This is a genomic window from uncultured Roseobacter sp. (genome assembly GCF_947488185.1).
Lineage (GTDB): Bacteria > Pseudomonadota > Alphaproteobacteria > Rhodobacterales > Rhodobacteraceae > Roseobacter.
In genome coordinates this window covers 326,929-383,063 of the sequence record NZ_CANKYM010000001.1, presented here as the reverse complement: position 1 = coordinate 383,063, position 56,135 = coordinate 326,929, and the positions used below count along the sequence as shown (strand labels likewise).

Annotated in this window: 54 protein-coding genes and 1 riboswitch (2 of these 55 only partly in view); of the genes, 32 read left to right on the top strand and 22 right to left on the bottom strand. The window is 60.2% G+C overall.

Annotation, left to right across the window (positions count from 1 at the left end; all coding sequences use genetic code 11):
• The 3 genes from mreC to Q1A52_RS02125 form a co-directional block, all read right to left on the bottom strand.
• Positions 1 to 753 carry the 5' portion of a rod shape-determining protein MreC gene (mreC, locus tag Q1A52_RS02135; RefSeq protein WP_299780758.1) on the bottom strand. 150 nt of this gene lie to the left of the window's left edge, so 753 of the gene's 903 nt are visible here — the first part of the coding sequence; it begins with the start codon at positions 751 to 753; its stop codon lies beyond the left edge, outside the window.
• A gap of 73 nt (positions 754 to 826) precedes the next feature.
• Entirely contained in the window at positions 827 to 1,867 is a 1,041-nt protein-coding gene (locus Q1A52_RS02130) for a rod shape-determining protein (protein WP_195819615.1), read from the bottom strand.
• Between the two features lie 278 nt (positions 1,868 to 2,145).
• Complete coding sequence (locus Q1A52_RS02125) at positions 2,146 to 3,714, bottom strand: 2-isopropylmalate synthase (RefSeq protein ID WP_300010209.1); 1,569 nt, start codon at positions 3,712 to 3,714, stop codon at positions 2,146 to 2,148.
• Between the two features lie 283 nt (positions 3,715 to 3,997).
• Here Q1A52_RS02125 and Q1A52_RS02120 point away from each other — a divergent pair, with 283 nt between their 5' ends.
• From Q1A52_RS02120 to Q1A52_RS02110, 3 genes are all read left to right on the top strand, one after another.
• Complete coding sequence (locus tag Q1A52_RS02120; RefSeq protein ID WP_300010206.1) at positions 3,998 to 4,663, top strand: SDR family NAD(P)-dependent oxidoreductase; 666 nt, start codon at positions 3,998 to 4,000, stop codon at positions 4,661 to 4,663.
• Positions 4,657 to 6,186 carry a cryptochrome/photolyase family protein gene (locus Q1A52_RS02115; protein ID WP_300010203.1) on the top strand — a complete coding sequence of 510 codons (1,530 nt, stop codon included), beginning with the start codon at positions 4,657 to 4,659 and terminating at the stop codon, positions 6,184 to 6,186. The genes Q1A52_RS02120 and Q1A52_RS02115 overlap by 7 nt, the downstream gene beginning before the upstream one ends.
• Before the next feature lie 516 nt (positions 6,187 to 6,702).
• The gene (locus Q1A52_RS02110; protein ID WP_300010200.1) at positions 6,703 to 7,155 is read left to right on the top strand and encodes a GNAT family N-acetyltransferase; all 453 of its coding nucleotides are present in this window, start codon (positions 6,703 to 6,705) and stop codon (positions 7,153 to 7,155) included.
• 101 nt (positions 7,156 to 7,256) lie between these two features.
• Here the strand turns inward: Q1A52_RS02110 and Q1A52_RS02105 are convergent, their stop codons facing one another.
• The 3 genes from Q1A52_RS02105 to Q1A52_RS02095 all read right to left on the bottom strand — a co-directional run bounded on the left by Q1A52_RS02105 (position 7,257) and on the right by Q1A52_RS02095 (position 8,915).
• On the bottom strand, positions 7,257 to 7,697 hold the full coding sequence (locus tag Q1A52_RS02105; protein ID WP_300010195.1) for a hypothetical protein: 441 nt from the start codon (positions 7,695 to 7,697) through the stop codon (positions 7,257 to 7,259).
• Positions 7,698 to 7,832: 135 nt separating this feature from the next.
• Positions 7,833 to 8,219: a hypothetical protein gene (locus Q1A52_RS02100; RefSeq protein ID WP_300010192.1), complete on the bottom strand. Its 387-nt coding sequence runs from the start codon at positions 8,217 to 8,219 to the stop codon at positions 7,833 to 7,835.
• 87 nt (positions 8,220 to 8,306) lie between these two features.
• Positions 8,307 to 8,915 carry a TetR/AcrR family transcriptional regulator gene (locus Q1A52_RS02095; RefSeq protein ID WP_300010189.1) on the bottom strand — a complete coding sequence of 203 codons (609 nt, stop codon included), beginning with the start codon at positions 8,913 to 8,915 and terminating at the stop codon, positions 8,307 to 8,309.
• Between the two features lie 202 nt (positions 8,916 to 9,117).
• Between Q1A52_RS02095 and Q1A52_RS02090 the strand changes: the two genes are divergently transcribed.
• Positions 9,118 to 9,714: a hypothetical protein gene (locus Q1A52_RS02090; RefSeq protein ID WP_300010186.1), complete on the top strand. Its 597-nt coding sequence runs from the start codon at positions 9,118 to 9,120 to the stop codon at positions 9,712 to 9,714.
• A 266-nt stretch (positions 9,715 to 9,980) separates the two neighbouring features.
• On the opposite strand, the gene Q1A52_RS02085 is transcribed toward Q1A52_RS02090, so the two are convergent.
• Both Q1A52_RS02085 and Q1A52_RS02080 read right to left on the bottom strand, forming a co-directional pair.
• Positions 9,981 to 11,294, bottom strand: a complete 1,314-nt coding sequence (locus Q1A52_RS02085; protein ID WP_300010183.1) for a glycosyltransferase — start codon at positions 11,292 to 11,294, stop codon at positions 9,981 to 9,983.
• Between the two features lie 353 nt (positions 11,295 to 11,647).
• Positions 11,648 to 13,036 carry a 2-isopropylmalate synthase gene (locus tag Q1A52_RS02080; RefSeq protein WP_300010180.1) on the bottom strand — a complete coding sequence of 463 codons (1,389 nt, stop codon included), beginning with the start codon at positions 13,034 to 13,036 and terminating at the stop codon, positions 11,648 to 11,650.
• Between the two features lie 183 nt (positions 13,037 to 13,219).
• On the opposite strand from Q1A52_RS02080, the gene Q1A52_RS02075 reads away from it, so the two are divergent.
• The gene (locus Q1A52_RS02075; protein ID WP_300010177.1) at positions 13,220 to 14,878 is read left to right on the top strand and encodes an NAD+ synthase; all 1,659 of its coding nucleotides are present in this window, start codon (positions 13,220 to 13,222) and stop codon (positions 14,876 to 14,878) included.
• A 130-nt stretch (positions 14,879 to 15,008) separates the two neighbouring features.
• Positions 15,009 to 15,818 (top strand): prolyl oligopeptidase family serine peptidase, encoded by an 810-nt coding sequence (locus tag Q1A52_RS02070; protein ID WP_300010174.1) that lies wholly within the window; start codon positions 15,009 to 15,011, stop codon positions 15,816 to 15,818.
• A gap of 42 nt (positions 15,819 to 15,860) precedes the next feature.
• Here the strand turns inward: Q1A52_RS02070 and Q1A52_RS02065 are convergent, their stop codons facing one another.
• On the bottom strand, positions 15,861 to 16,787 hold the full coding sequence (locus tag Q1A52_RS02065) for an MBL fold metallo-hydrolase (protein WP_299829013.1): 927 nt from the start codon (positions 16,785 to 16,787) through the stop codon (positions 15,861 to 15,863).
• Positions 16,788 to 16,890: 103 nt separating this feature from the next.
• On the opposite strand from Q1A52_RS02065, the gene Q1A52_RS02060 reads away from it, so the two are divergent.
• The 3 genes from Q1A52_RS02060 (at position 16,891) to Q1A52_RS02050 (ending at position 20,198) form a co-directional block, all read left to right on the top strand.
• Positions 16,891 to 17,301, top strand: coding sequence for a DUF1801 domain-containing protein (locus Q1A52_RS02060; protein WP_300010171.1), 411 nt, complete (start codon positions 16,891 to 16,893; stop codon positions 17,299 to 17,301).
• A gap of 60 nt (positions 17,302 to 17,361) precedes the next feature.
• On the top strand, positions 17,362 to 18,696 hold the full coding sequence (gltX, locus tag Q1A52_RS02055) for a glutamate--tRNA ligase (RefSeq protein ID WP_300010168.1): 1,335 nt from the start codon (positions 17,362 to 17,364) through the stop codon (positions 18,694 to 18,696).
• A 101-nt stretch (positions 18,697 to 18,797) separates the two neighbouring features.
• Complete coding sequence (locus Q1A52_RS02050) at positions 18,798 to 20,198, top strand: MATE family efflux transporter (protein WP_300012120.1); 1,401 nt, start codon at positions 18,798 to 18,800, stop codon at positions 20,196 to 20,198.
• On the opposite strand, the gene Q1A52_RS02045 is transcribed toward Q1A52_RS02050, so the two are convergent.
• Positions 20,145 to 20,735: a gamma-glutamylcyclotransferase family protein gene (locus Q1A52_RS02045; RefSeq protein ID WP_300010165.1), complete on the bottom strand. Its 591-nt coding sequence runs from the start codon at positions 20,733 to 20,735 to the stop codon at positions 20,145 to 20,147. The two genes, Q1A52_RS02050 and Q1A52_RS02045, sit on opposite strands and share 54 nt — an antisense overlap.
• Positions 20,736 to 20,832: 97 nt before the next feature.
• A riboswitch (glycine riboswitch) is annotated at positions 20,833 to 20,921 on the top strand.
• 149 nt (positions 20,922 to 21,070) lie between these two features.
• Between Q1A52_RS02045 and gcvT the strand changes: the two genes are divergently transcribed.
• The 3 genes from gcvT (at position 21,071) to gcvP (ending at position 25,493) form a co-directional block, all read left to right on the top strand.
• Entirely contained in the window at positions 21,071 to 22,195 is a 1,125-nt protein-coding gene (gene gcvT / locus Q1A52_RS02040) for a glycine cleavage system aminomethyltransferase GcvT (protein ID WP_300010162.1), read from the top strand.
• A gap of 18 nt (positions 22,196 to 22,213) precedes the next feature.
• Positions 22,214 to 22,573: a glycine cleavage system protein GcvH gene (gene gcvH / locus Q1A52_RS02035; RefSeq protein WP_300010159.1), complete on the top strand. Its 360-nt coding sequence runs from the start codon at positions 22,214 to 22,216 to the stop codon at positions 22,571 to 22,573.
• A gap of 76 nt (positions 22,574 to 22,649) precedes the next feature.
• Positions 22,650 to 25,493 carry an aminomethyl-transferring glycine dehydrogenase gene (gene gcvP / locus Q1A52_RS02030; protein WP_300010156.1) on the top strand — a complete coding sequence of 948 codons (2,844 nt, stop codon included), beginning with the start codon at positions 22,650 to 22,652 and terminating at the stop codon, positions 25,491 to 25,493.
• A 221-nt stretch (positions 25,494 to 25,714) separates the two neighbouring features.
• Here the strand turns inward: gcvP and Q1A52_RS02025 are convergent, their stop codons facing one another.
• Both Q1A52_RS02025 and Q1A52_RS02020 read right to left on the bottom strand, forming a co-directional pair.
• Positions 25,715 to 28,243, bottom strand: a complete 2,529-nt coding sequence (locus Q1A52_RS02025; RefSeq protein ID WP_300010153.1) for an FtsX-like permease family protein — start codon at positions 28,241 to 28,243, stop codon at positions 25,715 to 25,717.
• Positions 28,240 to 28,929: an ABC transporter ATP-binding protein gene (locus tag Q1A52_RS02020; RefSeq protein WP_300010150.1), complete on the bottom strand. Its 690-nt coding sequence runs from the start codon at positions 28,927 to 28,929 to the stop codon at positions 28,240 to 28,242. The genes Q1A52_RS02025 and Q1A52_RS02020 overlap by 4 nt, the downstream gene beginning before the upstream one ends.
• Positions 28,930 to 28,981: 52 nt before the next feature.
• Between Q1A52_RS02020 and Q1A52_RS02015 the strand changes: the two genes are divergently transcribed.
• Entirely contained in the window at positions 28,982 to 29,617 is a 636-nt protein-coding gene (locus tag Q1A52_RS02015; protein WP_300012117.1) for an arylesterase, read from the top strand.
• Between the two features lies 1 nt (position 29,618).
• A complete protein-coding gene (locus Q1A52_RS02010; protein ID WP_300010147.1) occupies positions 29,619 to 30,236 on the top strand; it encodes an SOS response-associated peptidase in 618 nt (205 codons plus the stop codon).
• Between the two features lie 55 nt (positions 30,237 to 30,291).
• Here Q1A52_RS02010 and Q1A52_RS02005 read toward each other — a convergent pair whose 3' ends face one another.
• Complete coding sequence (locus tag Q1A52_RS02005) at positions 30,292 to 30,498, bottom strand: cold-shock protein (RefSeq protein WP_159977586.1); 207 nt, start codon at positions 30,496 to 30,498, stop codon at positions 30,292 to 30,294.
• A 324-nt stretch (positions 30,499 to 30,822) separates the two neighbouring features.
• Between Q1A52_RS02005 and Q1A52_RS02000 the strand changes: the two genes are divergently transcribed.
• Both Q1A52_RS02000 and preA read left to right on the top strand, forming a co-directional pair.
• Positions 30,823 to 32,154: an NAD(P)-dependent oxidoreductase gene (locus Q1A52_RS02000; RefSeq protein ID WP_300010144.1), complete on the top strand. Its 1,332-nt coding sequence runs from the start codon at positions 30,823 to 30,825 to the stop codon at positions 32,152 to 32,154.
• Between the two features lie 24 nt (positions 32,155 to 32,178).
• On the top strand, positions 32,179 to 33,480 hold the full coding sequence (preA, locus tag Q1A52_RS01995) for an NAD-dependent dihydropyrimidine dehydrogenase subunit PreA (protein ID WP_300010141.1): 1,302 nt from the start codon (positions 32,179 to 32,181) through the stop codon (positions 33,478 to 33,480).
• A 14-nt stretch (positions 33,481 to 33,494) separates the two neighbouring features.
• Here preA and Q1A52_RS01990 read toward each other — a convergent pair whose 3' ends face one another.
• Positions 33,495 to 33,968 carry a hypothetical protein gene (locus Q1A52_RS01990; protein WP_300010138.1) on the bottom strand — a complete coding sequence of 158 codons (474 nt, stop codon included), beginning with the start codon at positions 33,966 to 33,968 and terminating at the stop codon, positions 33,495 to 33,497.
• A gap of 116 nt (positions 33,969 to 34,084) precedes the next feature.
• Positions 34,085 to 34,744, bottom strand: coding sequence for a TetR family transcriptional regulator C-terminal domain-containing protein (locus Q1A52_RS01985; RefSeq protein WP_300010135.1), 660 nt, complete (start codon positions 34,742 to 34,744; stop codon positions 34,085 to 34,087).
• 140 nt (positions 34,745 to 34,884) lie between these two features.
• On the opposite strand from Q1A52_RS01985, the gene Q1A52_RS01980 reads away from it, so the two are divergent.
• From Q1A52_RS01980 to Q1A52_RS01945, 8 genes are all read left to right on the top strand, one after another.
• Complete coding sequence (locus Q1A52_RS01980; RefSeq protein WP_300010133.1) at positions 34,885 to 36,135, top strand: Zn-dependent hydrolase; 1,251 nt, start codon at positions 34,885 to 34,887, stop codon at positions 36,133 to 36,135.
• Positions 36,132 to 36,455 (top strand): hypothetical protein, encoded by a 324-nt coding sequence (locus Q1A52_RS01975; protein WP_299957105.1) that lies wholly within the window; start codon positions 36,132 to 36,134, stop codon positions 36,453 to 36,455. The genes Q1A52_RS01980 and Q1A52_RS01975 overlap by 4 nt, the downstream gene beginning before the upstream one ends.
• 84 nt (positions 36,456 to 36,539) lie before the next feature.
• Positions 36,540 to 38,000, top strand: a complete 1,461-nt coding sequence (gene hydA, locus Q1A52_RS01970) for a dihydropyrimidinase (protein ID WP_300010130.1) — start codon at positions 36,540 to 36,542, stop codon at positions 37,998 to 38,000.
• A 9-nt stretch (positions 38,001 to 38,009) separates the two neighbouring features.
• On the top strand, positions 38,010 to 38,825 hold the full coding sequence (locus Q1A52_RS01965) for an ABC transporter ATP-binding protein (RefSeq protein WP_300010127.1): 816 nt from the start codon (positions 38,010 to 38,012) through the stop codon (positions 38,823 to 38,825).
• 237 nt (positions 38,826 to 39,062) lie between these two features.
• The gene (locus Q1A52_RS01960) at positions 39,063 to 39,926 is read left to right on the top strand and encodes an ABC transporter permease (RefSeq protein ID WP_300010125.1); all 864 of its coding nucleotides are present in this window, start codon (positions 39,063 to 39,065) and stop codon (positions 39,924 to 39,926) included.
• The gene (locus tag Q1A52_RS01955) at positions 39,923 to 40,765 is read left to right on the top strand and encodes an ABC transporter permease (RefSeq protein WP_300010122.1); all 843 of its coding nucleotides are present in this window, start codon (positions 39,923 to 39,925) and stop codon (positions 40,763 to 40,765) included. The genes Q1A52_RS01960 and Q1A52_RS01955 overlap by 4 nt, the downstream gene beginning before the upstream one ends.
• Before the next feature lie 22 nt (positions 40,766 to 40,787).
• On the top strand, positions 40,788 to 41,777 hold the full coding sequence (locus Q1A52_RS01950) for an ABC transporter substrate-binding protein (protein WP_195819647.1): 990 nt from the start codon (positions 40,788 to 40,790) through the stop codon (positions 41,775 to 41,777).
• 129 nt (positions 41,778 to 41,906) lie between these two features.
• Complete coding sequence (locus Q1A52_RS01945; RefSeq protein WP_300012114.1) at positions 41,907 to 42,161, top strand: hypothetical protein; 255 nt, start codon at positions 41,907 to 41,909, stop codon at positions 42,159 to 42,161.
• Positions 42,162 to 42,304: 143 nt separating this feature from the next.
• On the opposite strand, the gene Q1A52_RS01940 is transcribed toward Q1A52_RS01945, so the two are convergent.
• From Q1A52_RS01940 to Q1A52_RS01930, 3 genes are all read right to left on the bottom strand, one after another.
• The gene (locus Q1A52_RS01940; RefSeq protein WP_007117950.1) at positions 42,305 to 42,511 is read right to left on the bottom strand and encodes a cold-shock protein; all 207 of its coding nucleotides are present in this window, start codon (positions 42,509 to 42,511) and stop codon (positions 42,305 to 42,307) included.
• A gap of 223 nt (positions 42,512 to 42,734) precedes the next feature.
• Positions 42,735 to 42,989 carry a hypothetical protein gene (locus Q1A52_RS01935; protein ID WP_300010119.1) on the bottom strand — a complete coding sequence of 85 codons (255 nt, stop codon included), beginning with the start codon at positions 42,987 to 42,989 and terminating at the stop codon, positions 42,735 to 42,737.
• Positions 42,990 to 43,306: 317 nt separating this feature from the next.
• Positions 43,307 to 43,792, bottom strand: coding sequence for a histidine phosphatase family protein (locus Q1A52_RS01930; protein WP_300010116.1), 486 nt, complete (start codon positions 43,790 to 43,792; stop codon positions 43,307 to 43,309).
• Between the two features lie 518 nt (positions 43,793 to 44,310).
• On the opposite strand from Q1A52_RS01930, the gene Q1A52_RS01925 reads away from it, so the two are divergent.
• Complete coding sequence (locus Q1A52_RS01925; protein WP_300010113.1) at positions 44,311 to 44,787, top strand: DUF2938 domain-containing protein; 477 nt, start codon at positions 44,311 to 44,313, stop codon at positions 44,785 to 44,787.
• A 73-nt stretch (positions 44,788 to 44,860) separates the two neighbouring features.
• Here the strand turns inward: Q1A52_RS01925 and cutA are convergent, their stop codons facing one another.
• Positions 44,861 to 45,181 (bottom strand): divalent-cation tolerance protein CutA, encoded by a 321-nt coding sequence (gene cutA / locus Q1A52_RS01920; protein ID WP_300010110.1) that lies wholly within the window; start codon positions 45,179 to 45,181, stop codon positions 44,861 to 44,863.
• Between the two features lie 713 nt (positions 45,182 to 45,894).
• Here cutA and Q1A52_RS01915 point away from each other — a divergent pair.
• Positions 45,895 to 46,173, top strand: a complete 279-nt coding sequence (locus tag Q1A52_RS01915) for a hypothetical protein (protein WP_300010107.1) — start codon at positions 45,895 to 45,897, stop codon at positions 46,171 to 46,173.
• Positions 46,174 to 46,310: 137 nt separating this feature from the next.
• On the opposite strand, the gene ettA is transcribed toward Q1A52_RS01915, so the two are convergent.
• Complete coding sequence (gene ettA / locus Q1A52_RS01910; RefSeq protein WP_300010103.1) at positions 46,311 to 47,966, bottom strand: energy-dependent translational throttle protein EttA; 1,656 nt, start codon at positions 47,964 to 47,966, stop codon at positions 46,311 to 46,313.
• Between the two features lie 299 nt (positions 47,967 to 48,265).
• On the opposite strand from ettA, the gene Q1A52_RS01905 reads away from it, so the two are divergent.
• The 5 genes from Q1A52_RS01905 (at position 48,266) to dacB (ending at position 52,914) form a co-directional block, all read left to right on the top strand.
• Positions 48,266 to 48,640: an N-acetyltransferase family protein gene (locus Q1A52_RS01905; protein WP_367277977.1), complete on the top strand. Its 375-nt coding sequence runs from the start codon at positions 48,266 to 48,268 to the stop codon at positions 48,638 to 48,640.
• Between the two features lie 207 nt (positions 48,641 to 48,847).
• Entirely contained in the window at positions 48,848 to 50,137 is a 1,290-nt protein-coding gene (locus Q1A52_RS01900) for an alpha/beta hydrolase (RefSeq protein WP_300010098.1), read from the top strand.
• Positions 50,138 to 50,145: 8 nt separating this feature from the next.
• Entirely contained in the window at positions 50,146 to 50,610 is a 465-nt protein-coding gene (locus Q1A52_RS01895) for an MOSC domain-containing protein (protein WP_300010095.1), read from the top strand.
• A gap of 79 nt (positions 50,611 to 50,689) precedes the next feature.
• A complete protein-coding gene (locus tag Q1A52_RS01890) occupies positions 50,690 to 51,286 on the top strand; it encodes a nicotinate-nucleotide adenylyltransferase (RefSeq protein WP_300010092.1) in 597 nt (198 codons plus the stop codon).
• Between the two features lie 89 nt (positions 51,287 to 51,375).
• Positions 51,376 to 52,914 carry a D-alanyl-D-alanine carboxypeptidase/D-alanyl-D-alanine-endopeptidase gene (dacB, locus tag Q1A52_RS01885; protein WP_300010089.1) on the top strand — a complete coding sequence of 513 codons (1,539 nt, stop codon included), beginning with the start codon at positions 51,376 to 51,378 and terminating at the stop codon, positions 52,912 to 52,914.
• 72 nt (positions 52,915 to 52,986) lie between these two features.
• Here the strand turns inward: dacB and Q1A52_RS01880 are convergent, their stop codons facing one another.
• Positions 52,987 to 53,898 (bottom strand): VPLPA-CTERM sorting domain-containing protein, encoded by a 912-nt coding sequence (locus tag Q1A52_RS01880; protein ID WP_300010086.1) that lies wholly within the window; start codon positions 53,896 to 53,898, stop codon positions 52,987 to 52,989.
• Between the two features lie 263 nt (positions 53,899 to 54,161).
• Positions 54,162 to 54,584, bottom strand: a complete 423-nt coding sequence (locus Q1A52_RS01875; RefSeq protein WP_195821663.1) for a tellurite resistance TerB family protein — start codon at positions 54,582 to 54,584, stop codon at positions 54,162 to 54,164.
• A gap of 119 nt (positions 54,585 to 54,703) precedes the next feature.
• On the opposite strand from Q1A52_RS01875, the gene Q1A52_RS01870 reads away from it, so the two are divergent.
• Positions 54,704 to 56,135 carry the 5' portion of a lysine--tRNA ligase gene (locus Q1A52_RS01870; RefSeq protein WP_300010083.1) on the top strand. 152 nt of this gene lie beyond the right edge of the window, so 1,432 of the gene's 1,584 nt are visible here — the first part of the coding sequence; its start codon is at positions 54,704 to 54,706; the stop codon falls past the right edge of the window.

The window sequence follows — 56,135 nt, the reverse complement described above, 5'->3', positions numbered from 1 at the left end:
CAGCTTGCCAGTCGGGTCCAGCGCCACCTGACCGATCAGCAGACCGGCCGGAAAGACGCCGCCATCGCCGGAACTGATCACCCGGTGGCCGGGACGCACCAGATCGCTGTCTTCGAGAAACTCGATGGGGGGGGCTGCGGAGTTGTCACCAGAGACGATGACCCTTTGACCCGACGGCTGGATCACCGCGGGGATACGGCTGGACGCATCGGTCAACAGGATCACGCGGGCGGTGTTTTCACCCACCCCGGAAATGCGCCCAACGACGCCGATCCCGTCCATCGTGGCCCAGCCATCCACAACGCCATCCCGCGCGCCGACATTCAGCAGCACGGATTGCCGGAACGGGGAGCCGCTGTCGGCGAGAACAACGCCGGTGATATAGGTCAGACGCGGATCGAGGCGTACGTTGTTGAGATCCAGCAGCCGGGCGTTTTCCTGCTCCAGTTGCAGGGCCGCCTCCTTCCACGCCTGCATGCGGCGCAACTCCGATCGCAATTCGCGGTTTTGGTCCGCCAGTCGCTGATAGCTCTGAAAGTCTTTCAACAGGTTGATCGCGCCGGTGACCGGAGCCATGGCCCAATCAAGGCGCGGCACGAATGTGTCCGTTACCTGTGCACGAAACCGCTCCACCCGCGGGCTGTCGATGCGCCAAACCAGAAAGATCGCAAGCAGGCAAAGAACAATTACACTGAGCAGCAACCGGCGGACCGGGCCGGTGTATTCGCTGCTGCTGGATCGCTCTTTCGCCATGTTCTGGCCGTCTCCTGCCCCTCAAGCTGGCAGGGCAAACCTGCCGCTGATCGGGATTTATCTTGCGATGCGTTTAGCTGTCATAGTCGATGGCGTGACGCAATTGTTTCTCGTATTCCAAGGCCTTACCGGTGCCGAGTGCCACACAGTTGAGGGACTCGTCGGCAATGGACACCGCCAGCCCTGTCTGTTCCCGCAGCGCCAGATCGAGATCCCCCAGAAGCGCGCCACCACCGGTCAGCATAACGCCCCGATCCACGATGTCCGCGGCCAGATCGGGCGGTGTGGTTTCCAGCGCGGTCATCACCGCTTCGCAAATCTGCTGTACGGGTTCCGCCAGCGCCTCGGCAATCTGGGCCTGTGTGACCTCGATCTCCTTGGGCACGCCATTGAGCAGGTCGCGCCCACGAATCTGCATGGATGTCCCGCGGCCATCATCGGGCATGCGCGCCGTGCCAATGGACGTCTTGACCCGTTCCGCTGTGGTTTCCCCGACCAGCAGGTTCTGCTGTCGGCGCAAGTAGCTGATGATCGCCTCGTCCATCCGGTCGCCACCGACCCGCACGGAGCGCGCATAGACGATGTCACCCAGGCTGAGCACAGCCACTTCGGTTGTGCCGCCGCCAATGTCCACGACCATGTTGCCGGTCGGATCGGTGATCGGCATACCGGCCCCGATGGCTGCCGCAATCGGCTCCGCAATCAGACCAGCGCGCCGCGCGCCCGCGCTCAGCACCGACTGGCGGATCGCGCGTTTCTCAACCGGCGTGGCGCCATGCGGCACACAAACGATGATCTTGGGTTTGGAGAAGGTCGAACGTTTATGCACCTTGCGAATAAAGTGCTTGATCATTTCTTCGGCGGTATCGAAATCCGCGATCACGCCTTCGCGCATCGGGCGGATGGCCTCTATACTGCCGGGTGTGCGGCCCAGCATCAGTTTGGCGTCTTCGCCCACGGCCAGCACCTTTTTCACGCCGTCCTTGACATGATAGGCGACGACGGAAGGTTCCGACAGGATCACGCCGCGCCCCTTCACATAGACCAATGTATTGGCGGTTCCCAGATCGATGGCCATGTCCGATGAAAACAGCCCGCGGATTTTGTCAAACATGCGTTGATACCTTGCCCGAATTTCTCTTGGCCCGCGACTCCAGGGAGGCGGGCTTTTAACCCCTTATAGGCATAGGCGCTAAAGGGTGAAAGGGGCGTTAACGATGATGCAGGCGGCATGTTGCTTTTACGTGCGGAGTGTGCCTCGCAAAACACCATTCGAGCAAATATACCTGATTTCCCCGAACACCGCACCGCGTCCGCCTGGCCAGGTTTGTTTGCCGAATGTTTGAAGACGCCTGCCTCGCCGGTCGCACAGGCGTCTTCGTATGTCCCTGATCAGCCGACGTCTTTGTAGCTGATCTCGCGCTTGTCCTTGCCGCCTTTCTCGCGGCGGACGAGCAGCCGGTTCAGGGCGTGGATGTAGGCCAGCGCCGAGGCAACAACGGTGTCTGTGTTCGCGGATTGTCCTGTCACGATACGCCCGTCTTCTTCCATCCGGACAGAGACCGTGGCCTGCGCGTCCGTGCCTTCGGTCACCGCGTGCACTTGGTAAAGCTGCAGCCGCGCGGTATGCGGGACCAGCGCCCTGATCGCGTTGAAGGAGGCGTCAACAGGGCCGTCGCCAGTTTGTGTCGTGGACTTTTCTTCGCCATCGACTTGCATGACCAGATCGGCCTGCTGCGGGCCATCGGTCCCGCACACCACCCGGAGCGACACCAGCCTGATCCGGTCGTTCTCCGGGTCAGACGACGTGCGCATCAGCGCAATCAGATCGTCGTCATAGATTTCCTTCTTGCGGTCGGCCAGTTCCTTGAAACGCACAAAGACATCCTTGAGCTGGTTATCCCCCAACTCGAACCCCAGATCCTCGAGCTTCGACCGCAATGCGGCACGGCCGGAGTGCTTGCCCATAACGAGGTTGGTCTCGGACAGCCCGACATCTTCGGGGCGCATGATCTCAAAGGTCTCCGCGTTCTTGAGCATGCCATCCTGGTGAATGCCGCTTTCATGGGCAAAGGCGTTTTTGCCCACGATGGCCTTGTTGAACTGCACCGGGAAGCCCGAGACAGCCGCGACCCGGCGCGAGATGTTCATGATCTTGGTGCTGTCGATGCCGGTCTGGAACGGCATGATATCGTTGCGCACCTTCAGCGCCATCACCACCTCTTCGAGTGCGGTGTTGCCCGCGCGTTCGCCCAACCCATTGATCGTGCATTCGATTTGGCGGGCACCGGCCTCAACCGCGGCCAAGGAGTTCGCCGTCGCCATGCCGAGATCGTTGTGGCAATGGGTGGCAAAGGTGATCTCATCGGCGCCCGGCACCCGGTTGAGCAGCATATTGATCAATTCGGCGGACTCGCGCGGCGCGGTGTAACCAACGGTATCGGGGATGTTGATCGTGGTCGCCCCTGCCTTGATGGCGATTTCGACGACACGGCAGAGGTAATCCTCTTCCGTCCGTGTCGCATCCATCGGGGACCATTGTACATTGTCGCAAAGATTACGCGCGTGGCTGACCGTCTGTTCAATCCGTTCGGCCATCTGGTCCATGTCGAGGTTTGGGATCGCGCGGTGCAGGGGCGAGGTGCCGATAAACGTGTGAATGCGCGGCGCCTTGGCGTGTTTCACCGCCTCCCAACACCGATCAATGTCGCCAAACTGCGCGCGCGCCAGCCCGCAGATCACGGAGGTCCGGGCAAGTTTGGCAATCTCGGAGACAGCGGCGAAATCGCCTTCGGAGGCGATCGGAAAGCCGGCTTCGATGATATCAACACCCATCTCATCCAGCAGTCCGGCGATCTCGAGCTTCTCGGCGTGGGTCATGGTCGCGCCCGGGCTTTGTTCGCCGTCACGCAATGTGGTGTCGAAAATCAGGACGCGGTCCTGTTTGGCTTTATCTGTCATGTCTGGTTCTTTCGATTTTCTGCTATGTTCCCTGGCGCGCGACACATCCCTCTGAGCGGGCGCGCCGAAGGGCACGCTCAGAGGCGGCTTAGCAGCAGAGCGGCGGCAGGGCGCAAGGAAGTGCGCGGGCAAATGATATGAGCAGCAGGTGCCATTGCCGGTAGTTATACGCAGCCAGACACAAATGGGAAGGTGGTTTTTTGAGAAGTCGCTTACCGTCCCAAGTGCATTGCGGGCGTTGAACGGGGTTGAAGTGCCGATCTACCCGACTAGGTCGCCGACGATGAAGAGAGTATTGATTATTGGTGCCTCCGGCGGAATTGGACAGGCGCTTGCCACGGCCTGCACGGCACGCGGCCATGATGTGGCAGGCCTGTCGCGCTCGTCGGATGGCTTTGACATCACGGATGAGCGCGTCGTGAGCCACCATTTGGAGCAACTTGCCGGCCCGTTCGATATGGTGATTGTTGCCACCGGCGCATTGGAAATCGACGGTGTCGCGCCGGAAAAGACCATCAAGGCGGTTACCGGAAAGGCGATGATGGATCAGTTCGCCGTAAATGCGCTGGGGCCTGCGTTGGTGTTGCGGCACGCGGCGGATTTGCTGCCCCGCGACAGAAAATCGGTCTTTGCCGTGCTGTCTGCACGGGTCGGGTCCATCGGCGACAACCGCATCGGCGGCTGGGTGAGCTACCGCAGCGCCAAGGCAGCGGTAAACCAGATCGTGCACACAACGGCCATCGAACTGGCGCGTACGCACAGCCACGCCATTTGTGTTTCACTGCATCCCGGCACCGTGGCTACGCCCTTTACCGAGAAGTATTTGGGACGGCATCCTTCTGTGCCACCGGAGGCTGCCGCGGAGAACCTGCTGGGTGTGATGGATACGTTGACACCTGCGCAGAGCGGTCAATTTTTCGATTGGGCAGGAGAGGCGGTGCCATGGTGAGCCGTCTCGTTTTGGTGCTGGGGGATCAGTTGACCGCTGGCCTCAGTGCGCTGCAACAGGCAGATCGTTCGCGTGACGTGGTCGTTATGGCCGAGGTCGCCGAGGAGACTGATTACGTCCAGCACCATCCCAAGAAGATCGCGCTGATCTTTGCTGCCATGCGCAAGTTCGCAGCGACCCTCGGGGAAGAGGGCTGGGACGTGCGTTACACCCAGTTGGACGACAGTCAGAACGCGGGCTCCATCGTTGGCGAGTTGCTGCGGCGCGCCGAGGAGACAGGGGCGGCAGAAGTGCTTGTGACCGAGCCCGGTGAGTGGCGCCTGATCGAAAAACTCAAACATGCGCCTATCAAGACCCACATTCTGCAGGACGATCGGTTTATCGCCTCACATCAGGAGTTCGAACGCTGGGCTGAAGGGCGCAAGCAGCTGCGCATGGAGTATTTTTACCGCGAAATGCGACGCAAGACCGGCTTATTGATGGACGGGGACAAACCGGTTGGCGGCAAGTGGAACTTTGATCACGAAAACCGCAAACCCGCGCCGGATGATGTGGGTTTTGGGGGACCCATGCAGTTCACACCGGATGAGGTGGTCGAGGAGGTCCTGGCACTGGTGGAGGCGCGCTTTGGAGCGCACTTCGGCGATCTGCATCCCTTCTGGTTTGCGACCACACAGGGAGAGGCGCGGCGGGCGCTGAGCCATTTCATTTCAAAGGCACTGCCAAAGTTCGGCGACTATCAGGATGCGATGCTGGCTGACAATCGGTTTCTCTATCACGCGGTCATCTCTGCCTATATCAACATTGGTCTGCTGGACCCGCTTGAGGTCTGTGAAAAGGTGGCGGAGGCCTATGATGCTGGTGATGTCCCCATCAATGCCGCCGAGGGGTTCATTCGCCAGATCATCGGTTGGCGTGAGTACATGCGGGGCATCTACTTTCTGGAAGGGCCCGACTATCCGGACCGCAATGTGCTGGGACATGATCGCGATCTGCCCGCGCTTTTCTGGGGCGGCGAGACGCAGATGCGGTGTTTGTCTAAAGCCGTGGAGCAAACCCGGGCGGAGGCCTATGCGCACCACATTCAGCGTCTTATGATCACGGGGAATTTCGCACTGCTGGCCGGGATTGACCCGTATCAGGTGCACGCATGGTATCTGGCCGTCTACATGGACGCTTTCGAATGGGTGGAGGCACCCAACACCGTTGGTATGAGCCAGTTCGCCGATGGTGGGATCATCGCATCAAAGCCTTACGTGTCGAGTGGTGCCTATATCAACCGGATGTCGGATTACTGCAAAGGCTGCGCCTATTCAGTGAGCCAGAAAACCGGAGAAGGGGCGTGCCCATTCAACTTGCTCTACTGGCATTTCCTGAACCGCCATCGGGATCGGTTCAAAGGGAATGCGCGGATGGGAAACATGTATCGCACGTGGGACCGAATGGATGACTGCAAACGCGAAACGGTGATTGCCGAGGCAGAGGACTTTCTGAAGAAACTGGAGACGGGAGAGACTGTTTAACCCATCGTCCGCCGGGATTGTTTTTACGTGCGCTTTAGGTCCAAGCCAGCACTTTAGCTGTTTGGAAAATCCGACATCTGTATCACGCCAGTCCTGCCCAGTATCGAGCGACCGTTTTGGGAAATCGCAGTGAACTCTTCTGCGTTTCTGCCTCATGGTCGAGCGTCTTCAAGTGCAGTCTCGACCGGGAACGCCGCGGGGATCGCCTCGAAAATCTCTGTATCCGTGCGTGCGATTTCGGAGGGCGGATCGTCTAGAACGTGGCGTGTCGCGTGGAAGTTAGAACAAAGCTCAATCTCGACGAAGGGCTTTAACCAAGGCGGACAACCCGGAAAAACAGCGGCTTTTACCCATGGGCATTGTGCCGTTCTTGTCGCCATTGGACTTAAGCGATATCCCAACTGTAATTGCAGAAGGAGATTTATGCACAGAAGTCATAGTTGAACCGCATATTGCGGTGTTCTTCAGCGTCGCACAGGCGCTGTTTCTGTTCGCATAAGTAACTTCAGGATTATCATGGAAAACATGGCGTTACACATCCGTGCCTATAATGCGGCAACGGATCTTGAGAAGCTATCGACCATCTGGCTTGACGCCTCCCTCTCGGGGCACGCCTTTATCGGCGAAAACCGCCTGCGCGGGCAGCGCAAGCTCGTTGAGACACACTATCTGCCTGCTGCCGAGACGTGGGTGGCTTGTCGATCAGGTGAGCCAGTAGGCTTTGTCAGCCTGATGGCCAATTTCATTGGCGGGCTGTTTGTCGCACCGCATCAGCAGGGACAAGGGACCGGGCGAGCGCTGGTCGCGCACGCCTTTGAAGGGAGGGATCAACTGCTGTTGGAGGTCTACACCGACAACGCTCAGGCGCTCGCTTTCTACAAAGCGCTTGGTTTCGCGGAACTCTCCAGAAGAGCGACGGATGATGAGGGGCTGCCTTTCGAGACTGCCCAGATGCGTTTGAAACGCTGATAGGCTGGTGGGGGGATCTCAATCGTCGCTCCGCCGGTTGCCCGGCTGTCAATTGAAAGAGGCGCTTCGTACAGCTGCAACCGCTCCGGCCCGATAGCAGATCAGTATCGTCCATTTTCCAGCAAACGCAGCCTGGGCTTGTGGCGTGCGTGGTACAGGTACTTGGCCCAGAGCGCAAACGCGGGCGTTAGTGTTCCCGCGTCTATGTCGATCTGGTCTTGTAGCCGACTACCTGCTTCTGTTTCAGTGACGGTCAGCGTGTGCAGCCAGGTTTTCACGCCGGCTCCATGCTCCGCTGAGCGCAGGATCAGCGCGAGATCGTCGCATTCCAGAATTTCTATGAAGTATGGTTGTTTAGGCAGCTTTCCGAAGAGTGATACCGTGATCTCCAAACGCTGGCCTGTCCGCGTGCGTCCATTTGGCAACCCCTCGAATGTGGCGAGACCCGTCATCACGTCGTGCAAAGCGGCGTAACTGGTCGCCAAAGCCCATAGCCGCGCCGCGCAAACGGGGTATTCGTTTTGAACCGTGATCCTTTTCATGTGTTCCGTAGCAGGCTCTTTGGGCAATGCATTGGATGTCCGCATACGCACCGTCCAGTTCGAAACGGGCTACTGTTTCGGTAGCCAGGGCAGAGATCAAAGCTGCTTGCCTTGCGCATTTGATCGTCTCGCATCTCAACCCCCAAGGTAGAGCAGCGCCGAGCAGAAAAACCAGACGACCCAGTGAGGCAGCCTCCACAGGGTGACTGCAGGGCGGTTGAGCCACTTCATCTGAACAACCCAGACCAGGCCCCAGATGAAGAACAGCAGGCTCAGCAATAGCGTCGCCGGGCGCTCCAGCGGTCCGATGTCGATAAAGGCGATGGCAAAAAGAGTCACAGCCACAACCAGCAGATCAACGGACAGCATTTGAAACACGCACATTGCCTGAACCCAGTTCGTGGTCCGTTTCTCGTCTGCCGTTCTCGGGGCAAGGGTAGCCGTTTCCTTTGTGCCTACAATGACATGCGCAAAGAACGCGATCAGCGTGATGCAGGCGACGCAAAGAACCCAGATATTCAAGTGATCACTCCCTCATCGGATGTTTGCAAGGACTGTTCGGGCCGCGGGTGCGACCGGGATAGACTGGCTGGGCTATTCGGGGGCCACTCATGCCCTGTTTGGAGATGACCGAAGACCTGCGCGCAGCATCGCAAGGGTCTCTTGGATCATGCGCCGATGTCGTCGTTGAGAGATATCGAATAACCCTCTGTGCAACACTGCCCCGTCCATCATGCTGGCCAGCATGCGACCGATAGAGGCGGCGTGGTAATGGCCCGCAATCTCTCCCAATTCTTGAAGATGGGCGATCTGCTTTGCGTAATGCGCACCGAGTCCCTCAAAAAACCGCGCCACATGTGCTGTGAACGCCTCCGAGGCGAAGCTGGGCCCGAAGACCTCGAAGAATACCCGATGGAAGGATGCCTGCTCTGCCGGTATGTCCATCGTCCGATGGAGATCTTCCAGAAAGGCATCCAACGTGCTGCAGGTCACCCCGCACGCGATCTGATCCTCAAGGGTTGCAAAATGCCGATCAACAATCGCTGTTGTCATCGCCTCCTTGCTGTCGAAATAAATATACAGCGTGCCTTTCGCGAGACCGGCTGCCACCGCAACGTCACTGACGGAGGTCGCATGATACCCTTTTTCTGCAAACGCACACATAGCAGCATCGAGGATGTCATTTCTCATTTTTGCCTTATCGACGATCTTCGGCATTGGGCTTTTGTCCTCGCTTCAGCTCGTCGATACCATAGACGCGGTTTATTGTGACCGCATGGTCATTATTGTCGCACCTACTTTTAATGACTGTCTGGTCATAATAATTCACCCTTACATGTAACCGGGTGACCATATTCGGGGGGTGGCGAGAATGCCGCACAACGGAATGATCGGTGCCAGAGACACAGAAGGGACAGATATGCAGACCGCACCCATACGTTGGACCTACTCCGGCGGGACAGACCCGCTTTGCGGAACAGGGGCAACGCTGGCCGAACGCGTGCTGGCCTACAGTATGGCAACGTTGTTCACGGCGATCATTCTGATGGCGGATCACTATCGTGATGTGCCCATTGCCGACGGATGGCGGATCGCTTTGCTTGCCTTTTTCGCCTTTGATATCGCGGGAGGAGCGGTTGCCAATATGCTCAACTCGTGCAAGCGCTTTTATCACACGGGCCTGCAAACGGGCGAAGGTTTGAACGCACGATTGGCGAAGACCCCGATGCTTTTCACCGCGATTCATGTCCACCCGATCATCGTGGCGTATTTCTTTCAGGGCAGCCTGCTGAATGCAGCGGTCTGGTACGCCCTGCTTCTGGCCAGCGTCGCGGGCGTGCTGGCATTTCCGCTCTATCTGCGCCGCGCCTGCGCGACCGCGCTAACGGTCCTCGCTCTGCTGGGAAACCAACTTCTCCTGCCGCTCGGAACTGGGTTGGAATGGTTCATCCCGTGCCTCTTTATCAAGATGGTTCTCGGCCACGTGGTGCAGGAAGAGCCGTACCGCGCGAGTTAACAATGTCCGTGGCCATGGCGCAGGCACGGACGCTGTTCCGTGGGGATAGCGCAAGCGCATCGGATGATATTCGGGCCTGCAGCGTCGCTTGGCCGATGCGAAGTGTGCGGTAGCGATGCATTTGTTGAGTGGATCGCATTGAGGCCCCGAGGCAGTAGATCGTCTGGTGGCGTGGCCCGGGCCATGAACCCAAGTGCCCGCATGGCCGACAAGCGCACATCCTGCTTAAGCGAGGTCTGGCGTGAAAGAGGCCCCCGCGGGCGGGGTCAGACTGTCTCTTCTTGCTGGCGGACGTTCGAAGCAGGCAGGCATTCTTCAATTTCGGCCACCGCCGCGGCCACACCATCCTCCTTGCGCAGGTGTTGTGCCAGGGCATTCGCGTTGCGGCGCAGAGCCGGATCTGTCGCTGCAAGGTGAATTGAATGCGCCAGACGGCCTACCGTGAGTTTCTTGCGCGGGACGGGTTGCGCACCGACACCAAGCGCGATGCTCTTTTTCGCCCAGCCAGGTTGATCGCCGATAAACGGACAGATCACGCAAGAAACACCGGCGCGAAAACCCTGTGCCGTCGTTCCCGCTCCTCCATGATGTACGACAGCCGCCATCTGCGGAAAGAGCCATTCGTGCGGCACTGAAGGAATGGTGATGACGCCTTCTACCGGTTCCGTTTTCAAGCCTGCCCATCCTGATCCGACGACACCGCGTACGCCGGCCTGTTTCAAAGCCTTAGACACAACCTGAAAGAGCCGCTCTGCATCTTCGGATGTCATGCTTCCGAAGCCAACATAGACGGGAGGAGGGCCAGATGCCAAAAACCGCGCCAGATCCTCGGGTGGGGTATAGCGCTCGGTGGCGTGCAGAAACCAGTATCCGGTGACGACAGCGGTCGGGGACCAGTCGCTTGGTCTTGGCAGAACACTTGGACTGACGGCGTGCAGAGCTTTTGTGATCGCTGCACCAGGTGGTTGTAGCACATCTTGCCCGCGACGTATGGGAGCGAGCCCGAGAGCCTCTTTCCGAAAGCGGTTCATGGATGATCTGAACGCGGCATAGGATGCTTTCACAAGTCTGTAGCCAAACCTGTTGTAGCCTGGGACCGGCAGGTCCGGCAGGCCGGTCGGTGGAAAGGCCGCCGTTGGTACAATCATCGGTTGGAGGAGTCCCATCACTGCCGGAATGCCCAGTGCTTCGGCGATGTGTGGCGCTGCCATCACTTTGGGGTGGAAAACGACTAAGTCCGGATCAGCACGCTTGGCTGAGGTCCAGGCGTCTTGGCTGAGTTTGGCATTGATCGCTCCCGATTTGCGCGCCAGCCGCACTGTGGCCGCGACGCGGGCAAGCCAACCTGATGCGCCTTCGAGCATCTTTTTTCCGTCATCGGTGTCCATCAGATCGAGAGAGGCATCTGACATCGGGGCGAAAGGAATACCATGTTCTGCGATCCAAGGTCCGAACCTTGCCGCTGTGCAGAGGACTACGCCATGGCCCCTGAGCATCAAACCTTGTGCAAGCGCAATGAACGGTTCGACATCTCCGCGTGTCCCGTAGGTAAGGATCAGGATTTTGCTGTTGGGTATCACAAGGCTTGATTTAGGAAGGGGCGCCTTGATTTTCACGCCCCGACTTCCCGTAAAGACAAGAAAACCGGCCCGGCTCGTTGGTCCCGAAGGAACGCAGCCCCGAGATCACACCGTGTTCTGTGAAGCGACCAGCGCTATACCACAATCTGAGCGCCCGTGGGGTACGACAGGTCTGCATGGACTGAGAAAACAGTTTGATCGGCAGACCGGGCACAAGGGGAAATGCCGGATGAAACGGTCTGGTGTCCTGCTGGTCGCGATAGCAGTTTGGCAGCGCTCCCTTCCGAAGCACGATCCGAACGCAGGGACGGGATTTGTGCCAAAGGCTTCTTCTCAGCCCTCTGGGTGGCGTTTCACCCGCCGTCGGTCAGCGCGCCGTTTTCCCAACCACCCGTAGCTTCTTCACCTGTGGCGTAGCGCATGGTGCCGGTGCCCTGGCGCTTGCCAGCCTTGAACATGCCTTCATAGACATCGCCATTGGCGTAGGTGGCCACGCCCTGACCTTCGATCTCGCCCTCAATCCAGGCCCCTTCGTAGATAAAGCCGCTGGGCATGGTGATCTTGCCCTGACCGTGGCGTTGGCCATCTTCGAAATCGCCGACATAGATGGTACCGTCAGGGTATGTTGCTGTCCCAGTGCCCTGACGCTGACCGTCAACCCAGTTGCCATCATATTTATAACCATCGGCATAGGTCATCACACCCTGCCCGTGGTTGCGGGCGTTCTTGAAACCACCCTCATAGACGACACCATTGGTATAGGTCGCCTTGCCAATGCCGTCGATCACACCGGTTTTCCAATCGCCTTCGTAGGTGGAGCCATCGGGGTAGGTGATCAACCCTTCGCCATCCGCCAGGCCGTCCGAGAAGCTGCCCACGTAGACGGAGCCGTCTGGATAGGTGACGCGGCCCTGGCCTTCGATCTCACCGGCGACCCAGGATCCGGTGTAGGTATAGCCGTCCTGCGCGGTGAACGTGCCCTGACCGTCCCGCAGGTCGTTGGTGAACTCGCCTTCGTAGGTGTCACCGTTGGCGTAGAGCACCTTGCCGACACCCTCGCGGCGACCGGCGACCAACTGACCCTCATAGACGTCACCATTGGCCTGGGTGAGCTTGCCGGTGCCATCGATCTGACCGTCACGCCAGAGGCCGACATAGACCAGACCGTCCGGCATGGTCAGCGTGCCTTGACCTGCCCGCTTGCCAGCCCGGATTTCGCCTTCGTAGACTGCGCCGTCCGGATAGGTGATGGTGCCGATGCCCTCTTTCACACCATCAATCCAATCGCCCTTGTATTCATATCCACCGGGGCTCTGCATCGTGCCCTTACCGTGGTGTTTAGCGTTGCGGAACTGGCCTTCGTAGCGCACGCCATTGGCGTAGAGCGCAATGCCAGACCCCATGATCGCACCCGCCTGCCATTCGCCTTCGTAGGTGCCGCCGTCGGCAAAGATAATCTTGCCAAACCCATCCGGTTTACCCTTGGCAAAAAGCCCCTCGTAAACAGAGCCATTGGGAAAACGCGCGATGCCTTCGCCCTTGATCTCTCCGTCGACCCATTGACCGCTGTATTCATATCCGTTCGGCAGTTTATAGGTGCCTGTTCCGTGCTGCACGCCGCCGCGGAATGTGCCCTCGTAAACACCGCCGTCATCGTATTGCTTGGTGAGCACCTGCCCGTCCTGGGCAAGCAGCGGTATCGGCAGGAAAGCGAAGCAAAAGACAAGACTGCGAAGAGACATGAGACCCCTTGGGATTGCCGTAGAGATAAGACACAAGGCCGAACCCCCGAACGGCCCTTTGCAGGAACTTATGCAATGGCTGCTTTGGGGGCAATCTTCTTTTGTGACATTGGCTCGGGATAGGCTTTTCACGCGTGCGCAATCTGCTACATGACTGTAAAGCGGGCAAAAAGGGCTGGGCCTATGTCGGACAGATTTCGGATTACACTGGGGCAGCTCAACCCAACGGTTGGCGACCTGCGTGGTAATGCAACCTTGGCGCGCAAGGCTTGGGCGGCGGGCCGCGATGCCGGGGCCGATCTGGTGGCGCTGCCCGAGATGTTCATCACCGGCTACAACGCGCAGGATCTGGTGATGCGACGGGCCCTTCAGCTGGATGTGGCGGATGTGATCGCGCAGCTGGCGAACGATTGCGCGGACGGGCCGGCCCTGGCGATTGGCGCGCCCTGGGTGGAGGGCACCAAGCTCTATAACGCGTATCTCATTCTCAAGGGCGGGAAGATCGCAAGTCAGGTGCTCAAGCATCACCTGCCGAATGAAACCGTGTTCGACGAAGTGCGGATTTTCGATGCCGGGCCGATGGGCGGTCCCTATTCAGTGGGCAACTCCCGCGTCGGCAGCCCGATCTGCGAAGACGCCTGGCACGAGGATGTGGCTGAGACGCTGGCGGAGACAGGCGCGGAGTTCCTGCTGGTGCCCAACGGCTCGCCCTACTACCGGGGCAAGTTCGAGACACGGCTCAACCTCATGGTCGCGCGGGTGGTCGAGACGGGGCTGCCGCTGATCTACCTCAACATGGTGGGCGGGCAGGATGATCAGGTGTTTGATGGCGCGAGTTTCGCGCTGAACCCCGGCGGGGCGCTGGCGGTGCAGTTGCCGGTGCTGGAAGAGGTGATCACCCACGTCGATCTGGAACGCGGGGTGGAGGGTTGGCGCATCGTCGAGGGCGAGAAGGCCGCGCATCCTGACGTTTGGGAGCAGGACTATCGGGTGATGGTCACTTCCCTTCGGGACTACTGCGCCAAGACGGGTTTCGACAAGGTGCTGCTGGGGCTTTCCGGCGGGATCGACAGTGCGATTGTGGCAACCATTGCCGTCGATGCCCTGGGGGCGGAGAATGTGCGCTGTGTGATGCTGCCGTCGGAATACACCTCAGAGGCGTCTCTGGACGATGCGAAGGCCGTCGCCAAAGCGCTTGGCTGTCGGTACGACACCGTGCCGATCTCAAAAGGGCGGGCGGCCATCACCGACACGTTGGCGCCGCTCTTTGAGGGGCTGGAACCCGATCTGACGGAAGAGAATATCCAGTCGCGCCTGCGCGGGCTGCTGCTGATGGCGTTGTCCAACAAGTTTGGTGAGATGTTGCTGACCACCGGCAATAAATCCGAGGTCGCCGTCGGGTATGCCACGATCTACGGCGACATGGCGGGCGGATACAATCCGATCAAGGACCTCTATAAAACGCGCGTCTTTGAAACCTGTCGCTGGCGCAACGCAAATCATCGCGACTGGATGAAAGGCCCCGAAGGCGAGGTCATTCCTGAACGCGTGATCGACAAACCACCGTCAGCCGAGCTGCGGGAAGATCAGATGGACAGCGACAGCCTGCCGGACTACCCGGATCTGGATGCGATGTTGGAGATTTTGGTGGATCAGGCGGGCTCTATCGAGGATTGCGTCGCGGCCGGTTTCGATCGGGAGGTGGCCAAGAAGGTCGAGCATCTGATTTACATTTCGGAATACAAACGCTTCCAATCCGCCCCGGGTGCGCGGCTGACCAAGGGAGCCTTCTGGCTGGATCGCCGCTATCCCATCGTGAACCGCTGGCGCGATCCATCGTGAGGCAAGGGGTGGCCTGAAAGCCCACCCTACCTGCTGGTTGAGGGGCTTTGGCCAGATGGTCTCGCGCTTGTGATTTGAGGCTGATCTGGGTCTCGCACAGAGTGCACGGAAAGATCATATGGAGTTTTTCATGCGGGCACTTCTTTTGAGCACAATCCTGATGGGGGCGAGTGGCACGATGGCCATGGCCTGCGGGCCGGAGACGGATTGCACATTGGGGGATCGACACTACCGCATTGCTCTGCCGGACGGGTACGACGGCACAACACCAGTTCCGGCGCTGGTATTTGCCCACGGCTATCGAGGATCTGCACAGGGGGTGATGCGCAATGGATCACTGCGACGCATGGCATCGGAGATGGGTGTTGCGCTGATTGCGGTGAAATCAAAGGATGACGATTGGGTCATTCCAAACGCGCCGCGGCATATGGATACGGATGGCGCTGAGGAGTTCGATTACTTTGCGGCGATGCTGGAGGATGCGACGGATCGCTTTGCCATTGATGAAAGCCGCATCGTGGCAAGCGGGTTCAGCGCAGGCGGCATGATGGTCTGGAACCTCGCCTGTTCCATGAGTGACCGCTTTGCCGGGTTTATCCCGATCTCGGGCACTTTCTGGCTGGAGCCGCCGGAAACCTGTGCCGGGCCCGTGGCCAGTATCATCCATATCCACGGCACATCAGACCGCACTGTCCCGCTCAATGGGCGGCCCATCGGTCCGACCCATCAAGGCGAGGTCAGCGCGGCGCTGGAGATGTATCGCGACTACGGCAAATTCGAACCCCTAGCGCAGGCCACCTACGGTGATCTGGAATGCTCCGAAGAAGACAACCTCGCCGGTGACACGCTCAAGTTCTGCCTGTTCGACGGCGGCCATTCCTTCCGCACGGAATTCGTCCGATTTGGATGGGAACAGTTCGAAAAAGCGGGGCGGCTCTGAAAGCAGGTAAGGTGGGCTTTCAGGCCACCGCCCCACAGCGCATTACAACATCAACTGATAGCTGTGCGGCACATAGGCAAAGCCGTCGCCCGCTTTCTCCACATAGCCGATCCCGGGCCAGGGCATATGGTAGCCGACAAAGGCGGTCTTGTCCGTCGCCATCATGTCCAGAATGCGCCGCCGCGTGGCCGCCGCCGCAGCCTTGTCCATATCGAACTTCACTTCCCAATCCGGATGCGCCAGCGACCAGACATAGTGATTGGCGAAATCCGCTCCCAACACCAGCTGGGTGCCACCGTCCTCGACCATGTAGGTCATATGGCCCGGCGTGTGGCCGAAGGCTGCCATGGCGGTCAGACCGGAGGCGACCGAACCGCCGTCCTCAAGGAAGGAGAACTGTTCGGCAAACGGCGCAATCTTGGCCTTGAAATTATCGTTGTCCTGCGCGGCCCAGGCATCGAACTCCGCGCGGCCCGTCACATAACGCGCATTGCCATAGGTCAGGCTGCCATCTTCCATAGTCATGCCGCCGATGTGGTCGCCGTGCATGTGCGTGATGACCACCACGTCGATCTGGTCCGCCGTGTACCCCGCAGCTTCCAGCGCAGCGGTTGTGCCGGCCCCCGAAAGCCCGGTGTCAAAGAGCACCAGCTCTGACCCGCTGTTGACCACGGTGGGCGTGAAAAAGAACTGCGATACATCAGTGGGCAGATTGGCTTCAGCGGAGACAGCAGCAAAAGTATCCGCATCGACGTTCAACCCGAATATGTTGTGTGGCCCTTCGACGGCGCGGGTACCGGCCAGCAGGGTCGTGACGTCGAAGCCACCGACCTTGATGCGATGAAAAGGCGACATGGCAGTCCCCATCATAGGTGCCGCGGCGCGCGTGGCACCGGCAGCAGCAACGAGTGGCAGGGCGGCGGCGCCTGCAAGGGCCGCACGGCGGGAGACTTTGATCTGATCGGACATGATCACTTTCCTTTCCTGTTGGATGCTCTCTGAGGTAGTATGCACATGCGACGTGCCCATGAAAAACTGTTTGCGGCCAATCATATTTTTGCGAGGAGGCATCATGAGTGAGGCGGTGGAGGTAGCCACTTTTCTGGCGGCGGTAACGCCCGAACGTCGGCACGAGGAAGCCAGCGTGCTCGACAGCCTCTTTCGCGAAGTGACCGGCTGGGCCCCGCGGCTCTGGTCTGGGGGTATGCTGGGCTATGGCACCTACGACTACACCTACGCCTCCGGCCGGTCGGGCACGTTCTTCGCCACCGGCTTTGCACCCCGCAAGGCCAGGCTATCGGTCTACATCATGCCCGGATACGCTGATTTCAGTGCGATCCTCGCGGATTTGGGCAAGCATAAGACGGGAAAATCCTGCCTCTACATCAACAAGCTCGAGGATGTGGACACAGAGTTGTTGAAACGTCTCGTGCGCGCTGGTCTCGACGATCTCGCAAGCCGTTGGCCGGTCACTGCCACCTAAGGCCCATCGCTGGACAAATCCCAGCGCCTATGACATCCCGCGAGGCAACAGGAGACACGCATGACCACCACCCGTTTCGCCCCGTCGCCCACTGGGCACATCCATATCGGCAACCTGCGCACCGCGCTGATGAACTACCTCATCGCGCGCAAGGCGGGCGGCACCTTCATTCTGCGCATTGACGACACCGATCCAGAGCGCAGCAAGGAAGAGTACGTCGATGGGATCAAGCAGGACCTGGAGTGGCTGGGGCTGCACTGGGACCGGGTGGAGCGGCAGTCCGAGCGGCTGGATCGCTATGCGGAAGCCGCCGACAAGCTGCGTGAGATCGGGCGCTTTTACGAGGCCTTCGAGACACCGACCGAGTTGGACCTGAAGCGGAAAAAACAGCTCAACATGGGCAAGCCGCCGGTCTATGACCGGGCGGCGCTGGCGCTGAGCGACGCGGAGAAAGACGCGCTGCGTGCAGAGCGGGGCGCGGGCGTCTGGCGCTTCAAACTGGATCAGCAGCGGATCGAGTGGGCCGATGGCATCCTGGGCGATATCTCGATCGATGCGGCCTCCGTGTCCGACCCGGTGCTGATCCGTGGGGACGGGCAGGTGCTCTATACGCTGGCCTCAGTGGTCGATGACACCGAGATGGGCGTGACCCACGTGGTACGTGGATCGGACCATGTGACCAACACGGCCACGCAAATTCAGATCATCGAGGCGCTTGGTGGCACCGTGCCCAGCTTTGCGCATCACTCGCTGCTGACTGGCCCACAAGGCGAAGCGCTCAGCAAACGCCTTGGCACGCTCTCGCTGCGCGACCTGCGCGCGCAGGGGGTACAGCCGATGGCGCTGCTCAGCCTGATGGCACGGTTGGGGTCCTCGGACCCGGTGGAACTGCGCGCCGATATGGCCGAACTGATCGACGGCTTTGACATCACGCGGTTCGGCTCGGCCCCGACGAAATTCGATGAGCAGGACCTCTTCCCGCTGACCGCGCGGCATCTGGCGGGACTGCCCCTGGCAGAGGTGGCCGAGGCCATCGCCGGGGCCGGTGTGCCCGATGACAAGGCCGCCCAGTTCTGGGAGGTCACGCGTGAGAACATCACCACATTGCACGATTTGCAGGGTTGGTGGACGATGATGCACAGCGGGGCGGCGCCGGAGATTGACGCCGAGGACGCGGATTTCGTTGCTGAGGCCATGAAGTTGCTGCCCGAAGCCCCGTTTGACGATCATACGTGGAGCACATGGACCGCAGCGGTCAAGGAAGCCACGGGTCGCAAAGGGCGCGGGCTCTTCATGCCGCTGCGCAAGGCCCTGACGGGTCAGGCGCATGGTCCTGACATGTCGGCCCTGATGCCGCTCTTGCAGGTGATCAAGGCCCGCACGGCTGGCAGGTAAGGTGGGCTTCAGGCCACCGTTCCCTAGGGTCCCTGTCGGGTTAGGGTCTGCGCCAACTGCAAGATCAAGTCTCGGGTGCAGCGTGAGACGGGCAGATGGCCATGGCTGAGGCGCAGGCAAAATTCCTGACCGGCAATCTCTTTGCCCATATCTCCGTCATGGCATCGACTTTTTCGATCGGGCTGATGGCGGTCTTTGCCGTCGATTTCATCGACATGATCTTCATCGCGATGCTGGGCAAGGAGGAGTTGGCTGCCGCGGTGGGCTACGCCGCCGCGATCCTGTTTTTCAACACGTCTTTTGGTATTGGCATGGCGGTTGCCGCCGGTGCGCTGGTGGCGCGCGCCCTGGGAGAAGGCAACCACGCCAGGGCCGAGGCGCGCAAGACCCACGCGCTGGCCTATGGCGCGATCTTCGGGATCTGTTTTGCCGCTGCGGTCTGGGTGAACCTGCCGTGGCTCGTGTCGCTCATGGGCGCGACCGGAGAGACGGCGGATCTGGCGCTCTCCTATCTGCGGATCACGGTGCCCGCGTTGCCGTTTCTGATGATCGGGATCATCGGCGGGGCCATCCTGCGGGCCCATGGCGATGCGCGGCGTGCAATGATGGCCACGATCTGGGGCGGACTTGTGAATGCGGTACTGGACCCGATCCTGATCTTCGGGCTGGGGCTGGAGCTGACGGGCGCCGCGCTCGCCTCGGTCGCCGCGAATGTGGCGATTGCGGTGATGGCGTTGCGCCCGATCATTCGGTTTTATGGCGGGCTGGGGCGGCCTCAACTGGGGCCGATGCTGCGCGACTTGGGGCCTATCCTCGCCATCGCCGCGCCCGCTATCCTGACCCAGATCGCCACACCGGTGGGCCAAGCCATCGTGACCCGGACCATGGCGCAGTTCGGAGAGGCAGCAGTGGCAGGCATGGCCATTGTGGGGCGCCTGACACCCTTGGCCTTTGCGATCATCTTTGCCCTCTCGGGCGCCGTGGGCCCCATCCTCGGACAGAATTTCGGCGCCCGGGATCACGACCGCGTGCGGCGCGGGTTCAACGACGCGGTGCTGTTCACGGCCATCGTAATCGTGCTGGTCTCGGTCATCCTTTTCTGCCTACGCAGCCAGATCGCGGCGCTCTTCGATGCAACGGGCGTTACCCGCGAGCTGGTATTCCTCTTTTGCGGCCCGCTGTCGCTTTTGTTTTTCTTCAACGGGGTGCTCTTCGTGGGCAACGCGGCCTTCAACAACATGGGGCGGCCGTTTTACTCGACCTTCCTCAACTGGGGCCGAAATACCGTGGGGATGGTGCCCCTTGTGCTGCTGGGCGCATGGGCGTACGGGCCTGCCGGTGTGCTGATCGGGCAGGCGCTGGCGGGCGTGATCTTTGGCGTGATCGCCTGGATCCTGGCGGGGCGGGTGATGCGCGAGGCTGCTGCAGACAGTGAGCCTGTCAAAAAATCAGAATTCGGGCGGCAGGGGCGCCTCATGTCGCTCTTTCACCTGCGCCGATAACCGGTTCAGGTGGTCGTCCACCAGCCCGGTTTGCAGCTCGGTCAGTTGCTGGTGACGTGGATAGACGGGGTCTGCCCGATCATTCAGGATCGGGGTGTCCCAGCCATCTGTGCTGTCAAAGAACCCCTGCACCCCGGCCTCGCCAAAGACCTCGTGGAACCCCTGCACCACCATATCGAGATAGCTGAGCAGGATCATCTGATTGCTGCGTCTGAGCATGTTTTCCCGCTGCACCGCATAGACGGCGATCTCGGGCGTGGCGGGATGCGCGTGGTCGATATCGCCATGGGCGGGCACGCGGGCATAGCCGCTTTCGCGGGCATCAAGTGCTGCCCAATCAGCGCCCGGCACAGCGGCGATGAGACCTTGGATGCTGTGACCCGGGGCGGGCACACCAGTGAGTAGCACCACACCGAATCGCGGCGTGGCGACCCAGGCGCGGCGCCAGCCCTTCAGCGTGGCGGGATGGGGGTCGGGGTAGCTGTGGCTCTTGGTGTTCACAAGGCTGCCATAGCCAAAGAAATAAGGATCGCTCATGGTCTGTCTTTCGCGCAGTCCCGCGCACTCAAACATTATGGTGCGGGCGGCACAAGACATCTTGACCAGACCGCATACGCTGGCATACCGTCCCGACACATCCCGCCCGGGAGAACCGGCTGCAAAGCCGGTGCCGAAGGAGCAACCGCCCCGGAAACTCTCAGGCCACCGGACCGTGCGGGATTGCAGAACTCTGGAGAGAGGTGCCATGTGGCATCCGCCGAAGGGATAACGATCTCAGGCGAAAAGACAGAGGGGGCATCTAGGGCGCGCGTTTTGCGTGTATCTGATGCCGGTCCATTCTCACGCAGAACCGGCTTTAAGGGAGAGGTCGGATGAGTGAATTTGCGCAGACCCCGTTGCATGATATGCACGTAGAGCTGGGCGCGAAGATGGTGCCCTTTGCAGGCTATGCGATGCCTGTGCAGTACCCGATGGGCGTGTTGAAGGAACATCTGCACACGCGCGCGGCGGCGGGGCTGTTCGACGTCAGCCATATGGGGCAGGTGATCCTGTCCGGGCCCTCGTGGGAGGCGGTGGCGCTGGCGTTTGAGGCGCTGGTCCCGATGGATGTGCTGGGGCTGGAAGACGGGCGGCAGCGCTACGGTCTCTTCACCAATGACGCCGGTGGGATTGAGGATGACCTGATGTTCGCGCGGCGCGGCGATGATCTGTTTGTCGTTGTGAACGCGGCCTGCAAGGCAGAGGATGTGGCGCGGATGCGGGCAGGCCTGCCGGATGAAATTTCAGTGACGGAGCTGACGGACCGCGCACTGATCGCGCTGCAGGGCCCAAGGGCGGCGGCGGTGATCGAGGACCAGGATGTACGCGCCGCAGAAATGCGGTTTATGGATGTGGCTGATCTGGCCCTCTGTGGCCATGCCGTCTGGGCCTCGCGCTCCGGTTACACCGGCGAGGACGGGTTTGAAATTTCTGTGGCCGCGGATGAGGCGGAGACGCTGGTCCGCAGTCTGCTGACACATCACGGTGTCGCCCCGATTGGCCTGGGCGCGCGGGACTCCCTGCGGCTGGAGGCCGGGCTTTGCCTTTACGGACATGACATTGATGCGATGACCGGACCGGTCGAGGCGGGCCTGACCTGGTCGGTGCAAAAGATACGTCGGGCCGGTGGTGCGCGGGCGGGAGGCTTTCCCGGGGCCGATGTTGTTCTCGACGCATTTGCCAATGGCGTGGCGCGCAAACGGGTCGGGTTGCGTCCCGAGGGCCGCGCGCCGATGCGCGAGGGCGTGCAGCTTTTCGATGCCAAAGAGTGCGGCGCGCAGATCGGCACTGTCACGTCAGGTGGCTTTGGCCCCACGGTCGAGGGGCCGGTGGCCATGGGATATGTGACCACAGAGCACGCCGAGGTCGGCACCCGGATTTGGGGCGAAGTGCGGGGCAAGCGCTTGGCCGTGGACGTTGCGGCGCTCCCGTTTGTGCCCGCCAATTTCAAGAGATAATCAACAGGAGACCAAGATATGAAATTCACCGAAGAGCACGAGTGGCTGCGCGAAGAAGACGGTTTGATGGTGGTGGGCATCACCACCCACGCGGCCGAGCAGCTGGGCGATGTGGTGTTTGTCGAACTGCCGGATGATGGCATTACGGTCAGCAAGGACGAGGAGGTCGTGGTGATCGAGAGCGTGAAGGCGGCCAGCGACATTTTGGCGCCTGTCGATGGCGAGATCGTCGAGGTGAACACAGCACTGACGGACAATCCCGGGATGGTGAACGAGGATCCGCAGGGTGAGGCGTGGTTCTTCAAGATGTCGGTGAGTGACGCCAGCCAGATGGACGAATTCATGGATGAAGCGGGGTACAAGAAATTCATCGCCTGAGCGCCCGAGGGGCGTAACGGGTGTTTGAGAATTGACGAAGGGTGACGCGTGAAGAGCGCGCGAGAGGAGCGATGCGATGGTGTACAAGCCAACCGACTATTTGCCATATGATTTTGCCAACCGGCGGCATATCGGGCCGTCTCCGGTGGAGATGGCGGAGATGCTGGACGTTGTCGGGGCGGCCTCACTCGATGCGCTGATCGACGACACGCTGCCGCCTGCGATCCAACAGAAAGAGCCGCTGGATTTTGGCAAAGCGATGTCGGAGCGCGAGGTGCTGGAGCATCTGCGCAAGACCGGTGCCAAGAACAAGGTGCTGACCTCGCTCATCGGGCAGGGATATCACGGCACGGTCACACCGCCCGCGATCCAGCGGAACATTCTGGAGAACCCGGCGTGGTACACGGCCTACACGCCCTATCAGCCGGAGATTTCGCAAGGACGACTGGAGGCGCTGTTGAACTTCCAGACCATGGTCAGCGATCTGACCGGGCTGGAGATCGCCAATGCCTCGCTGCTGGATGAGGCAACGGCCTGCGCCGAGGCGATGACCATGGCGCAGCGGGTTGCGAAGTCAAAGGCCAAGGCGTTCTTTGTCGATCGCGATTGCCACCCGCAGAACATCGCGGTGATGCAGACGCGGGCCGCGCCCTTGGGGATCGAGGTGATCGTCGGCAACCCCGCAAAGATGGATGCGTCGGCGGTCTTCGGGGCGATTTTCCAGTATCCGGGCACCTACGGCCATGTGCATGATTTCACCGACCACGTGACCGCGCTGCATGACAACGGTGCGATTGGCGTGGTCTCTGCCGATCCTCTGGCGCTGACGCTGCTCAAGGAGCCCGGCGCGATGGGGGCCGATATCGCCGTGGGCTCGACTCAGCGTTTCGGCGTGCCCGAGGGTTATGGCGGCCCCCATGCGGCCTATATGGCCTGCCGCGACGCTTACAAGCGCGCGATGCCCGGACGGATTGTCGGCGTTTCGGTCGATGCGCATGGCAACCGAGCCTACCGGCTCAGCCTGCAGACGCGCGAGCAGCATATTCGGCGCGAGAAAGCGACATCGAATGTCTGTACCGCGCAGGCGTTGCTGGCTGTCATGGCGTCGATGTATGCGGTGTTTCATGGGCCGGAAGGATTGCGCGCGATTGCACAGCGCATTCACCGGAAAACCGTGCGTCTGGCCAAGGGGCTGGAAGCGGCAGGTTTCAAGGTGGACCCAAAGGCCTGTTTTGACACGATCACGGTGGATGTGGGGCCGTTGCAGGCGGCCGTGCTGAAATCCGCCGTGGATGAGGGGATCAACCTGCGCGCGGTCGGAGAGGCCCGTGTGGGGATCACGCTGGATGAGCGCTGCAAGCCTGCAACGCTGGAAGCGGTCTGGCGGGCCTTTGGGATTGATCGGAAGGACGAGGATTTCCGCCCCGACTACCGCTTCCCCGAAGAGATGCTGCGGACGTCGAAGTATCTGACACACCCGATTTTCCACATGAACCGGGCGGAGACCGAGATGATGCGCTATATGCGGCGGCTGGCGGATCGTGACCTGGCGCTGGACCGAGCGATGATCCCGCTGGGGTCCTGCACGATGAAGCTCAACTCCGCCGCCGAAATGATGCCGGTCAGCTGGCGGGAGTTTTCGCTGATCCATCCCTATGCCCCCGCCGATCAGGCGCAGGGGTATGCGGAGATGATCGACGATTTGAGTGCCAAACTGTGCGATATCACAGGCTACGATGCGATTTCCATGCAGCCCAATTCGGGCGCACAGGGGGAGTATGCGGGGCTCTTGTCTATCGCCGGGTATCACCGTGCGCAGGGGCAGGGACATCGCAACATTTGTCTCATCCCGATGAGCGCGCATGGCACCAACCCGGCGAGCGCTCAGATGGTGGGCTGGAAAGTCGTGGTTGTGAAATCGGCGGCGAACGGTGACATCGATCTGGAGGACTTCCGCGCCAAGGCAGAGCAGCATTCCGAGAACCTCGCAGGCTGCATGATCACCTACCCGTCCACCCATGGGGTGTTCGAGGAGACGGTCACGGAGGTCACGCGGATCACCCATGCGCATGGCGGGCAGGTCTATATCGACGGGGCGAACATGAATGCGATGGTCGGGCTGTCGCGGCCCGGCGATCTGGGCGGGGACGTGAGCCACTTGAACTTGCACAAGACCTTCTGCATTCCGCATGGTGGCGGCGGTCCGGGCATGGGGCCAATTGGCGTGAAAGCGCATCTGGTGCCGCATTTGCCAGGCGCGCCTAATGGCGGCGAAGGAGCGGTGTCAGCGGCTCCCTTCGGATCACCGTCGCTGCTGCCGATCAGCTGGGCCTATTGCCTGATGATGGGCGGAGAGGGGCTGACGCAGGCGACTCGGGTCGCGATCCTGAACGCCAACTACATCGCACAGAGGCTCGAGGGCGCGTTTGACGTGCTCTACAAAGGGCCAACGGGGCGGGTGGCGCATGAGTGTATCATTGATGTGCGGCCTTTTGATGAGAGTGCGGGCGTGACCGTGGAAGATATCGCCAAGCGGCTCATTGACTGCGGATTTCACGCGCCGACCATGAGCTGGCCGGTGGCGGGCACGCTGATGGTGGAGCCGACGGAGAGCGAGACCAAGGCGGAGCTTGACCGGTTCTGTGATGCGATGCTGGCGATCCGGGCAGAGATTGCTGCGGTGGAAGCAGGCGAAATGGATGTCGAGAACAACCCGCTGAAACACGCACCGCACACGGTCGAAGATCTGGTGGGTGATTGGGATCGACCCTACAGCCGGGAAGAGGGGTGTTTCCCGCCGGGCGCGTTCCGGGTCGACAAATATTGGCCACCGGTGAACCGCGTCGACAATGTCTATGGTGATCGGCACCTCGTGTGCACCTGCCCACCGATGGAGGACTATGCCGAGGCTGCCGAATAAGGGGCGCTGCCCCCGGCCCTTCGGGCCTCCCCCGGGATATTTGAGGCCAGAAGAAACGGGGAGCGGTTTTCCAACTGCTCCCCGTTCAAGAAGCGTTTTGGCTTCTCCTGACGCGGTCATCGGCGTCCCCGCCTGTACCGCATCTTCATTCCAGCGGACATTGGTTAAGAAATCGTTGTTTCTTCTGGCCTGAAGTATCCCCGCCGGAGGCAAGAAGACTTTTATTCCCGCGCTCGAAGCACTTGGGCGGGCGACGCGTTGAGAGGCGCCCAGGCGAAGAGAAGACCGGCCATCAGCGTCGTCAGGACACCACCAAGGATGATAGGCAGGGCAGAAAGCCAGATCACCGAAAAGTCCGTATCCATGATGAAGTGGCTCACGGCCCAGCCACCGGTGATCCCCGCCGCAAGCGCTACGATACCTGCGCAGAGACCCACCAACGCGGAGCGCAGGGCAAAGCTGATCAGGATGTGGCGGCGCGATGCGCCGAGAGTTTTCAGAACGGCGGCTTCGTAGATGCGCGCATTGATGCCAGCCGCCGCGGCACCAATCAGCACGAGAAAGCCCGTAAGCAGCGTGGCCGCCGCGCCATAGGAGGTGGCCGCGGCCAGCCCGGCCAGCACATCAGCGACCCGGTCGATGGCGTCGCGCACACGCACGGCCGTGATGTTGGGGTATTGGCCTGCGAGATCGCGCAGGATTTGCGCTTCCGCCTCTTCCTCTGCGTAGACGGTCGAGATGAAGCTATGCGGGGCGCCGGAGAGGGCCGCGGGGTTCATTGCCAGGATAAAGCCGATGCCAGCGGTGGAGAAATCCAACTCGCGGAAGCTGGCGATGGTGCCGGTGATGTCACGGCCAAGGATGTTCACGGTCATCTCGTCCCCGATCTGCAGACCCATCTCGGCGGCCTCTTCGGTGGCGAAGCTGATCAGAGGTGGTCCGGTGTAATCCGCGGCCCACCAGTCGCCAGCGGTGATACGTGTGTTCTCGGGCAAGGCCTCGGAGTAGGTCACGCCGCGGTCGCCTTGCAGAACCCAGTGGTCACCCGCAACCTCGCGCGCGGGTTGGCCGTTGATCCTGGTGATGATGCCCCGCAGCATCGGGGCGGATTGAACGCGCTCGACAGCAGGGTCGCTTGCCAGCCGTTCAGTAAAGCCCGCCATCTGATCTTTCTGGATGTCGACGAAGAAGTAGGAGGGCGCCACCTCGGGCAGGTTGCCCGTGATCGCGCCGCGCAGGTTGCCATCGATCTGGCCAACGGCGGCCAGCACCGACAAGCCGAGACCCAACGAGAGCACCACTGATGTGGCGCCTTCGCGCGGCCCGGAAATGGCGGCCAGCGCCCACCTGGCGCGGGGCGTGCCCCGCGCCAGGTGGGCACCCCGGCGCGAGAGGTGACGGATCAGCAGGGCGGCCCCTGCGAGCAATAGCAGCGCGCCGCAGATACCGCCTGCGGTCCAGAAGGTCAGCCACCAGGTGCCGGAGAACCAACCTGCGAGGGCCAGCAGCAGCGCCAGCGCGAGCGCGGTCGCGGCAAGATAGCGCGGAGCAGGCAAGGCGCGGGCCGACATCAGCGCGTCGCGGAAGAGCGTCGCGGGTTTGATCTCTTCGGCGCGGGCCAGCGGCCAGAGAGTGAAGAGGAAGGCCGTGAGCAGCCCGTAGATCGCGGCCTCGATCAGCGGGGCAGGGTAGAGCGCGAAGGCCGCGGGGATCGGCAGTCGTGCCTCGATCAGCGGGGCGAAGATCAGCGGCGCAAGCCCGCCCAGAACCACGCCGATTGCGATGCCACAGAGGGACAGTACGCCGATCTGAATGAAGTACGTCTGAAAGATCACGCGGCGGGTTGCCCCCAGCGTGCGCAGGGTGGCGATCACGCTGGTCTTGCCCGCGAGATAGGCGCGGACGGCGGAAGAGATACCGACCCCGCCCACCGCGAGGCCGGAGAGGCCCACGAGGATCAGGAAGGCGCCTAGGCGATCCACGAATTCGGAAATTCCCGGCGCACCGTTGCGCGCATCCGTCCAGCGCAGACCGGTGTCTTCGAACCGGCTACGTGCTGTTTCGGCAAGGGCGGCGAGATCGGCGTCAGGCGGCAGGTCGAGGCGGTATTTCGTGGAAAAGAGGGTGCCGGGTGCGAGCAGTTGCGCGTTGGCGAGGCTTTCGGTGGTCACAATTGTGCGGGGCCCGAGGGCAAAGCCGCCCGCTGCGCTGTCGGGCTCTTTGGCCAGTTCGGCGCTCAGGTGGAACGCTTGTGTGCCCAGGCGGAAGGTGTCGCCGATAGCAAGGCCCAGCCTGTCGATCAACACGCGTTCCATCACCGCGCCGGGCAGGCCGTTTTCAACAGCCAGCGCCTGATCGAGTGGAATGTCGGGGGTCAGATCCACCGTGCCAATCAGCGGGTAAGCCGTGTCGATAGCCTTGATTTGGGTGAGGCCGCGCTCAGCGGTGTCGCCCTCGCCCACCACCGCCATGGAACGGAAATCAACGATTTCCGAGACTTTTTCAGCGACCTCCGCCATCCAGGCGCGTTCTTCGTCGGTGGCAAAACGGTAGGTGAAATCCATCTCCGCATCGCCGCCCAGAAGGGCGGCACCTTCGCGGGCGAGACCGGCTTCGATGCCGGAACGCACGGAACCCACGGCGGCGATCGCAGCCACACCGAGCGCGAGGCAGGCGAGAAAAATGCGAAAGCCCTGCAGACCGCCGCGCAGCTCGCGCTTGGCAAACCGGGCAGCGAGGGAAAGACTCATTCCGCCGCGCGCTCCATTGGAACCACACGGCCATCGCCGAGGCGGATCACACGGTCGCAGCGGGCAGCGAGGCTCTGGCTGTGGGTCACGAGGACCAGCGTGGCGCCGTGCCGATCGCGCAGTCCAAAGAGCAGGTCGATGATCGCAGCCCCATTGGCACCGTCGAGGTTGCCGGTGGGTTCATCCGCCAGCAGGATATCGGGACGCGGGGCGGAGGCGCGGGCGAGCGCCACCCGTTGCTGCTCGCCGCCGGACAGTTGCGATGGATAGTGATCGGCCCGCTGTGCCAGACCGACCTCGGCCAGCTCTGCCTCGGCTTTGGCGAAGGCGTCTGCATCACCTGCAAGCTCCAGCGGAGTTGCAACGTTCTCCAGGGCCGTCATCGTCGGGATCAGGTGAAAAGACTGGAACACCACCCCCATGTGATCGCGGCGGAACCGGGCAAGCGCGTCCTCAGACATGCGCGTGAGATCCTGCCCTAGCGCCATTACGGTCCCAGATGTCGCATGCTCCAGCCCACCCATGAGCATCAGCAGTGAGGATTTGCCGGAGCCCGAGGGGCCGATCAGTCCAAGGCTCTCCCCGTCGTGTACCTCAAGCGAGATGCCGTGCAGGATATCAACGCGCCCGGCATTGCCATCCAGCGATAAAGTCGCATCTTTGAGAGAGAAGACTGGATCTGTCATGCGTAAAACACCTTTGGCGGGTATACGTGTGGCATATGGAGGCTGGATCAAGATGCACAAGGTCGTGATGTGTTTGGCGCTGTTCTGCCCCGTGGCGGGACAGGCGGAGGAGGTGGTGATCGCGGCGCTGGGCGACAGTCTCACGCAGGGGTACGGACTTGTCGAGACCGAGGGGTTTGTGCCGCAACTGCAAAGATGGCTGGAGGCAGAAGGTACTGATGTAGAGCTGATCAATGCGGGTGTGTCCGGGGATACAACCGCAGGGGGGCTGAGCCGGGCCGCCTGGACGCTGACGCCGGAGGTCGATGCGATGATCGTCGCACTGGGCGGCAACGATCTTTTGCGGGGGATCGATCCCGAGGTCAGCCGCGCCAATCTTGAGGGTATTCTTAAGGCCGCCGCCGCGGCGGAGGTCGAGGTGTTGCTGGTTGGTATGCAGGCGCCCGGCAACTACGGTCCGGCGTACAAGCAGGCTTTTGACGCAATGTATCCTGAGTTGTCCGAGACATACGGCACGCTCTTTGCTCCCAGCTTTTTTGAGGGGCTGCGCATCGAGGAGGGCGATCCGGCGTCGGTCCGTGCCTTCATGCAGCCCGATGGCATTCATCCCAATGCCGACGGCGTGGTCCGGATCGTGGAGGCGCTCGGGCCCTATGCATTGGATTTGATCGCCCTCGTGGAGAAGTGACATGCCGGGACGGTTTTTTCTGACCTCGTCGATGACGGAGCTTGCCGCTGCCCTGAAGCAGGATGCGGCACAGGTTGCGGATGAGCCTGCGCGCCGGAATATCGCCCCCGGGCAGGAGATCGTTGTGCTGACCGATGCCGGGCTGTCGCGGATGCGGTGGGGCATCATTCCGGTCGGGCGGGTCAATGCGCGGGGCCGCCCGGTGATGGAAACCATCGTGAACGCGCGCAGCGAGACGGTCTTTGATAAATCCGCTTTCACCGGGACCGGGCGGGCCGTTGTGCCCCTGAACGGCTGGTACGAATGGACGGGAGAGAAGCGGCGCAAGACACCGTGGCGGATCATGCCACGTTCCGGAGGGTTTCTGTATTTTGCCGCAATCACGGATCGGTGGCAGGGGCCCGGCGGCATAGAGGTGGATCAGGTTGCGACGCTCACCTGTGCGCCCTCCGCAGACGTGATCGACGTACACCACCGGATGGGTGTGATCCTTGATCCTGAAGATATCGATCTGTGGCTCGCCGGCCCGCAAGAGCAGGTCGCACCGTTGCTGCGCCCCTGGCCCGACGGACGATTACAGGTCGAGAAGGCGGAAGACGTAAATTGGGACGCGCCCTGAGAATACAAAAACGGGCACCGCGGCGCCCGTTTGCAAATCGTGTAAATGCCTGAAATCAGGCCAGTGCGAGGTTGCCCGCGCTTTCGCGGCCGTCACGGCCCGCTTCCACGTCGAAGGTAACTTTCTGGTTGTCTGCCAGACCTGTGAGGCCTGCGCGTTCAACAGCAGAAATATGCACAAAGATGTCTTTGCCGCCGCCATCGGGGGCGATAAAGCCGTAGCCTTTTGTGGTGTTAAACCATTTCACGGTGCCAGTGGCCATTCCCCGTGTCTCCTGTCTTGTGCTGCCCGCGGAATGCGGCAGCTTGGCTCGGTCGAAAGCAGATCGAATGACTGGCCGGAAGGAGCAGTGGTCGATAGTTTGTCGCGTCGCGCTTTCGATATTGGGGGCGGTCAGCGCAAAAGCAAGTCAAATTCTGATGACAGCGCTTACGTGCGGGAGGTAGGCGAATTCCCGCCAGCCGTGCATTGCGCATTTTTTCAGCAGTGTAGCCGCTGTTGAATGAGAAACAAATTTTACCAGTTGATAAAAAAATGATTCCGTGACAGCTTTTTTGAATTGAACAAGCCAGAATGGGAAGAATCCATGTCCAGCGACGCATTCACACCAGGTATCGTGCCGGCACGTCTGGAGGCCGAAGCTTATGCGGATCATTTTTCGGATCTGCACCCGCGTCTGGATGCGCATGAAGCATTGGTGGCGGCGGATCGGTGCTATTTTTGTCATGACGCGCCTTGTATCACCGCCTGCCCAACCGACATCGATATACCGCTGTTCATCCGACAAATCGCAACGGGCACGCCGGATGCTGCTGCAAAAACCATTCTGAGCCAAAACATCATGGGTGGGATGTGCGCGCGGGTTTGCCCCACGGAACAGCTGTGTGAGGAGGCCTGCGTTCGCGAATTGGCGGAGGGGAAGCCGGTGTTGATCGGACAGCTGCAGCGCTACGCGACGGACCATTTGCAGGAACAGGGCATCCATCCTTTCTCCCGAGCTGCGGCGACCGGTAAAACGGTTGCCGTGGTGGGGGCGGGGCCTGCGGGGCTGAGCTGTGCTCACCGGCTGGCGATGCTGGGCCATGACGTCGTGGTCTATGACGCCCGGCCCAAGGCGGGCGGGCTCAACGAATACGGGATTGCGACCTATAAAACAGTTGAGGGCTTTGCACAGGCCGAGGTGGACTGGCTCTTGCAGATCGGCGGGATCCGCATCGAATTCGGCAAGGCACTGGGCCGCGAAGAGACGCTCGAGAGCTTGCGCGCGGGGCATGACGCCGTCTTTCTCGGCATGGGTCTGGGCGGCGTGAATGCGTTGGAGGCCGAGGGGTCGGACAAGGAGGGCGTGCTGGACGCGGTGGATTTCATCGCCGACCTGCGGCAGGCTAAAGATCTGGCGCGGGTGCCTGTGGGCCGCGATGTGGTGGTGATCGGCGGGGGCATGACGGCCATTGATGCCGCCGTTCAGGCCAGGCTGTTGGGTGCCTTGAATGTCACGCTGGTCTATCGCCGGGGCCGTGATCGGATGAATGCGAGCGTCTTTGAGCAGGATCTGGCCACAAGCAAGGGCGTCAGGATCGTGACGCACGCCGTGCCGCGCGCGGTCATTGGCAACGGTGCTGTGCGTGAGATTGAATTCGACTATGTCGATGGGGCGATGGCGCCGACCGGTCAGACCTTGCGGCTGGCGGCGGATCAGGTGTTCCGCGCAATCGGTCAGTCGCTGGTGGGAGAGGGTCTGCCGGCGCTGGAAGGCCGCAAGATCAAGGTTGATGACGCGGGCCGGACATCGTTGCAAGGTGTCTGGGCCGGTGGTGATTGCGCCGCAGGGGGTGACGATCTCACGGTAACGGCCGTGGCCGAAGGGCGCGACGCGGCAATGGATATTCACGAGGCACTGACAGGGGCCGCGGCGTAACGCCCGCCCGATGGAGGAACCGATATGGCTGATTTGACAAGTGACTTCGTGGGCATCAAGAGCCCGAACCCGTTCTGGCTGGCCTCTGCACCGCCGACAGACAAGGAATACAACGTCTGCCGCGCCTTTGAGGCGGGATGGGGCGGTGTGGTCTGGAAGACGCTGGGTCTTGATCCGCATGTGGTGAATGTGAACGGGCCCCGCTATGGCGCGATCTACGGCGCCGACCGGCGGCTGTTGGGATTAAACAACATCGAGTTGATCACCGACCGGCCGCTGCAGACCAATCTGGATGAGATCAAGGTTGTGAAGCGGGACTATCCAGATCGGGCGATGATCGTCTCGCTCATGGTGCCCTGTGAGGAAGAGCCGTGGAAGTTCATTCTGCCCTTGGTCGAGGACACCGGCGCGGATGGGGTCGAGCTGAACTTCGGCTGTCCGCATGGGATGTCAGAACGGGGCATGGGCTCGGCCGTAGGTCAGGTGCCCGAATACATCGAAATGGTGACGCGTTGGGTGAAGGCCAATACGCGCATGCCGGTGATCGTGAAGCTGACGCCGAATATCACCGATATCCGCAAGCCCGCCGAGGCGGCGATGAAAGGCGGGGCGGATGCGGTCTCGCTGATCAATACGATCAACTCGATCACCTCCGTGGATCTTGATCTCTTTGCGCCGGAGCCGACGATTGACGGCAAGGGGGCCCATGGCGGCTATTGTGGGCCAGCGGTCAAGCCGATTGCATTGAATATGGTGGCAGAGATCGCGCGGGACCCGAGCCTGGGGCAGATCCCGATTTCCGGCATTGGCGGGATCACAACCTGGCGTGATGCGGCGGAGTTCATGGCGCTTGGCGCGGGCAATGTGCAGGTCTGCACGGCGGCGATGACCTATGGGTTCAAGATCGTGCAGGAGATGATCAGCGGTCTGTCTGACTATATGGACAGCAAGGGGCTGACCTCGGTGGACGAGATCGTCGGCCGCGCGGTGCCGAATGTGACCGACTGGCAGCATTTGAACCTGAACTACGTGGCCAAGGCGAAGATCGATCAGGATCTGTGTATCTCTTGCGGGCGCTGCTTTGCCGCCTGCGAAGACACCTCACATCAGGCGATTGCCATGTCGGAAGACCGCACATTCACCGTGATCGACGAGGAATGCGTGGCCTGCAATCTCTGCGTCAACGTATGCCCGGTCGAGGACTGCATCACGATGGAGGCGATGGCACCGGGCCTTGTCGATTCGCGCACAGGCAAGGTGGTGGAGCCGGACTATGCCAACTGGACCACCCATCCGAACAATCCGGCATCCAAGGCCGCAGAGTAGCAGTGGTGCCTTAGCTAGCCGTCACCGCGGTCGAGAATGGGTGCGGTCGGTAGCGGGTTTGGGGGTTTGAATTCTGGTTTAGCGGCTTCCGCTGCTGCCTGCGCTGCAGCGGCGGCCTTGTCTGCGGCACGCGCTGCATCGCGCGCCTCCTGCAGAGCCTTCGACTCAGCGCGAAGCTTGGCCTGTTGCACCAGGTATTCGTTTTCAGCAGGCTGGTCGGCTTGCGCGTCGATCACGGATTTCGGCGTCGCCTCAACCGGCAGCATCGCCACCCGCCCCCGTTTCAGCAAACTGGCGAGGTGCGCGCCGCCTGTTCCGGTCCCATTCCCGGCCCCCTGCCCGGAATGATCTGATGCCATGTTGGCGCCGTTGCCGGATGCGGATTTCGCGGGCGGCTGGCCCGCCTGAACGCCTGCAACCTGTGTGTCATTTTGTGCAGGGGCCACCGGCTGTGGCGCATATGGGGCATTAAAGGATATCGCACTCATACTTCGCTCCAATCTTGTTCACAGTCTGAAGCCGCCACCCACAAACCATTAAAACAATATGAACACTAATCGGGTGTTAACGGGCAGGTGTATTTTGCAAGAAGGTTACTGAAGCCTTAAGGACTCAACAGCTTGGTGAACATCGTTGCCAGATATTCGGCGGCCCCGCCGTGGCGGTCGGGATCATCGCGGAGCAGCACCTGAACCTGAGCATCGAAATCAGCGTAGTGCTGTGTGGTCGCCCAGATCGAAAAGATCAGATGTCTTGGATCAACCGTCGCCAGGGCACCTTTTTCCATCCAAACTCTTATCACCGCGCATTTTTCATCAAAGAGCGGTTGCAAACCGGTGACCAGATGCGGCGCCATGCGTGGTGCCCCTTGTAAAATCTCACCTGCAAATAGGCGGCTTTCGCGGGGCAGATCCCGCGCCATGTCGAGCTTGCGCTGCACGTAGCCGAGGATTTCCTGCAGGGGGTCGCCGTCCGGATCAAGTGTTACCAAAGGGTCCAGCCACGTCTCCATCAACTGGTTCAGAAGGGTGACGTGGATCTCTTCCTTACCATCGAAATAGTAAAGAATGTTCGGCTTGCTGAGCCCGGCGGCCTCGGCAATTTGATCAAGGGTTGCGCCGCGGTAGCCGTGTTTGGAAAAAACATCAAGCGCGGCATCTAGGATAAGCCCACGGTTGCGTTGCTGAATGCGGCTGGGCTTTTTATCGGCGCCGTCGGGCACGGGCGTCTCCCTCCAAAGGGCTGCTGCAAAATCGGGCAGCATAAAAGATGTTCACAGGCTCACATGAGAAAGGCGCAAAAGGAAGCCTTGACTTGGCTCACCCTAATCGCAATCGTGTCTTTACCAAATGGTAAAAATTGCCCTTGGTCAAAAAATAAGCACCGCCAGGAAGGACCCCAGCCATGCCCGCGCCCGGACAGAACCTGAAGATCAATCCAGACAGGCTTTGGGACAGCCTGATGGAGATGGCCAAGATCGGCCCAGGCGTGGCAGGCGGCAACAATCGTCAGACGCTGACGGATGAAGATGGTGAGGGTCGCGCGCTTTTTCAAAAGTGGTGTGAGGCGGCAGGTTGTGAAATGGGGCTCGATCAGATGGGCAACATGTTCGCGCGCCGCGAGGGCACGGACCCCGATGCCTTGCCGGTCTATGTGGGCAGCCACCTCGATACGCAGCCCACGGGCGGCAAATATGACGGCGTTCTGGGTGTGCTTGGGGGCCTCGAGATCATCCGGACGCTGAACGATCTGAATGTGCAGACCAAGCACCCGATTGTGGTGACGAATTTCACCAATGAAGAGGGCACGCGCTACGCACCTGCGATGCTGTCGTCGGGTGTTTTTGCAGGCATTCATACACAGGATTGGGCTTATGCGCGGGTGGATGCCGAGGGTAAACAGTTCGGTGACGAATTGAAACGGATCGGTTGGCGCGGCGATGAAGAAGTTGGCGCCCGCAAGATGCACGCGTTTTTCGAACTGCATATCGAACAGGGGCCGATTCTGGAGGCTGAAGAGAAAGACATCGGTGTCGTGACCCACGGGCAGGGGCTGTCGTGGACGGAAGTGACGATCACCGGCAAGGACAGTCACACCGGCTCGACCCCCATGCCGATGCGCAAGAACGCAGGGCTGGGCATGGCGCGGGTGCTGGAGAAGGTCGACGAGATTGCCTGGAGCCACAAACCCCATGCGGTGGGGGCCGCGGGGCATATCGACGTCTACCCCAATTCGCGCAACGTGATCCCCGGCAAGGTGGTTTTCACGGTTGATTTCCGCTCACCCGACCTCGCCGTGATCGAGGATATGGAGGCAAGTTTGCGCGTCGAGGGTCAGAAGGTCGCCGACGAGATGGGCCTGGAGATTGCCTTTGAGAAGGTGGGCGGGTTTGACCCGGTGGCCTTTGACGAGGGCTGTGTGACGGCTGTAAGATCTGCCGCAGAACGGTTGGGGTATTCCCACATGAACCTGATTTCTGGCGCGGGACACGACGCCTGCTGGATCAACCGGGTGGCGCCGACGGCCATGGTGATGTGCCCCTGCGTGGACGGGTTGAGCCACAATGAGGCGGAAGAGATCTCCAAGGACTGGGCCATGGCCGGAACTGACGTTCTGTTGCATGCCGTGGTGGAAACCGCGGAGATCGTTGGGTGATTTCGCCCGATCTGACAATAGCAGAGCGGGTTTCGGCGCTGGTGGATGCGGAGATCGATGACGCTTTGGCAGGCGCCGATGTCATATTGCAAAGGACGGCAGAGGCGATGCGCGGAGCGTTGTGCGCGCCGCGCAAGGTGAGGGTGAATTTCTCTGGCGGACTGACCCAGGAGTGTTGGAGCGTGACGCGGGGCGACGGGGACTACCGGGTGATGTATATGCCGGTCGCGGGATATTTCTCGCTTTGTGTGGAGAGTGATTTTGGGCCACTGGACATCGGCGTGCACGGGTCCGCGTTGGGGTGTTTCGGTTCGGTTTGAAAAAGGGCGTTGCCCTCGGCCTTTGGCCTCACCCGTGATATTTAAGGCCAGAAGAAACGTGGCCAGTGAGATGGGAGAGATGACATGAGCAAGGTGATCAAAGGCGGCATGGTCTGCACGGCGGACCGGACGTGGAAAGCGGATGTGCTGATCGAGGGCGAAACGATCAGCCAGATCGGCGAAGACCTGAAAGGCGATGAGTATATCGATGCAGAAGGAGCCTATGTGATCCCCGGCGGGATCGACCCGCATACGCATCTCGAAATGCCGTTCATGGGAACAACTGCGGCAGAAACCTTCGAATCCGGCACCTGGGCCGCAGCGGCTGGCGGGACAACGATGGTGGTGGATTTCTGCCTGCCCGGCGAGGACGGCTCGATCAAGAATGCGATCAACGAGTGGCACCGAAAATCCGCCCCTCAGATCTGTTCAGATGTGGGCTACCATATGGCGATCACGGGATGGGACGAGAGTGTTTTCAATGAAATGAAGGACGCCGTCGAGATGGGGGTGAATTCCTTCAAGCACTTCATGGCCTACAAGGGCGCGCTGATGATCGAGGATGACGAGATGTTTGCCTCCTTCAAACGCTGTGCTGAACTGGGCGCGCTGCCGATGGTACATGCCGAGAACGGCGATCTGGTGGCCGAGATGCAGCAGAAATACTTCGATCAGGGAATTACTGGGCCCGAAGGACATGCCTATTCGCGTCCACCCGAGTTTGAAGGCGAGGCCGCCAATCGGGCGATTACAATCGCCGATGCGGCAGGCGTGCCGCTCTACATCGTGCACGTGTCCTGCGAGCAGGCGCATGAGGCGATCCGACGTGCGCGCCAGAAGGGTATGCGGGTTTATGGCGAGCCGCTGATCCAGTTCCTGACGCTGGATGAAAGCGTCTACTTCGATACGGATTGGGACTATGCGGCGCGGCGGGTGATGTCCCCGCCGTTCCGCTCGAAAGACCATCAGGACAGTCTGTGGGCTGGGTTGCAGGCAGGCTCTCTGCAGGTCGTGGCCACGGACCACGCAGCCTTCAACACCGAGCAAAAGCGCGCGGGCCGGGACGATTTCCGGATTATTCCCAATGGCTCGAACGGGCTGGAAGAACGTCTGGCCGTGCTCTGGACCGAAGGGGTGGAGACCGGCCGCTTGACACCGAATGAATTTGTCGCCGCAACCTCGACCAATGTGGCGAAAATCCTGAACATCTACCCACGCAAAGGTGCAATCGTCGAAGGGGCGGATGCGGATATCGTTGTCTGGGATCCGAAAATCACCAAGACGATTTCGCCAAGCAATCATCATTCGGTGCTGGATTACAACGTCTTCGAGGGGTTCGAGGTGAAGGCACAGAGCCGATATACGCTGAACCGGGGCGAGGTCATCTGGGCCTGGGGGCAGAACTCGCAGCCGAACCCCGGTCGCGGGCGGTTCATCCCACGGCCAGCCTTTTCCTCTGCCTCGGAGGCGCTGAGCAAGTGGAAGGCCCTGACTGCCCCCAAAATGATCAAACGCGATCCAATGAATATTCCGGCGGGGATCTAGAGGTTTATTATGCAAAATGCTGCGGTGCAGATGCCCGAAACGGTGCCCGGGCAGAGCGTGATTTCCGCGCACCACCTGGATCTGACGTTTCAGACCAATGATGGTCCGGTGCATGCGCTCAAGGACGTATCACTTGAAGTTGCAAAAGGAGAGTTCGTAAGCTTTATCGGCCCGTCCGGCTGCGGCAAGACGACATTCCTGCGCTGTATGGCCGATCTGGAGCATCCGACGGGCGGGGAGATCACGGTGAACGGTGTCAGCCCTGAAGACGCGCGCAAGGCACGGGCCTACGGCTATGTTTTCCAAGCAGCGGGCCTCTATCCATGGCGGACCATTGGGGGCAACGTCCGCTTGCCGCTCGAGATCATGGGCTATTCGAAGGCTGAGCAGGTCGAGCGTGTGGCGCGCGTGTTAGAATTGGTAGAGTTGGCCGGGTTCGAGAACAAATTCCCCTGGCAACTCTCTGGCGGTATGCAGCAACGCGCGTCCATCGCCCGCGCCTTGGCGTTTGACGCTGATATTCTGCTGATGGACGAGCCCTTCGGCGCGCTGGATGAAATTGTCCGTGATCATCTGAACGAACAGCTATTGAAGCTCTGGGCCCGGACGCAGAAAACAATTGCTTTCGTTACCCATTCCATCCCCGAGGCGGTTTACCTCAGCACAAAGATTGTGGTGATGTCACCCCGTCCCGGACGCATCACGGATGTTATAGACAGCCCGTTGCCGCTGGATCGGCCTCTGGATATCCGCGATACGCCGGAATTCTTGGAAGTGGCACATAGAGTACGCGAAGGCCTGCGCGCGGGTCACAGCGATGAGTGATATCTTGAAAACGGCCCGGGCGCGTAATTCTTGTACCACCCGCCCGGGTCCGATCCGCTGTTTGTGTAGGGAGGCGGGCTCCCTTTTCATCGTTCACGGTCATCGGCATGCCTGCCTGTACCGTGTGGAGATCAGATCAGTTATCTCTTTCATTGTTCTTAAAATATGCAGAAATTTTTGCCAGACTGCCGAAGTTGAATATGCATATTTACAGAACAATGAAGGGAAGGCTCTGTCATGAGCCGAAATGCACTACCTGTTCTGACTGTAGTTCTGGCGATTTTCCTGCTTTGGTACATAGCCGCAATCTTCCTGAATGCTGCGTGGGCGCACGACAAGGCGACCCGAAGCGGCGAGGTGCTGACCACGCACACTCTGGTTGCCGATACGTGGTCACAGGAGAAGCCGAAGTTGCCGGCGCCGCATCAGGTGGGAGCAGAGATTTGGAAGACAACTGTTGAAAAAAAAGTTACCTCCAAAAGATCGCTGATTTATCACTCCTGGGTGACGTTGAGCGCGACATTGCTTGGGTTTGCGCTGGGGACAGGGCTCGGCATCGCCCTTGCCGTTGGGATTGTCTATAATCGCACCATGGATATGTCGGTGATGCCGTGGGTCATTGCCAGTCAGACCATCCCGATTCTGGCGATCGCTCCCATGATCATTGTCGTGCTGAACGCAGTGGGGATATCGGGGCTGCTGCCCAAGGCGATGATCTCGATGTACCTGTCCTTTTTCCCGGTTGTGGTGGGGATGGTCAAAGGTCTGCGCAGTCCGGATACGATGCAGTTGGATCAGATGCGCACATGGAATACGAGCCCTGCCCAGATGTTCTGGCGGCTCCGCTTGCCGTGTTCGATGCCGTTCCTTTTCACCTCTCTGAAAGTTGCCATGGCGGCGTCGCTGGTTGGTGCCATTGTTGGCGAACTGCCGACCGGTGCGGTTGCCGGGCTCGGTGCACGTTTGTTGGCGGGCAGTTACTACGGCCAGACAATTCAGATCTGGTCGGCCCTCATCATGGCGGCGGCCTTGGCAGCGGCGCTGGTGGCGCTGATCGGGTTTTTCCAGCGCATGACTCTGAAACGGATGGGCATGGCATGATGTGGCTTGTGTTCGCCTTTGGCGCCTGGGTCCTGGGGTGGTGGGTGAATGCTCGACTGTCAGCTTTGCCGCGCACACGGGTTACCCGCCTGGTCGTCCCTTTGATTTTTGGCCTTACGTTGATCGCCATCTGGGAAGGTGTCGTGCGCGGGTTCGAGATCAGCGCTGTTTTATTGCCCGCCCCTTCCATGATTGCAGCGCGCTTTGCCGCGTCGACCGCGATTCTCTGGGAGGATTTCGTTCAAACCGTCATCAAGGGCGCGCTGACCGGCTATGTCTTGGGCTGTGGGGCGGCCTTTTTGGTCGCAATCCTTGTGGACAGGTTCGATTTTCTGCGCCGGGGGCTCCTGCCGGTGGGAAACTTTGTTGCTGCCCTGCCGGTCATCGGTATGGCGCCCATTCTGGTCATGTGGTTCGGCTTTGATTGGCAATCCAAGGCCGCCGTCGTTGTGGTGATGGTGTTCTTCCCTATGCTCGTCAACACGGTTCAAGGTCTGGCAGACAGCTCGGCAATGCAGCGCGATCTGATGCGCACCTACGCTGCGGGCTATTGGACGACGCTGTTAAAGCTCCGGTTGCCCGCTGCGATGCCTTTCATCTTCAACGGCTTGAAAATCGCCAGTACACTGGCGCTTATCGGGGCCATTGTTGCCGAATTTTTTGGCTCCCCCATACGTGGAATGGGGTTTCGGATTTCCACATCGGTGGGACAGCTTGCGCTTGATCTGGTCTGGGCGGAGATTGTTGTCGCAGCGGTGGTGGGATCGGCGTTCTACGGGATCGTTGCGCTGATCGAACGGGTGGTGACCTTCTGGCATCCGTCCCAAAGACACTTATAAAAGACCAAACAAGGAGAGTATGATGAAAACGATATCGACACTTGCAGCGGGGGCTGCACTTGGGGTGTGGGGGATGGCCGCACAGGCGGCCGATGACGTGACACTACAGTTGAAGTGGGTCACGCAGGCGCAGTTCGCAGGCTATTACGTCGCGCTCGACAAGGGCTTTTACGAAGAGGAAGACCTGGACGTCACCATCAAACCGGGCGGGCCGGACATTGCGCCAACCCAGGTGCTGGCAGGCGGCGGTGCTGATGTGACCGTGGAGTGGATGCCCGCAGCACTGGCCGCACGTGAAAAGGGTCTTGGCATGGTCAATATCGCGCAGCCCTTCAAGTCTTCGGGCATGATGCTGACCTGCCGAAAGGATGCCGGTGTTGCGAGCACAGATGACTTTGCCGGTAAAACGCTTGGGGTCTGGTTCTTTGGCAATGAATTCCCTTTCCTCAGCTGGATGAGCAAGCTCGATATCCCGACCGACGGGTCCGACAACGGTGTGACGGTTCTCAAGCAGGGTTTCAACGTCGATCCGCTCCTGCAAGGGCAGGCCGCCTGTGTGTCCACAATGACGTATAACGAGTATTGGCAGGTCATAGATGCCGGGTTGACCCCGGAGGATCTGACCGTCTTCAAATACGAAGAGCAGGGTGTCGCGACCCTCGAAGACGGGCTCTATGCGTTGGAAGAAAATCTTGCTGACCCGGCGTTTCAGGACAAGATGGTGCGCTTTGTGCGTGCGTCGATGAAGGGCTGGAAATATGCCGAGGAAAATCCCGACGAGGCGGCTGAAATCGTGCTCGATAACGATGCCAGCGGCGCGCAGACTGAAGAACATCAGAAACGCATGATGGGCGAGATTGCCAAGCTGACGGCGGGTAGCAATGGCGCGCTTGATCCGGCGGACTACGAACGTACCGTGGCTTCCCTGCTATCGGGCGGCTCGGATCCGGTCATCACCAAAGCGCCCGAGGGTGCCTGGACGCATATGATCACTGACAAAGCGCTCAACTAAGCGATTTTGTACAGCCTATGCGGGAAGGCCGGCGCTCTGCCGGCCTTTTTGCGTTTCTGGCACTGGACTTTGTGTTTCAGAACTCCATTTGAAGCACCAAGCCAAGGGAGTAGCCGGAACGTGAGTAACATGGAAAGTCTCGAAAGCCAGTTGACGGAAAAAGAGCGCCAAGCGCGCGTGAATGAAATGGCACTAGCGTCCATCAAGTCCGCCAAGCTTAAACGCGAAGCCAGCGGCTACGCAGTCATGGCGAGCGCCCTCAGTTATGGAGAAGGGGCGATGGGAGACGGAGCCTTTGGTAAGATCAGCCATGCCGCAAAGCTGTTCTGCATCCTATTCGCAATGCTGGTGCCAAGTCTGCTGATCTGGATCGTCTTGCTCTGAACTTGCCGCGGTGGCTAGTTTCGGTCGGCGCGGGACCGACGCACTTTCTGATCCTGAATTATTCACCGATTAAAATGCAAACTTGATCAACAAAAAAACCGGCCTGAAGCAGGCCGGTTTTTCTTTTGCTTTGGTCGGCAAGGTTATGCCAGCGCGATGTTTGTCGCGCTTTCGCGGCCGTCACGGCCTGCTTCGATGTCGAAAGTGACTTTCTGGTTGTCCGCCAGACCTGTGAGGCCTGCGCGCTCAACTGCAGAGATGTGTACGAACACGTCTTTGCTGCCGCCGTCGGGTGCGATGAAGCCGAAGCCTTTTGTGGTGTTGAACCATTTCACGGTGCCTGTGGCCATATCCGTGGTCTCCTTAAAAAGTGCCATCCGCGTGTGTGCGATGGCCTGGCGAGGTCGGTCTGGATCGAAGACTGACCGCCCTATTAGGAGACAGCAGGTCGAAAAAGAATAACGTTTGCGATGCGGCGTATGACAGATAGGAGTCGGGCTGGCAAGAGAAACCGGATACGCACGGCTCCGATAAGCTCCGGTTTACTCGAACGAAATTCCGCCGAAAACAGGGTCACCCACGCTGTTTGGTCATTGGACTTCCGGCGGAAATGCGCGCGGAGTAAGGCACTATCGTCGGGCGTGGCGAAGGAGATTTGACCAAGGCTTGCCAAGTTACGCCTGCAATGATCAGAGTTGCCGTCAGCCCGAGGCCGACGAGAACATAAACTCCCAAAGCTGTCAGGAAGCTCACCTTGAAAAACACCAAAGCGGATAGAAAGGCGAGAAAACCGCAGACGCCTCCGATCAGGGTAGAAATGATTGCCATTTCCTAATCCTCCTCAGCATTTGTACCAAACAGTAGGTTGATCAAATGTTAATGTGAGGGCGAATTTGAGGCGTCAAAGGACATTTTCTGTGAACCGGTAACGAAACATATGCAGGGATTACTGTGCTCCAGAGTGTCAAGCCTACGTGCATATTTTGGTTTCGGGTACCCGCGATGCGGGGTGTTGCGGGCCTCGTACGAGGTCGCGAATTCACCGTTCACCTGGAGGTTTGAATTTGACCAAGCTCTTTGACAATCGGGGAGAGCGCGTGGGTCTTTGAGGCCTCGTTTGTAAAAACTACATGCACAGGCCGGCTTTACGGCGTCACTTCCAACCGTTTCACTTGACGTCTGCCCATGCTTTGCAGGGTGATAACACCTATTTCTCCATAGGCCTGCGGTGCCTCACCCGTGCCCCCAAGCTCTGCCCAGATCGCACGCAGATTACCCTTATTGCCAATCCAGATCACGGTACCGTTTGGATGCGCGCGCGACATTTTGGCCCCCGCTCGTTCCTTTGCGATAATAGTGACCGGCAAGTCCAGTGCTTCGGATAGCGGCTCGGCCGTTTGCACATTGCGGGCGATATCCGGACTATAAATGGCGTCCAGTTCGTAATCCACCAACGCCTGGGGTAAATTGGCCGCGCGCGCCAGTCCTTGCGTGCTGAGGATATCACCTGCCCTGTCGGCATGACGCACCAGGATGACGGTTGTCCGGGCTGAAGAAGGGATGGATTGCGGCGTGCAGGCTGTCAGAACAGCACAGGCAGCAAGGCCGGTGAGAAAAGCGCGGCGTATCATGACAGTAGTTTGCCACGAGGCGCCTGCATTTCAACTGTTTTGATCCGTTCGATTGATCGGGACCGCAAAAAGTTAAGAAATTCCAAAAAAGATACGACAAGTGTGAACCGGATCACATACCTGGAGTAGAAAATACCGCTAGATAGAGGTGTGAGCCGGGGTGATTTACCTCCTCGGAAGTGGAGTAACGATTGTGACCAGAGTACCTGATTTAGATGACGACCCCCGGGGCATTTCTCCGGATATCTCCCCGGTTCCGCGCACCTCTTCCTGGCGTGCAACGGGGCGCAGCCCAGTCAACCGTCGTCCCGGTCCGAAATGCCCCTCTACTTGGCGTTTCACCGACTGGGCTGCTCTCTAACCAAAGGAACGCAGCTTCTCCCCCTGCGCTTCCTCTTTCCCTGACGGGTCGGTGTTTCACCGGCCCGTTTTTTTGTTCCCCCAAGATAATGTCGTCTGGTAAACGCTCCCCGGAGGTGCCAGACCTGCGGCAGAGTAGATAGGGGTAGGGCGCTGGTATGACCGAAAGCATTTTGATGAGCGGCGTGGTGATGGGCGTGATGGCGACGGTGGCCATGGATATCTGGGCGCAGCTCTTGTACCGGTTCGCCGGGGTGTCGGCGCCGAATTGGGCGATGGTCGGGCGCTGGGTGGCGCACATGCCGCGCGGGCAACTGGTGCACGACGGTATTGGTGCAGCGGACGCAGTGCCGGGAGAGCTGGCGATTGGCTGGCTGTTTCACTATGTGGTGGGCATCGCGTACGGCGTGGCGCTGGCGGTGATTATGGGCGCGGACTGGCTGGCCGCGCCGACGTTCTGGCCTGCGTGGATCTTCGCGATGCTGACGATCGGCTTTGGCTGGTTCGTGATGCAGCCCGGGATGGGGCTGGGCTGGGCTGCGTCACAAACACCCAATCCGTGGCGCGCGCGGGGGCTGGGGCTGGCGGCGCATACGGTTTTTGGGGTGGGGATGTGGCTGGGCGCATTGCTATGATCCGGTGCCCGGCACAGCCGGGTGCGTCGGCCGGCAGTGTAATACGCAGCAATGAGCGAGAGGCCCTCTCGTCTTATCCCTCTCGCGTGACGCTGTAGACCCAGTCGATATAGTCCTGGTTCGCGCCGTCGATGTTCAGACGAATGATGGGCGGGACGTCATAGGGGTGCAGGGCGCGGATGGCATCTTCGGCCTGTTGGGCCAGTTCGGCCCGGGTTTTCAGCAGCAGCGGGTGTTCTTCCTCGTGTTCGAGTTTGCCTTGCCAGCGGTAGCTGCTCTGGATCGCGGGGTAGCGGTTGGAGCAGGCGACGAGGCGCTGCTCGATGAGCGCCGCGCTGATGGCGTCGGCTGTTTGGGTGGAGGGGCAATTCACGAGGATGTCGATGATGGGCATGGGCAGACGTTAGCGCTTCGGTTCACCCTGCATCAACCTCTGAGCTGTTCACCGCACAAACGCCCCGCGTTTGTGCCGCCCCCGACCGCTCCCCTGGGCGGGGGCTATGGTTGAAAACTAGGAAGGGCGGCCTGAGCCGCCCAACTTTATAGGAATAGTCCTAGTATCGTCAGCAAGAGTGCGATTGTGCCGATTACATCGACGTATCGCACTCGCCCTTCCAGTTTGAATGAAAACCGCATGGGAATTGTTCCTAGCGATGCTCATCCGGATAAGCGTCCAAAGACAACTCAGTATTTGTATACCGCCCTAGCGAGGCGGTTTTGGCATGCTCCTATGATCACTTGGAGCTTCCGTTCGACGGGCACCCGGGGTCCTGACGGACCCGGACCGCCTTAGCCTAATCCCCGCAAAGGTTTCGACATAGCGCCGCTAAGCACTTCCAGCTTCTAGGCAACCGCATTGAGTGTCCTCTCTGAGGGTTCGCAGGGCGCCAAACGGTGGTTTGAGCACCTCCGCTAGCAAAACTAAATATAGTGTGCACTGATGGAACGTGCAATAGATATGCCGCGTCAGTTTCAGGAGTTGCGAAAGCTTGCGGCCATAACAATGGGCTAGAGCATGGGAATAGCTTTCCGTCGTTGTAGAATGCTTGCTCTGACCTCAATCAAGTGCAAAAGTCTAAAACTAGGAAAGTTAGAGAGAGAGTGATCATGTCAAAAGTATCGATTACTCCAAAAAAGCGAGCGACTTTTGAGCGGTGGCAGGACAATCCAAACCTTCGAGGCATTCGTATCGGCCCGGGCAATACTGATGGGCAACCAGAAAGCTTGTTTATCAAAGCCACTGTAAAGAAAGACAGCCAGCAAAACTCGAGCCACATTTTGGTTCATAACCCCGCGACAGGGAAGCTAATCTACAAAGTATGCCAGGTGAACAATTTGGCTTCTATTGGCCAAGCCGTTCAAGATCTGATGAAAGGCAAATACTGATTGATCATTGTAGTTTCGGAGGCAGCGTACTATTCGTCGCCGCATTTCAACCTGCTTGAAACAAGATGCGCATACAGTAGCCGGGCAGCCGCTTTCGCGCAGACTTCGAACTAGAACGCAATCCCGGAAGCTTTGTCCTAACGCACGAATTTCTTATGTTTCAGCCGTTTCGGCTCCAGCGCATCTGCCCCCAACCGCCGTTTCTTGTCCTCTTCATAATCCTCGAAGTTGCCTTCGAACCATTCGACATGGGCTTCGCCTTCGAAGGCCAAAATATGCGTGCAGATGCGGTCGAGGAAGAAGCGGTCGTGGGAGATGACCACGGCGCAGCCTGCGAAATCGACGAGGGCGTCTTCCAAAGCGCGCAGGGTTTCGACGTCGAGGTCGTTGGTGGGCTCGTCGAGCAGGAGCACGTTACCGCCGGATTTCAGCAGGCGCGCCATGTGCACGCGGTTGCGTTCGCCGCCTGAGAGCAGGCCCACCTTCTTCTGCTGATCGCCGCCTTTGAAGTTGAACGAGGAGCAGTACGCCCGGGAGTTCACTTCGGCGTCACCCAGCTGGATCAGTTCGGCCCCGCCGCTGATCGCTTCCCAGACGTTGTCATTCGCGTTGAGGTCGTCGCGGGACTGGTCGACATACGACAGATCGACCGTGTCGCCGTATTCGATGCTGCCCGCATCCGGGTCCAGCTGCCCGGTGAGCATCTTGAAGAGCGTGGATTTACCCGCGCCGTTGGGGCCGATCACGCCGACGATGCCGCCGGGGGGCAGGGAGAAGTCGAGGCCTTCGACCAGCTGCTTGTCGCCCATGTGTTTGGCCAGCCCTGTGACCTCGATGACCTTGTCGCCCAGACGCGGGCCGTTGGGGATGACGATCTGGGCGCGGGAGAGTTTTTCACGCTCTGAGGTTTCGGCCATTTCGTTATAGGCGTTGATGCGGGCCTTGGATTTGGCCTGCCGCGCCTTGGCGCCCTGGCGCATCCAGTCCAGTTCGCGTTCGAGGGTCTTCTGGCGGGATTTGTCCTCGCGGGCCTCCTGGGCGAGGCGCTTGGCCTTCTGTTCGAGCCAGGCGGAGTAGTTGCCCTCGTAGGGGATGCCCTTGCCGCGGTCGAGCTCAAGGATCCAGCCGGTGATGTCATCGAGAAAATAGCGGTCGTGGGTGACGATCAGGATGGTGCCCTTGTAGTCAATGAGGTGCTGTTGCAGCCAGGCGATGGTTTCGGCGTCGAGGTGGTTGGTGGGCTCGTCGAGCAGCAGCATATCGGGGGCTTCGAGCAGCAGCTTGCAGAGTGCGACGCGACGCGCTTCACCGCCCGAGAGGTTGGCGATACTGGCGTCATCGGGCGGGCAGCGCAGGGCCTCCATGGAGACGTCGATCTGGCTATCCAGATCCCAGAGGTTTTCGGCGTCGATCTGGTCTTGCAGCTGCGCCATCTCGTCTGCGGTCTCGTCCGAGTAGTTCATCGCCAGCTCGTTGTAACGGTCGAGGATCGCCTTTTTGTCGGCCACGGCGAGCATGACGTTTTCGCGCACGGTGAGGCTCTCGTCGAGCTTGGGTTCCTGGGGCAGGTAGCCGACGGTGGCCCCTTCGGCATGCCAGGCCTCGCCCTGAAAGTCGGTGTCGAGGCCCGCCATGATCTTCATCAGCGTGGATTTACCCGCACCGTTCACGCCGACGACGCCGATCTTCACGCCGGGCAGGAAGTTCAGGTGGATGTTCTCGAAACACTTCTTGCCGCCGGGGTAGGTCTTGGAGACGCCGGACATGTGATAGACGTATTGGTAGGCGGCCATGGAAATGCTCCTGTTGCGTGTGGTTTGCCTCTGATACCGGGGCGCGCGCGGGGGAGCAATGCGCGATGCGTTTGCGCGGCGATATGTGCTAGGCGAACCCCGCTCGTCAGAGGTTGCATGCTGAGCAAATAGCAGTTTTGGCGCCGTGCCCAACCGCTTTCCCTTGAGGTTGCGCGCAATCTGCGTAGATGATCGCGAGAGAAACTTGGGGGCCGACGATGATACTAAGGGACGCTACTGTCGATGACGTGGAGCAGATGAGTGCATTTCTTCGGCAATTGACAGCGTCAGGCAAGAGGGTGAGCCCCGACGATGAAGGCTTTGTACGGGCGTATTACATTGAGGACCCGCATAAAGTCCGTTGCACACTGGCTGAGGAGGATGGCGTCGTGCTTGGATTTCAGTCGCTACAGCGTGCGCAGGCAGGCAACAAATGGGGTGTCGCGCCAGGATGGGGTATCATTGGCACGCATATAAGACCTGCCGCCGCCCGCCGGGGCGTGGGCCGCGCGCTTTTTGCAAACACGCGGGCAGCCGCGAGCGACGCCGGTTTATCTTACATCGATGCATCCATTGCGGCCACGAACCCAGAGGCACTGGCGTATTATGAGGCGATGGGCTTTCGCACCTATCGCAGACCGAAAGACTTGATCTGCAAGCGCTTCGATGTCTGATCGGGTCCACCGATACCGAGTGTGTGATATCTAACGCGCCACAGGTTTCGATCCGGGATGAACCCTGAACACTAGCCGTCAGGTGTCAAGGGCGTGGCGCATTTGCGATAGTCGGGCACTATTCGCCTGTCTCACAAGCTGTGATTTGATTTTTCCCGAACCCGTGTTAGCGCTGAAAGGGATCGGAACATCAGCGGGGCACGCAAAGTGCGAATTATCACGGGTTTGGCGGTGCTGACGATGCTGTTGGTGGGGTGCGCGGTCCGCGAGGTGGTGCTGGCGCCGCCGCCGAACCTTTATCTGGAAGGCAACAACTATCCCGACGATCGGGTGCCCCTGGTGTTGCGCAACGTTGATCCACGCATGTTTTACGTAACAGACCGTGCAGTGGCCGAGAATGGCACCGGCGCGCTGATCTATAACACGGACAGGTCCAACTCCATGGCATTGGGTGCCGTGCGCGTGCGCTTCGGGGCCGAAGACTGGGCTGATCTTGTGCAGCGTACGTCCACCGATGGTGGTCGGCGGATTTCTCAGCTTAACGTTGAAGAACCTTCGGAGCTCGTGCGGTTTGTCGATGTACCCTTACCCACGCAACGCACCGATGGTGGATTGATTTTCGACCCCGACGCACTGGCCAAGTATGACTCGGGAGCGGCAGCCTTCAAAGAAGCCCTGAGGGACGAAATCATACGTACTGGCAATGGCCGCGTTCTCATTTTTACACACGGCGTCCGGAATGATTTTGACCGGGCCATCGCGACACTGGCCAACCTGTGGCACTACGAAGGGCGCGACAGCATTCCCATTGCCTTTACCTGGCCGGCTGGCAATCGCGGACTGCTCTCCTATTTCCGGGACCGCGAGGCAGGAGATTTCAGTGTCTATCATGCCAAGGAGTTCCTGCGCTTGCTGGCAGAAATCCCGGAGGTTGAGGACATTGATATCGTCGCTCATTCGCGGGGAACGGATGTGATGTCGGCGGCCCTGCGTGAGTTGGTAATCTATCATCGCGGGCGGGGCGTGCACCCCAAGACGGCGATGAAAACCGGCACCTTGATCATGGCGGCGGCAGATCTGGATACCGGTGTGGTGGAGCAGCGGCTCCAGGCCGAGCGGGTGTCGGAGGCTTTCGAGCAGATTAACATTTATGTCAATCCAAGCGACGGGGCCTTGCGCCTGTCCTCGATCCTGACCAATGCGCCGCGTTTGGGCTCCGCTACGTCTGATGCATTGATGGTCGATGAGATCGAGCGGTTGAAAAAGTCCGAACTGGTACATTTCATTCGGGTCGAGAGCGTGAGGGGGCGGGGGCATTCCTACTTCCGTGACAACCCCGCGGTTCTGTCTGACATCGTGCTGGCACTGCGAACGCGCGCCTTCCCTGGGGGAACGCTACGCCCCCTGGAATTGAGCGAAGATGGGTTCTGGCAGCTGCACCCGAACTATCCGCTCGGGCGCTTGCCCGACTTGCGGATCGAAGGCAGCGACCGCTGAGGCGTGCAATGCAGAGCCTGAAAGAGCTGATCGACAGATACGCAAAGCCCGGGCGGGTGGACTGGATTGGGTTGCGCCCGGCGCGGCGGGCAGAGATGGTGCCGGTGCAACAGGTGTCGCTGGGTCCGAGTGGGTTAGAGGGCGATCACGGGGCATCCGAAAAACGCGCGGTGACGATGATCCAGGCGGAGCATCTGCCGGTCATCGGCGCAATGCTGGGGTGTGGCGTGGAGGCGGCGCTCTCGCGGCGCAATCTGGTGGTTTCTGGTCTGAACCTCGCAGCTCTGAAAGGGGGTCAGGTTCTGATCGGCGAAGCCGTGCTGGAAATCACTGGCATCTGTGCACCTTGTAGCCGAATGGAGGAAGCGTTGGGGCATGGTGGATACTCTGCCGTGCGGGGCCACGGTGGATGGTGCGCCCGGGTGGTCACAGGCGGCATCGTCACCTTGCAGGACGCCGTGGCACCGCTCTGACCCTTCGTTTGGCTGGCATTGACAACCGGCGACGGCGGCTTTTCAAGGGTGCGATGAAGAAGCGGGAGGCGAGACAGCAGTGAGACAGGGCTTTCCCCTCGCGCGTTCGGGAGAGGTGATTGGATTGCTGGGTGGGTCCTTTGACCCGGCGCACGCAGGACATGTGCATATCACCCGCGAGGCGCTCAAGCGTTTTGGCCTGATGCGGGTGTGGTGGCTGGTTAGCCCCGGCAACCCGATCAAAGCCCGAGGTCCCGCCCCATTGGAAACCCGCATGGCCCGTGCGCGGGCGGTTATGCAGCACCCGCGCGTTGAGATCACCGATATCGAGGCGCATCTGGGCACGCGCTATACCGCCAAAACGCTGACCCGCCTGCGCGCCTGTTATCCCGGTGTCCGGTTTATTTGGCTGATGGGTGCGGACAATCTGGCGCAGCTGCACCACTGGCAGGACTGGCGGGGCATCATGCAGTCGGTCCCGGTGGGGGTTTTGGCCCGCCCGGGCGACCGGATTTCGGCCCGAATGAGCCCGGCGGCGCGGCTTTTCGCACAGGCACGGATCGCAGGTCGCGCCTCTGCCCTACTGGGACGCACGGATGCCCCGGCGTGGTGTTTCGTCAATGTGCCGATGGTGTCACAATCCTCCAGCGCAATCCGCGCGGCTGGCGGCTGGTAACGCTGAACTGAGCAACATCACGCAATTTTAAGGCGTAGGGTGTATCGAAGCTGTTGTTTCCGTAACAGCGCTGGGGTTTAGTTGCCTTTATGAAAAATGCCTCTGTACATCAGGTTTCACGACGCGGGTTTATGGCCGGTCTTCTGGCCAGTGCGGCAAGTCCCGCATTTGCCGATGTTCCCGCCGTTTCGCTGCGCCCACGCATACGCGGCGCAAAACCTGTTGAGCCCAGCGGCTTTGAAAGCCTGTTGCGCGAGGCGCGGGTTTCCGGTGACGTCGTCTTTGCGGTGGCGGATGCCGAAACCGGCGATGTTCTGGAAGGGCACAACGTAGCGACCGGTCTTGCGCCCGCCAGCGTGACGAAGTCGATCACGGCGCTCTATGCGCTTGATGTCCTGGGTCCGGGGCATCGTTTCGCCACCACGGTTGTTGCTGCCGGTCCCGTGACGGACGGTGTGCTGGACGGTGATCTGGTGCTTGTGGGTGGATGCGATCCGACGCTGGACACCCGCGGGCTGGCCGATCTGGCCTCCCAGTTGAAAGACGCTGGCCTGCGCGAGGTGCGGGGCCGGTTCCTCGTCTTTGAAAACGCGTTGCACCCTTTGCGCTCCATCGATCCGGAACAACCCGATCATCTGGGTTACAGTCCGGCCGTGTCGGGCATCGCTCTCAACTACAACCGCGTGCATTTCGAGTGGAAGCGGGAGGCGGCGAAATACAGGATCACGATGGACGCCCGCACCGCGGGATTCCGCCCCGAGGTGCGTATGGCGCGCATGCAGATCGTGGACCGCACGGTGCCGGTCTACACCTATGAAAACGAGGGTGCGTATGACCGGTGGACGGTGGCCAAGCGGGCATTGGGTAAGGAGGGCGCGCGCTGGCTGCCAGTGCGTCACCCGGGGCTTTATGCGGGCGATGTCTTTTCCACGCTGGCCCGGTCAAACGGCATCGTGCTGAACTCTGCGGAGCTGATCGAAGAGATGCCGGACGGCGCGGTGCAGGCCACGGTGCAGAGCCCGCCGCTGCGCGAAATCTTGCAGGGCATGCTGAAGTATTCAAACAACCTGACGGCGGAAATGGTTGGGCAGGCGGCCACCCGTGTCCGCGCGGGACGCGCCCATACGCTGGCCGCCTCTGCCCGGCAAATGAATCTCTGGGCCATCAAGACGCTGGGTATGGAGAACCCTGCATTCGTGGATCATTCCGGGCTGGGTGGCCTGAGCCGGGTAAGCCCGCGGGACATGGTGCGCGGGCTGTCCGCGGTACACCACGACGCGGTGCTGCGCCCGATCCTGAAGCCGGTGACCCTGCGCGACAAGAGAGGCCGCCCTGTCAAGGATCACCCGGTGAAGGTGGACGCCAAGACCGGCACGCTGAATTTCGTCTCGGGTCTTGCGGGCTACATCACGGCGCCGGACGGGCGTGAGATGGTGTTTGCGATTTTCTGCGCCGATGAGGACATTCGCGCCACCATTCCCCGCGCCCACCGTGAGCGCCCAGAGGGTGCACGACCCTGGGCGTCGCGTGCAAGGCGGCTGCAAAGTCAGCTCCTGATGCGCTGGGGTAAGGTGTTCAACGGCGCGGCGCCGATCCGCGATGCACGCGTGGCACCAGAACAACTCTAGCTTCGAGTAGACAAACAGCACGGGAAGGCGACGCTGATCGCGCCGCCCCTGTTGCACGTCCGAGGCCGCAGGTTACCGGCGTCGGCGCATCGCACCCAAACCGCCGACGCCTGCGATCAGCAGCCACATGCTTGCGGGCAGTGGCACAACGTCGAGATCCGGGGTGTCGCCGCCATCTGTGTCGCCGCCGGCAGATTTGCTGGTCACAATGGTGACGCCGCAGCCTGCGCCACTGCCACTGCCTGCGAGGTTGATGGCGGTATAGCCATCCACATCGCCAAAGCAGGCGTGTGATGACGTGCCCCAGTTGGACAGACCGGCATCTGTCAGGCCTTCGTTGATGGGAAAGCCGTTTTGCCCGGGTCCAATGTCCACGTCTTCCTTGTTGAGATAGAACGGCGATGAGCCAAGCTCATCCTTGAGAAAGCTGCCATCTGCGGTCCACCAGCCAAAGTCGTTGCTGATGCGGTCGGTCATCGAAACGATACCCAACCCGGTGCCGGAAGCCGCCCAATTGACCGCGTTGATAATGAACCCCTTGGGGCCGTCGTCGACCACGGGGCCGGGAGAGCCGTCATAGAGGTAATGGTAGTCGGCGTCCTGTCCCGACAGGAAGGTCCGGTTGCCCCGGGCCGCGGCGATTTCTGAGCCGTAGCTGATCACGCCATCGGCGTTTACCCCGTTGCCGTAAAAGCCGCTGCCGGCGCAGTTGCCACCGATCGAGTAGTTGCAGGTCGAGCTTATGACAAAAACATCGTAATCGTCAAAACCCGGATCGGAGGTGCCGTCCCAGAAGGTCAGGTTCCAGTCGAGCGATCCGTTGCTGCTCGGATCGAAGCTGCCAGCGCCGCTGGCAAGCGTGGTGATCCCGTCGTTGTGAGAAGTGCTGCCCGATGTCCAGAGCACGTCGATTGTCACGGCGGTCGCCTGTATCGGGATGAGGGAAAGCGCGGCGATGATGCCGCCATAAAAAATTGGTTTCATGAACAACTCCTGATTAAATACATGCTCCGTGAAAAATTGACGCGAGGCCCGGGCACGGAGCTATCTTACTCTATTTGCTCACATTTTTGTGAAAATTCTACTTTAACGCTAACATTATTCTACTATAGCGATTGTTTTGAGGGGGTTTTTTGGGTGCCGCGGTGGAACTGGACCCACACGGATGCACGTCAGATTCCAAGCGATTTTACCCGGGAATGCGAGTGCGCACTCCCCGTGAAAGCCATTAAAAAACGCGATTCGGATCAGGTGAGATGCCGGGCGCGGGCGCCCCGTTCGATGGCGGCGGCGTGCAGCCGGTCGAGATTGAGCTCATAGCGGATTTCTTCCAACAGGCGCAATTCGGCCTCGTCCAGCGTGCCGTCGGCGGCGGCCACATCGCAGGCCAGCGCGTAGCCTGTCTCGAACAGCCGCTCGGGCAGACCTTCGCGGATCAGACCAAAGAGGGCGTCAAGCCCGTCTTCCTGTTCAAAGAGGTCAAAAACGGTCTGGCTGATGACGGTCAGCCGATCCTCGTCGTAACCTGCAAAAATCGGCAACATCTGCACAGCGGATTGAATCTTGACCAGCTCCGCGGTGCGGATGTCCTCATCCGAGGCGGAAACGGCGATCATCAACGCCACAAGACTGTCTTGGGCGCTGAACGCGTGGGGGGCATCATCTTGCACAGGCAGGGTTCTTTCACTGAGGTCTTTCAGGGCAGATTATTGACGCCAATGCTGCAACGCAATAGGGACGGGCGAAACCCGGCGCATGGGGTGCCGGTAATCAGCCTGCCAGGTGAGATATGTCCCAGATCCGCGACGCCGCAATGACCAGCAAAGCATGGCCTTTTGAAGAGGCGCGCCGGGTGCTCAAACGCTATGAGAAAGCGCCGCCCGAGAAAGGATATGTGTTGTTCCAGACCGGTTATGGTCCCAGTGGGCTGCCGCATATCGGTACCTTTGGCGAGGTGGCGCGCACGACGATGGTGATGCGGGCGTTTCAGCAAATCTCGGACATCCCGACGCGGTTGGTCTGCTTTTCCGACGATCTTGACGGAATGCGCAAGGTGCCGGGCAATGTGCCGAATTCCGAGAGCCTGCACGAGCATCTGCAGCGCCCGCTGACCTCCGTGCCGGACCCGTTTGGAACACATGACAGCTTTGGCGCGCATAACAACGCGATGCTGCGGCGGTTCCTCGACACCTTCGGGTTCGAGTATGAGTTCATTTCGGCCACCGAATTTTACAAAACCGGTAAGTTCGACGACGTGCTGCTGCGCGCCGCAGAGAAATACGATGAGATCATGGCGGTCATGTTGAAATCGCTGCGCGAAGAGCGGCAGCAGACCTATTCGATCTTTCTGCCGATCCATCCCGAAACCGGACGGGTCATGTATGTGCCGATGAAGGAGGTGAACGCCAAGGATGGTACGATCACCTTTGACGATGAGAATGGGACAGAGATGACGCTGCCGGTCACCGGCGGCAATGTGAAGCTGCAGTGGAAACCGGATTTCGGGGCGCGCTGGGCGGCGCTGGGCGTCGATTTCGAAATGTACGGCAAGGACCATTCCACCAATACGCCGATCTACGACAAAATCTGTCGCATCCTCGGTCATCGGCCGCCGGAACATTTTGTGTTTGAGCTCTTTCTCGACGAGAACGGCCAGAAAATTTCCAAATCCTCCGGCAATGGCGTCAGCATCGACGAATGGCTGACCTATGCGAGTACGGAGAGCCTGTCGTACTTCATGTACCAAAAGCCGAAAACGGCGAAGCGGATGCATTTCGATGTGATCCCGAAGGCGGTGGATGAATACCACCAGCAGCTGCGCGCTTACGAGACGCAGGATATAGTTCAACGATTGAACAATCCTGTCTGGCACATTCATTCCGGCGATGTGCCGACGTCGAACATGTTGGTGCCCTTCTCCATGCTGCTCAATCTTGCGAGCGTTTCGGCGGCGGAAGACAAATCCCAGCTCTGGGGTTTCATCCAACGCTATGCCCCTGATACATCAGCGGAAAACAATCCGGACATGGATGCGGCGGCGGGCTTTGCCGTGCGGTATTACAACGATTTCGTGAAGCCGAAGAAGACCTACCGTCTGCCCAACGAGCTGGAGCGGGAGGCGTTGTCCGATCTGCGCGATCAGCTCAAGGCCTACGATGGACCGGTCGAAGACGAGGCGCTGCAATCCATCGTCTACGCCTGCGGGCGTGAGCGGTTCGAGC

Coding starts and splice junctions, on each gene's coding strand:
- Q1A52_RS02130 (WP_195819615.1), bottom strand. CDS start 1,867: ATGTTTGACAAAATCCGCGGGCTGTTTTCATCGGACATGGCCATCGAT.
- Q1A52_RS02125 (WP_300010209.1), bottom strand. CDS start 3,714: ATGACAGATAAAGCCAAACAGGACCGCGTCCTGATTTTCGACACCACA.
- Q1A52_RS02120 (WP_300010206.1), top strand. CDS start 3,998: ATGAAGAGAGTATTGATTATTGGTGCCTCCGGCGGAATTGGACAGGCG.
- Q1A52_RS02115 (WP_300010203.1), top strand. CDS start 4,657: ATGGTGAGCCGTCTCGTTTTGGTGCTGGGGGATCAGTTGACCGCTGGC.
- Q1A52_RS02110 (WP_300010200.1), top strand. CDS start 6,703: ATGGAAAACATGGCGTTACACATCCGTGCCTATAATGCGGCAACGGAT.
- Q1A52_RS02105 (WP_300010195.1), bottom strand. CDS start 7,697: ATGAAAAGGATCACGGTTCAAAACGAATACCCCGTTTGCGCGGCGCGG.
- Q1A52_RS02095 (WP_300010189.1), bottom strand. CDS start 8,915: ATGCCGAAGATCGTCGATAAGGCAAAAATGAGAAATGACATCCTCGAT.
- Q1A52_RS02090 (WP_300010186.1), top strand. CDS start 9,118: ATGCAGACCGCACCCATACGTTGGACCTACTCCGGCGGGACAGACCCG.
- Q1A52_RS02080 (WP_300010180.1), bottom strand. CDS start 13,036: ATGTCTCTTCGCAGTCTTGTCTTTTGCTTCGCTTTCCTGCCGATACCG.
- Q1A52_RS02075 (WP_300010177.1), top strand. CDS start 13,220: ATGTCGGACAGATTTCGGATTACACTGGGGCAGCTCAACCCAACGGTT.
- Q1A52_RS02070 (WP_300010174.1), top strand. CDS start 15,009: ATGCGGGCACTTCTTTTGAGCACAATCCTGATGGGGGCGAGTGGCACG.
- Q1A52_RS02065 (WP_299829013.1), bottom strand. CDS start 16,787: ATGTCCGATCAGATCAAAGTCTCCCGCCGTGCGGCCCTTGCAGGCGCC.
- Q1A52_RS02060 (WP_300010171.1), top strand. CDS start 16,891: ATGAGTGAGGCGGTGGAGGTAGCCACTTTTCTGGCGGCGGTAACGCCC.
- gltX (WP_300010168.1), top strand. CDS start 17,362: ATGACCACCACCCGTTTCGCCCCGTCGCCCACTGGGCACATCCATATC.
- Q1A52_RS02050 (WP_300012120.1), top strand. CDS start 18,798: ATGGCTGAGGCGCAGGCAAAATTCCTGACCGGCAATCTCTTTGCCCAT.
- Q1A52_RS02045 (WP_300010165.1), bottom strand. CDS start 20,735: ATGAGCGATCCTTATTTCTTTGGCTATGGCAGCCTTGTGAACACCAAG.
- gcvT (WP_300010162.1), top strand. CDS start 21,071: ATGAGTGAATTTGCGCAGACCCCGTTGCATGATATGCACGTAGAGCTG.
- gcvH (WP_300010159.1), top strand. CDS start 22,214: ATGAAATTCACCGAAGAGCACGAGTGGCTGCGCGAAGAAGACGGTTTG.
- gcvP (WP_300010156.1), top strand. CDS start 22,650: ATGGTGTACAAGCCAACCGACTATTTGCCATATGATTTTGCCAACCGG.
- Q1A52_RS02025 (WP_300010153.1), bottom strand. CDS start 28,243: ATGAGTCTTTCCCTCGCTGCCCGGTTTGCCAAGCGCGAGCTGCGCGGC.
- Q1A52_RS02020 (WP_300010150.1), bottom strand. CDS start 28,929: ATGACAGATCCAGTCTTCTCTCTCAAAGATGCGACTTTATCGCTGGAT.
- Q1A52_RS02015 (WP_300012117.1), top strand. CDS start 28,982: ATGCACAAGGTCGTGATGTGTTTGGCGCTGTTCTGCCCCGTGGCGGGA.
- Q1A52_RS02010 (WP_300010147.1), top strand. CDS start 29,619: ATGCCGGGACGGTTTTTTCTGACCTCGTCGATGACGGAGCTTGCCGCT.
- Q1A52_RS02005 (WP_159977586.1), bottom strand. CDS start 30,498: ATGGCCACTGGCACCGTGAAATGGTTTAACACCACAAAAGGCTACGGC.
- Q1A52_RS02000 (WP_300010144.1), top strand. CDS start 30,823: ATGTCCAGCGACGCATTCACACCAGGTATCGTGCCGGCACGTCTGGAG.
- preA (WP_300010141.1), top strand. CDS start 32,179: ATGGCTGATTTGACAAGTGACTTCGTGGGCATCAAGAGCCCGAACCCG.
- Q1A52_RS01990 (WP_300010138.1), bottom strand. CDS start 33,968: ATGAGTGCGATATCCTTTAATGCCCCATATGCGCCACAGCCGGTGGCC.
- Q1A52_RS01985 (WP_300010135.1), bottom strand. CDS start 34,744: ATGCTGCCCGATTTTGCAGCAGCCCTTTGGAGGGAGACGCCCGTGCCC.
- Q1A52_RS01980 (WP_300010133.1), top strand. CDS start 34,885: ATGCCCGCGCCCGGACAGAACCTGAAGATCAATCCAGACAGGCTTTGG.
- hydA (WP_300010130.1), top strand. CDS start 36,540: ATGAGCAAGGTGATCAAAGGCGGCATGGTCTGCACGGCGGACCGGACG.
- Q1A52_RS01965 (WP_300010127.1), top strand. CDS start 38,010: ATGCAAAATGCTGCGGTGCAGATGCCCGAAACGGTGCCCGGGCAGAGC.
- Q1A52_RS01960 (WP_300010125.1), top strand. CDS start 39,063: ATGAGCCGAAATGCACTACCTGTTCTGACTGTAGTTCTGGCGATTTTC.
- Q1A52_RS01955 (WP_300010122.1), top strand. CDS start 39,923: ATGATGTGGCTTGTGTTCGCCTTTGGCGCCTGGGTCCTGGGGTGGTGG.
- Q1A52_RS01950 (WP_195819647.1), top strand. CDS start 40,788: ATGAAAACGATATCGACACTTGCAGCGGGGGCTGCACTTGGGGTGTGG.
- Q1A52_RS01945 (WP_300012114.1), top strand. CDS start 41,907: ATGGAAAGTCTCGAAAGCCAGTTGACGGAAAAAGAGCGCCAAGCGCGC.
- Q1A52_RS01940 (WP_007117950.1), bottom strand. CDS start 42,511: ATGGCCACAGGCACCGTGAAATGGTTCAACACCACAAAAGGCTTCGGC.
- Q1A52_RS01935 (WP_300010119.1), bottom strand. CDS start 42,989: ATGGCAATCATTTCTACCCTGATCGGAGGCGTCTGCGGTTTTCTCGCC.
- Q1A52_RS01930 (WP_300010116.1), bottom strand. CDS start 43,792: ATGATACGCCGCGCTTTTCTCACCGGCCTTGCTGCCTGTGCTGTTCTG.
- Q1A52_RS01925 (WP_300010113.1), top strand. CDS start 44,311: ATGACCGAAAGCATTTTGATGAGCGGCGTGGTGATGGGCGTGATGGCG.
- cutA (WP_300010110.1), bottom strand. CDS start 45,181: ATGCCCATCATCGACATCCTCGTGAATTGCCCCTCCACCCAAACAGCC.
- Q1A52_RS01915 (WP_300010107.1), top strand. CDS start 45,895: ATGTCAAAAGTATCGATTACTCCAAAAAAGCGAGCGACTTTTGAGCGG.
- ettA (WP_300010103.1), bottom strand. CDS start 47,966: ATGGCCGCCTACCAATACGTCTATCACATGTCCGGCGTCTCCAAGACC.
- Q1A52_RS01895 (WP_300010095.1), top strand. CDS start 50,146: ATGCAGAGCCTGAAAGAGCTGATCGACAGATACGCAAAGCCCGGGCGG.
- dacB (WP_300010089.1), top strand. CDS start 51,376: ATGAAAAATGCCTCTGTACATCAGGTTTCACGACGCGGGTTTATGGCC.
- Q1A52_RS01880 (WP_300010086.1), bottom strand. CDS start 53,898: ATGAAACCAATTTTTTATGGCGGCATCATCGCCGCGCTTTCCCTCATC.